39 protein-coding genes, 1 other RNA gene and 1 pseudogene (1 of these 41 running past the window's edge) are annotated in these 57,671 nt (G+C 37.4%); 32 read left to right on the forward strand and 9 right to left on the reverse strand.

Annotated features, from left to right (window positions below):
- Window positions 1-66: 66 nt before the first annotated feature.
- Window positions 67-248: non-coding RNA, 6S RNA (ssrS, locus tag F580_RS25915), on the reverse strand.
- Window positions 249-417: 169 nt separating this feature from the next.
- Window positions 418-726: a cell division protein ZapA gene (locus F580_RS0105910; RefSeq protein WP_019026775.1), complete on the reverse strand. Its 309-nt coding sequence runs from the start codon at window positions 724-726 to the stop codon at window positions 418-420.
- Window positions 727-1,144: 418 nt separating this feature from the next.
- Here F580_RS0105910 and F580_RS0105915 point away from each other — a divergent pair, with 418 nt between their 5' ends.
- The 9 genes from F580_RS0105915 to F580_RS0105955 all read left to right on the forward strand — a co-directional run bounded on the left by F580_RS0105915 (window position 1,145) and on the right by F580_RS0105955 (window position 15,173).
- Complete coding sequence (locus F580_RS0105915) at window positions 1,145-1,747, forward strand: UPF0149 family protein (protein ID WP_019026776.1); 603 nt, start codon at window positions 1,145-1,147, stop codon at window positions 1,745-1,747.
- Window positions 1,748-1,933: 186 nt separating this feature from the next.
- Entirely contained in the window at window positions 1,934-3,319 is a 1,386-nt protein-coding gene (pepP, locus tag F580_RS0105920; protein ID WP_019026777.1) for a Xaa-Pro aminopeptidase, read from the forward strand.
- A gap of 138 nt (window positions 3,320-3,457) precedes the next feature.
- Entirely contained in the window at window positions 3,458-4,768 is a 1,311-nt protein-coding gene (gene ubiH, locus F580_RS0105925; RefSeq protein ID WP_157443015.1) for a 2-octaprenyl-6-methoxyphenyl hydroxylase, read from the forward strand.
- A gap of 480 nt (window positions 4,769-5,248) precedes the next feature.
- The gene (locus F580_RS0105930) at window positions 5,249-6,556 is read left to right on the forward strand and encodes a UbiH/UbiF/VisC/COQ6 family ubiquinone biosynthesis hydroxylase (protein ID WP_019026779.1); all 1,308 of its coding nucleotides are present in this window, start codon (window positions 5,249-5,251) and stop codon (window positions 6,554-6,556) included.
- A gap of 474 nt (window positions 6,557-7,030) precedes the next feature.
- Window positions 7,031-8,119: a glycine cleavage system aminomethyltransferase GcvT gene (gene gcvT, locus F580_RS0105935; RefSeq protein WP_019026780.1), complete on the forward strand. Its 1,089-nt coding sequence runs from the start codon at window positions 7,031-7,033 to the stop codon at window positions 8,117-8,119.
- A 271-nt stretch (window positions 8,120-8,390) separates the two neighbouring features.
- The gene (gcvH, locus tag F580_RS0105940) at window positions 8,391-8,780 is read left to right on the forward strand and encodes a glycine cleavage system protein GcvH (protein ID WP_019026781.1); all 390 of its coding nucleotides are present in this window, start codon (window positions 8,391-8,393) and stop codon (window positions 8,778-8,780) included.
- A gap of 275 nt (window positions 8,781-9,055) precedes the next feature.
- Window positions 9,056-11,950, forward strand: coding sequence for an aminomethyl-transferring glycine dehydrogenase (gcvP, locus tag F580_RS0105945; protein ID WP_019026782.1), 2,895 nt, complete (start codon window positions 9,056-9,058; stop codon window positions 11,948-11,950).
- Window positions 11,951-12,065: 115 nt separating this feature from the next.
- Window positions 12,066-13,733, forward strand: a complete 1,668-nt coding sequence (locus tag F580_RS0105950) for a P-loop NTPase fold protein (RefSeq protein WP_019026783.1) — start codon at window positions 12,066-12,068, stop codon at window positions 13,731-13,733.
- A gap of 753 nt (window positions 13,734-14,486) precedes the next feature.
- Entirely contained in the window at window positions 14,487-15,173 is a 687-nt protein-coding gene (locus F580_RS0105955; protein ID WP_019026784.1) for a hypothetical protein, read from the forward strand.
- Window positions 15,174-15,412: 239 nt separating this feature from the next.
- On the opposite strand, the gene F580_RS0105960 is transcribed toward F580_RS0105955, so the two are convergent.
- Complete coding sequence (locus F580_RS0105960) at window positions 15,413-16,174, reverse strand: spermidine synthase (protein WP_019026785.1); 762 nt, start codon at window positions 16,172-16,174, stop codon at window positions 15,413-15,415.
- An 889-nt stretch (window positions 16,175-17,063) separates the two neighbouring features.
- Between F580_RS0105960 and F580_RS25425 the strand changes: the two genes are divergently transcribed.
- Window positions 17,064-19,442: a CHASE3 domain-containing protein gene (locus tag F580_RS25425; RefSeq protein ID WP_019026786.1), complete on the forward strand. Its 2,379-nt coding sequence runs from the start codon at window positions 17,064-17,066 to the stop codon at window positions 19,440-19,442.
- A 560-nt stretch (window positions 19,443-20,002) separates the two neighbouring features.
- Here F580_RS25425 and F580_RS0105970 read toward each other — a convergent pair.
- Together F580_RS0105970 and F580_RS0105975 are read right to left on the reverse strand one after the other, a co-directional pair.
- The gene (locus F580_RS0105970; RefSeq protein WP_019026787.1) at window positions 20,003-20,341 is read right to left on the reverse strand and encodes a TehB family protein; all 339 of its coding nucleotides are present in this window, start codon (window positions 20,339-20,341) and stop codon (window positions 20,003-20,005) included.
- Window positions 20,342-20,954: 613 nt separating this feature from the next.
- On the reverse strand, window positions 20,955-21,950 hold the full coding sequence (locus tag F580_RS0105975) for an LLM class flavin-dependent oxidoreductase (RefSeq protein WP_019026788.1): 996 nt from the start codon (window positions 21,948-21,950) through the stop codon (window positions 20,955-20,957).
- 853 nt (window positions 21,951-22,803) lie between these two features.
- Between F580_RS0105975 and F580_RS0105985 the strand changes: the two genes are divergently transcribed.
- Window positions 22,804-23,973 (forward strand): retropepsin-like aspartic protease family protein, encoded by a 1,170-nt coding sequence (locus tag F580_RS0105985; RefSeq protein WP_019026790.1) that lies wholly within the window; start codon window positions 22,804-22,806, stop codon window positions 23,971-23,973.
- 485 nt (window positions 23,974-24,458) lie between these two features.
- Here the strand turns inward: F580_RS0105985 and F580_RS0105990 are convergent, their stop codons facing one another.
- Both F580_RS0105990 and F580_RS0105995 read right to left on the reverse strand, forming a co-directional pair.
- Window positions 24,459-25,094, reverse strand: a complete 636-nt coding sequence (locus F580_RS0105990; protein ID WP_019026791.1) for a sulfotransferase — start codon at window positions 25,092-25,094, stop codon at window positions 24,459-24,461.
- A gap of 380 nt (window positions 25,095-25,474) precedes the next feature.
- Window positions 25,475-26,377, reverse strand: a complete 903-nt coding sequence (locus tag F580_RS0105995; protein WP_019026792.1) for a LysR family transcriptional regulator — start codon at window positions 26,375-26,377, stop codon at window positions 25,475-25,477.
- A 229-nt stretch (window positions 26,378-26,606) separates the two neighbouring features.
- Between F580_RS0105995 and F580_RS0106000 the strand changes: the two genes are divergently transcribed.
- From F580_RS0106000 to F580_RS26275, 5 genes and pseudogenes are all read left to right on the forward strand, one after another.
- The gene (locus tag F580_RS0106000) at window positions 26,607-27,284 is read left to right on the forward strand and encodes a glutathione S-transferase family protein (protein ID WP_019026793.1); all 678 of its coding nucleotides are present in this window, start codon (window positions 26,607-26,609) and stop codon (window positions 27,282-27,284) included.
- Between the two features lie 111 nt (window positions 27,285-27,395).
- Window positions 27,396-28,523 carry a zinc-binding dehydrogenase gene (locus F580_RS0106005; RefSeq protein ID WP_019026794.1) on the forward strand — a complete coding sequence of 376 codons (1,128 nt, stop codon included), beginning with the start codon at window positions 27,396-27,398 and terminating at the stop codon, window positions 28,521-28,523.
- Between the two features lie 269 nt (window positions 28,524-28,792).
- Window positions 28,793-29,773 carry a hypothetical protein gene (locus tag F580_RS0106010; RefSeq protein ID WP_019026795.1) on the forward strand — a complete coding sequence of 327 codons (981 nt, stop codon included), beginning with the start codon at window positions 28,793-28,795 and terminating at the stop codon, window positions 29,771-29,773.
- 268 nt (window positions 29,774-30,041) lie between these two features.
- Complete coding sequence (locus F580_RS0106015; RefSeq protein WP_019026796.1) at window positions 30,042-31,445, forward strand: DUF1214 domain-containing protein; 1,404 nt, start codon at window positions 30,042-30,044, stop codon at window positions 31,443-31,445.
- Window positions 31,446-31,637: 192 nt separating this feature from the next.
- Window positions 31,638-31,940: pseudogene (locus tag F580_RS26275) on the forward strand (transposase); the annotation flags it as partial.
- A gap of 75 nt (window positions 31,941-32,015) precedes the next feature.
- Here the strand turns inward: F580_RS26275 and F580_RS0106030 are convergent.
- Window positions 32,016-33,170, reverse strand: coding sequence for a serine hydrolase domain-containing protein (locus F580_RS0106030; RefSeq protein ID WP_019026799.1), 1,155 nt, complete (start codon window positions 33,168-33,170; stop codon window positions 32,016-32,018).
- Window positions 33,171-33,561: 391 nt separating this feature from the next.
- Between F580_RS0106030 and F580_RS24045 the strand changes: the two genes are divergently transcribed.
- The 3 genes from F580_RS24045 (at window position 33,562) to F580_RS0106045 (ending at window position 36,260) form a co-directional block, all read left to right on the forward strand.
- Window positions 33,562-34,011 (forward strand): hypothetical protein, encoded by a 450-nt coding sequence (locus tag F580_RS24045; protein WP_019026800.1) that lies wholly within the window; start codon window positions 33,562-33,564, stop codon window positions 34,009-34,011.
- 185 nt (window positions 34,012-34,196) lie between these two features.
- Window positions 34,197-35,096, forward strand: coding sequence for a TolB-like translocation protein (locus F580_RS0106040; protein WP_019026801.1), 900 nt, complete (start codon window positions 34,197-34,199; stop codon window positions 35,094-35,096).
- A gap of 465 nt (window positions 35,097-35,561) precedes the next feature.
- Window positions 35,562-36,260, forward strand: a complete 699-nt coding sequence (locus F580_RS0106045; protein ID WP_019026802.1) for a hypothetical protein — start codon at window positions 35,562-35,564, stop codon at window positions 36,258-36,260.
- 71 nt (window positions 36,261-36,331) lie between these two features.
- On the opposite strand, the gene F580_RS0106050 is transcribed toward F580_RS0106045, so the two are convergent.
- Window positions 36,332-37,735, reverse strand: a complete 1,404-nt coding sequence (locus tag F580_RS0106050) for a DUF1254 domain-containing protein (protein WP_019026803.1) — start codon at window positions 37,733-37,735, stop codon at window positions 36,332-36,334.
- 588 nt (window positions 37,736-38,323) lie between these two features.
- Between F580_RS0106050 and F580_RS0106055 the strand changes: the two genes are divergently transcribed.
- The 13 genes from F580_RS0106055 to F580_RS0106125 form a co-directional block, all read left to right on the forward strand.
- Window positions 38,324-38,644 carry a hypothetical protein gene (locus F580_RS0106055; RefSeq protein ID WP_026301278.1) on the forward strand — a complete coding sequence of 107 codons (321 nt, stop codon included), beginning with the start codon at window positions 38,324-38,326 and terminating at the stop codon, window positions 38,642-38,644.
- An 80-nt stretch (window positions 38,645-38,724) separates the two neighbouring features.
- A complete protein-coding gene (locus tag F580_RS0106060) occupies window positions 38,725-39,711 on the forward strand; it encodes a S41 family peptidase (protein ID WP_019026805.1) in 987 nt (328 codons plus the stop codon).
- Between the two features lie 632 nt (window positions 39,712-40,343).
- Entirely contained in the window at window positions 40,344-40,916 is a 573-nt protein-coding gene (locus F580_RS0106065) for a hypothetical protein (protein WP_019026806.1), read from the forward strand.
- A 1,022-nt stretch (window positions 40,917-41,938) separates the two neighbouring features.
- On the forward strand, window positions 41,939-44,857 hold the full coding sequence (locus F580_RS0106070) for an insulinase family protein (RefSeq protein ID WP_019026807.1): 2,919 nt from the start codon (window positions 41,939-41,941) through the stop codon (window positions 44,855-44,857).
- 499 nt (window positions 44,858-45,356) lie between these two features.
- Window positions 45,357-46,361, forward strand: coding sequence for an SEL1-like repeat protein (locus tag F580_RS0106075; RefSeq protein ID WP_019026808.1), 1,005 nt, complete (start codon window positions 45,357-45,359; stop codon window positions 46,359-46,361).
- A 1,254-nt stretch (window positions 46,362-47,615) separates the two neighbouring features.
- Complete coding sequence (locus F580_RS25430) at window positions 47,616-48,422, forward strand: alpha/beta fold hydrolase (RefSeq protein WP_019026810.1); 807 nt, start codon at window positions 47,616-47,618, stop codon at window positions 48,420-48,422.
- Window positions 48,423-48,787: 365 nt separating this feature from the next.
- Window positions 48,788-49,681 carry a DUF2306 domain-containing protein gene (locus tag F580_RS0106090; RefSeq protein ID WP_019026811.1) on the forward strand — a complete coding sequence of 298 codons (894 nt, stop codon included), beginning with the start codon at window positions 48,788-48,790 and terminating at the stop codon, window positions 49,679-49,681.
- Between the two features lie 377 nt (window positions 49,682-50,058).
- Window positions 50,059-50,769, forward strand: a complete 711-nt coding sequence (locus F580_RS0106100; protein ID WP_019026813.1) for a DUF4386 domain-containing protein — start codon at window positions 50,059-50,061, stop codon at window positions 50,767-50,769.
- A 53-nt stretch (window positions 50,770-50,822) separates the two neighbouring features.
- Window positions 50,823-51,437: a hypothetical protein gene (locus F580_RS0106105; protein ID WP_019026814.1), complete on the forward strand. Its 615-nt coding sequence runs from the start codon at window positions 50,823-50,825 to the stop codon at window positions 51,435-51,437.
- Window positions 51,438-51,519: 82 nt separating this feature from the next.
- The gene (locus F580_RS0106110) at window positions 51,520-52,659 is read left to right on the forward strand and encodes a helix-turn-helix transcriptional regulator (protein WP_019026815.1); all 1,140 of its coding nucleotides are present in this window, start codon (window positions 51,520-51,522) and stop codon (window positions 52,657-52,659) included.
- Between the two features lie 349 nt (window positions 52,660-53,008).
- Window positions 53,009-53,794, forward strand: a complete 786-nt coding sequence (locus tag F580_RS0106115) for a Tll0287-like domain-containing protein (protein ID WP_019026816.1) — start codon at window positions 53,009-53,011, stop codon at window positions 53,792-53,794.
- Window positions 53,795-53,853: 59 nt separating this feature from the next.
- The gene (locus F580_RS0106120; RefSeq protein ID WP_169338297.1) at window positions 53,854-54,462 is read left to right on the forward strand and encodes a substrate-binding periplasmic protein; all 609 of its coding nucleotides are present in this window, start codon (window positions 53,854-53,856) and stop codon (window positions 54,460-54,462) included.
- Between the two features lie 270 nt (window positions 54,463-54,732).
- Window positions 54,733-57,671: the 5' portion of a two-component regulator propeller domain-containing protein gene (locus F580_RS0106125; RefSeq protein WP_083926955.1), read on the forward strand. The gene runs 1,036 nt beyond the window's last position; the window shows 2,939 of its 3,975 coding nt (coding positions 1-2,939); the start codon lies at window positions 54,733-54,735; the stop codon falls past the right edge of the window.

Genomic DNA, 57,671 nt, shown 5'->3' on the forward strand with positions numbered 1-57,671 from the left:
CGTGTGCTTTTCTAGAGAGGGTGCGGAAATATCGTTGATATTGGATTGTTCTGAAAAGAGAGGATAGTCGCTTCCAAGGTGCCGTAGCTAACTTTAGTCCTGAACACCGTGTGTTCAGGGCGGAAATATCATGCTAACCGTAGGCTTCCCGATACGAGCCGGGCTTGCACAATAGCTAATAGTCAATTTCCTAAGGTAAAACTTATCGGCTCAGGGACATAGATCGCATACAAACACCCCAGAAGACAATCCTAGTATAGCGAAAAAAATATCATCGAATAAGCTTTTTTTTGTAATCTTTTACTAAGTGTTTGGTAATTATTCGTTATGTTTTATTTTTAAGCTTTAATTATCTTTTACTAATATAGCGAGATAAAAAACTTATTGAAGAGGTAACAAAAGTTAAGCGATTAATGCTTAAGCGATTTTTTTCTTTAGTGGGGAAAGGGCTTGTTCAATAGTGGATTGCAACAAAACAATTTTTTCTTGGTTATCGTGTTGCTCAACTTTTAATTGTTGTTGAGTTTTTAATAAATCGTTAGCCAAATTCAAAGCTGTCATTAATAACATTTGCTCAGGTGTACTGATCGTTTTGCTCGCGCTAGCTTTTTTTAAGCGTTCACTTAATTCTTGTGCCGCAGATAATAAGGCGGTTTCTTGCCCTATTGGACAAGCAATTTTCAGCTTGCGATCAACTATGTTGATTTCTACGGTGCGTTGCGCCATTTACAAAGAATTCCAAGTAATATTAATAATATAGCCATAATGATATTTTTTAAGCTATTATTTCCATGATAACGAGGCAAAGCTATCTATGCAAGGAAATAGCGCGGTTTATCGCCATTTTATGTTATACCAACCCCTTTAAGTTCATCATCAACTCAGACTTACGCTACGCAAGACTGAGCAAATTAAGTTTTTTTACTAACGAGTCCCCTAGGGCGAGTCTAAAAGTCTTATATGCTGTGTTATTGATTTTGACAAGGGAATAACCATTATCATCAATAAATGCCTAGCCTCTAAGCCTTTTAATTCTCGCTGAGCAGTCAATAACTTAATGGACTTGGTATTATTTTCCTTTTCTGTCATTTTCGCCAGTGATACCATTACTTATATAACTTCCCGCAATAATAGAAAATAAATCATGACTGAAACAAGTTCAAACAAAGATGCCAACACTAGCCTAATAGATTTTCCCTCTATGCAAGCCATTTTGACTAGCGAAGGTGTTGAGTGCCATGCCAGTGAACTCCATGGTGTTTTAACTGGCTTGGTTTGTGCCGGTTTTGAATTTGAAGACCAAGGTTATATGACCATGCTTAATGATTTATTCAATGAAGGTGATGGTTTCCCTGGGTCAGTCAAAACAGCGCTCAAGCAAATGTACAGCGAGCTGTGGAGTAGTATATTAGATGATAACTATAGTTTTAACCTGTTATTACCCGATGACGACGACACTATGGCCGAACGTGGTCATGCCTTAAGTACTTGGGTGCAAGGCTTTAATTTTGGCTTTGGCTTACAACAAAAAGACACGCCTGTTGTCTCTGATGATGTTAAAGAAGTACTTACCGATTTTGCCGAAATTGCCAACTTATCTGATGAAATGGAAGAAGATGAAGATACTGAGCAAGCTTACTTTGAAATTGGTGAATATGTACGGATTTCCGCGTTATTGTGTTTTAGCGAACTAGCGACACCACCAAACCGTGAAAGTAAGAGCGCAGATAAAAAGATAATTCACTAATTCAGCCAAGCATTAATACTAGTTATTAGTTATTAGTTATTAGTTATTAGTTATTAGTTATTAGTTATTAGTTATTAGTTATTAGTTAAGAGTTATTAGTTACGGTTAACCAATAACTAATAACTGTATGTCGTTGGTAAGTGTTAGCAAAAGTGAGCACAACAATAAATAGGCGCGAGTAATTACATGAGCACTTCACCGTTAAGTAAAACACCGTTAAATAAAGCAGCATCAACAAAGTCGCCTATCAGCCAGTTACCGTTAAGTGACTATGACCAGCATCGCGCGGCATTGATGGCAAAAATGCCAAATAATTGTATCGCATTATTTCCTGCTGCCAGTGAGCTAACCCGTAGTAATGATACCGAATATGCTTTTTGCCAAAATAAAAACTTCTTTTATTTAACCGGTTTTAATGAGCCTGATGCACTATTAGTGTTACTTAAAGATGAACAGGGCAGCGCAAAGTCTGTTTTATTTTCATTACCTAAAGACCCTTTACATGAAATTTGGCAAGGACGTCGTATTGGCCAAATCAAAGCCGTTGACGATTATGGTGTTGAGCAAAGCTTTACGTTGAGCGAAATAGATAGCTTGATACCAGACTACCTTGAAGGTAAAAGCCAAGTGTTTTTTGGTTTTAGTGATCACAACTTTGCTGCGCAAGTATTTACTTGGTTAAAGCAAGTAAGCAGTAATATACGCCAAGGCGCGAAAACACCGACTAACTTAACCGATAGTGATCCGCTTGTTGCTGAGTTACGATTAATTAAAACAACGAATGAATTGGCTTTAATGCGCCACGCTAACCATATTTCAGGGTTAGCGCATCAACGCGCCATGCAAAAGTGTCATGTGGGTAAGTTTGAATATCAAATTGAAGCCGAAATTCTTCATGAATTTGCTCGACACGGAGCTCGACACCCAGCTTATGCCAGTATTGTTGCCGGTGGTGATAACGCCAATATCCTCCATTACACCGCCAATTGTGATGTATTGAACAACAACGAGTTATTACTCATCGATGCCGGTGCAGAATTAGGGGGGTATGCTGCCGATATCACCCGTACTTTCCCCATTAACGGAAAATTCAGCACTGAGCAAAAAGCCATTTATCAACTGGTACTGGATGCTAAAAATCTGGCTGTTAATGCGATTAAACCCGGTATGTCTTTTGCTAAACTGAATATATTAACCAATGCATTCTTAACGCAAGGCTTAGTTGATTTGGGCATATTAGAGGGTGATTTAACCGAGCTTATTAGCGAGAAAAAAGTAAAAGATTACTTTATTCATGGTCTGGGTCATTGGTTAGGTTTAGACGTGCATGATGTTGGTGACTACCATATCAGTACTGATAGAGAGCAACTACGCGCTTTTAAAGAGGGCATGGTGATGACCATTGAACCGGGTATTTATATTCCGTTAACGGATTTAAGTGTCGCGGAAAAATGGCGCGGTATTGGCATACGCATTGAAGATAACATCGCCGTTACCAAAGATGGCTTTGAAAACTTTACCGTTAACTCGCCACAAACCATTGAAGATATAGAAGAGTTAATGCAAAAATAGCCTAAAGAATGTCCTTGATTACGTTCTTGAACCTGACTTTGGTAAATAGGTAAATTCGTTAAGCCAAATCAATAAATCATCCGTCATGGTTAAGTAAAATAACCTAAATAAAAAGACAAAAATACAAAGATGCACGCTATGCAAACCACGAATCAACATTTTGATGTCATTATCTCAGGCGGCGGCTTATCGGGCAGTTTAATGGCGCTAAGCTTGAGTAAACTGACCAAAGCTGATGGGTGCTTATTATCCATCGCTATTATTGAAACGCTACTGGTTAATCAAGCAAGCCCCGCAGATGAAAATGCCTTATTTGATGGCCGCGTTTTAGCGCTATCTCACGGCAGTGCAAACTATTTGGCTAAGCTTGGCGTTTGGCAACATCTAAAAAATGATGCTTGTGCCATTACTGACATTGATATTTCAGACCGTGGTCACTTTGCTAAAGCTAGATTAACCGCCAAAGAGTTCAGGGTTAATGCCCTAGGTTATGTCATTGATATGGCGCGTATTGGTAAAGCACAATTAAAAGCATTGGCTCAAAATACAAAAGATAATGTCCATTGGTTTAGCCCTGATTCAATAGTCGACATTCACTGGCAAGATCAAGACGAAAATTCAATAGATAAAAGCCAAGTAAAAGTTAGCTTAAAGTCAGGTAAAACCTTATCAGCACAACTGCTGCTAGGCTGTGATGGCGTGCAATCACCAGTGAGAAAACTGGCCAATATTGAAGTCAGTTGTGATGATTATCAACAAGTCGCGCTCATTGCCAATGTTTCAACCAGTAAAGCCCATCATAACAAAGCGTTTGAACGGTTTACCGAACAAGGTCCAATAGCGATGTTGCCCTTAACCCCAGTGCAGCCGTCAACGCAGTCAGCTATTGAGTCACTAAAAGCTAATACCAGCTCATCAACTGCTGGCGTTTCTCGTTGTTCATTGGTTTGGACCATGACACCTGAGCAAGCGCAAGAAATTAACAAGCTTGATGATGAAGCTTTTAAAATTGAACTAGAACGCGCTTTTGGTAGTTATCTTGGCGCGATCACCCATGTGGGTAAACGAGATACTTTCCCGTTAGTGTTATTACAAGCTCAGCGACAAACCTATTTTCGCATGGCGCTTATTGGTAACGCCTCACACACTATTCATCCTATTGCCGGGCAAGGTTTCAACTTAGGCTTGCGCGATGTTGAGGTGATGGCTGACTTAGTAAGTAAAGCCTTAGCAGCAGAGCAAGATATTGGTAATTTTGGTTTACTGCACGCTTACCAAGTGAATAGGACGAAGGATCAACGGCAAGTTATTCAATTAACGGATTCACTGGTGACATTATTTGCCAATGATTTACCACCACTAGTGCTTGGCCGCAATATTGCGTTACAGGCACTTAATTATCTTACGCCGCTTAAAAAGGCCTTGGTTAAGAAGACTATGGGTTATTAGATATGGGGCAATTAGTTTAGCCTCATTAATTTGAAAAACATAGAGAAAATACTGGATCCCCGATCAGACACTTCGGGGATGACGGCTGTGAACGTTATGTGTATTTGCTAGTTTAGAAAATGATGGCTGTGAACATTATGTGTACTTGCTAGTTTAGAAAATGACGGCTGTGAACATTATGTGTACTTGCTAGTTTAGAAAATGACGGCTGTGAACGTTATGTGTACTTGCTAGTTTAGAAGATGACGGCTGTGAACGTTATGTGTACCTGCTAGTTTAGAAGATGACGGCTGTGAACGTTATGTGTATTTGCTAGTTTAGAAAATGACGGCTGATAAAGTCTCACTGGTATTATGGTCATCCCCGTGGTCACTTAGTCGGGGATCCATGTGGCTTTGCTTTTTGTCACGCCCATGATTATTCCCATGAGCAATTAACCGGGAGTCCCCGTGGCATTATTTGAATTGAAGAAGAGAGAAGATGCAAAAATTTGATGTGTTAATTGTTGGTGCCGGTATGGTCGGTTTAACGCTGGCGCTAGCGCTGCGTAAATCAAGCCAGCTAAAAATTGCTCTGGTCGACACTGCGGCCGTGACCGAGCTTGATGAAAGTATCGATGTTCGAGTCAGCGCCATCAATGTTGCCAGTAAAAATATCTTTGAAAATTTAGCTGTGTGGCCAACAATAGCAAACAACCGAGCACAAGATTATCAGCACATGCATGTCTGGGATAAAGCCGGCTTAGGTAAGCTCGATTTTTCTGCACAGGACAGTACCAGCTTGCCACCGGAAGATAACTTGGGTTGGATCATTGAAAATAAAGTGATCCGCCACGCATTATGGCAACAAGCACAGCTCGATGAAGGTATTCATTTTTTTACCGACCATAAACTTGCCAGTATCAGTCATGGTGATAGTGAAGTTTTTGCTACTTTCGAACAGCAATCCTCTACTCAACACTCATCAATCAGTACACCGACACCACCTATAATCGCTAAATTGATTGTTGGTGCAGATGGCGCAAATTCTTGGGTTCGTCAGCAAATGAATATGGCGATGATCTTTAAAGATTACGATCACCATGCCATTGTTGCGACAGTCGAATGTCCTCAAGGTCATAAAAACACCGCTTGGCAGGTATTCTTACCGACAGGGCCATTAGCTTTTCTCCCGTTAAAACAGAGCAAGTCGACTGATGCCTCGGTATCGACCAGTGATTTATGCTCTATTGTATATTCCACTTCACCTGATGAGGCCAAACGCTTAACAGCCCTCGATGCTATTGAGTTTGCTAAAGAGTTAACGGCAGCCAGTGATGGCAAGTTAGGTGATATTAGTCTTAAAAGTGAACGTTTTACTTATCCGCTTACCATGCGTTTGGCGCAAGATTTTGTTAAAGACCGGGTCGTACTTATTGGTGATGCCGCTCATACTATCCATCCATTGGCTGGGCAGGGTGTTAACTTAGGTCTTCTTGATGCCGCCGCATTAGCGCAAACATTAACGGCTAAACTGGTTAAGCATGAAGAAATAACGACTGAGTTTGTTAATATCACCGAGCTTAAAGCATTTTCACGCTGGCGCAAAAGTGAAGCCACTGAAATGATTACGGCTATGGCCGGTATTAAACAGGCATTTAGCCCACAGCAATCACCGATTAAATTATTGCGCGGTATCGGTATGAATATTCTGAATAATTTTGCTCCGGCTAAACATCGCCTGATAGCACAAGCATTAGGACTCAAAGCAGATCTTCCGGAACTTGCTTATAAAAAAGACCTACTTTAACCTGAGCTCGGCTTAACAAATGTTTTTCTAGCAGCTATTTTATCTTACTTCTGCGTTAAATTTACTTGCAATAGACCAGCTATTGACGCGAAATTTGCCTTGAATTAAGAAAAACTATCAAGCTAGAGAGGAGGTTGGGATATTTGTAATCATATATCAATCAGTTAACTATATCTTAAACCGAGTTCAGGTTACTTTAGTGTCGTTGGTCACAGAGTCACAATGATCACTAGCCCGTCTGAGAAAAATAAAAGCGAATAACCTTATTGGCTTTTATTTGCTCTGTCCCCCGAACATCAAGATAATGATGGTGTTAATTTCAAATAACCACGGATTTACAAATATAATTCTGATATTCAATAAAACACGGGTTTATATTTTCAAACTGTTAGTTTTATTGTTGAATCAACGGTGAGTGACGGCTATAATCAGTCAACTTTGATAATTCCTTTTGATCACTCTTAGGTGGAACAGATGACGAATAAAACAGTATTACATGCCAAGCATTTAGCTTCAGGCGCAAAAATGGTTGATTTTTATGGCTGGGAAATGCCTATTAACTATGGCTCTCAAATTGAAGAGCACCATGCGGTAAGAACAAATGCCGGTATGTTTGATGTTTCACACATGACCATTGTTGATGTGCAAGGCACTGACGCAAAAAGCTACTTACGTCGTTTAGTGATTAACGATGTTGCTAAGTTAACTGTCCCAGGTAAAGCACTTTACACCGGTATGTTAAATGAAGCAGGCGGCGTGATTGATGATTTGATCATTTACTTCTTCTCAGACACTAACTACCGTTTAGTGGTTAACTCTGCGACCCGTGAAAAAGACCTTGCTTGGATGACTAAGCAAGCTACTGGTTTTGATATTACTATTACTGAGCGTCCTGAGTTTGGCATGATTGCCGTACAAGGCCCAGAAGCTATCGCTAAAGTCGGTACTCTACTTTCTGCAGAAGAAAGTGCTGCCGTTGAAGGCATGAAGCCATTTTTTGGTGTACAAGTAGGTGATTTATTTATCGCTACTACTGGTTATACTGGAGAAAATGGTTACGAAATTATCATTCCAGAAAATGCTGCAGAAGATTTATGGCAAAAATTACTAGACGCTGGCGTAGCGCCATGTGGTTTAGGTGCTCGTGATACTTTACGTTTAGAAGCTGGCATGAACCTTTACGGTTTAGATATGGACGAAACAGTTTCGCCAATCGCTGCTAACATGGCATGGACCATAAGCTGGGAACCAACAGACCGTGACTTTATCGGTCGCGACGTATTAACCGCACAAAAAGCGGCAGGCGATCAACCGAAATTAGTTGGTTTAGTACTAGAAGAAAAAGGTGTGCTTCGTACCGCTCAAAAAGTTATTACTGAAGCTGGCGAAGGCATTATCACTTCAGGTACATTCTCACCAACATTAGGTCACAGTGTTGCTTTAGCGCGCGTTCCTCGCAGCGTAAAAGTAGGCGATGTGGTTGAAGTTGAAATGCGTAAGAAATTAGTTAAAGTTACGGTAACCAAGCCAAGCTTTGTTCGTAATGGTAAAAAAGTATTCTAATTCATCCGTCATACTAGTAACCACAGTTTTATTGTCGGCATTGACATAGCACATAACTTAGTAAAATTAATTAAACTAGGCTCAGCGCTACGAAATTTGACAGCTTCACTGTGATTACTATTATTTAGGATGCGTTAACTAGTACATAAATATTATTATCTAGCAGCTTTTGTGCTATATAAATTACAGAAATTTAATCTATTGATCTAATCAAGTATTTGGTCAATTTACTAATCAACTTACTAATAAAGTAAGAATAGGAAGAATAAAAATGAGCAACATTCCTTCAGAATTAAAATATGCAACATCTCACGAGTGGGTTCGTCTTGAAAGTGACGGTACTGCTACTATCGGTATTACTGAACACGCACAAGACCTTTTAGGTGACATGGTATTTGTTGAATTACCAGATGTTGATGATTCAATTAGTGTTGGCGATGATGTTGCCGTAGCAGAATCAGTAAAAGCTGCTTCAGATATCTACGCACCTGTTTCAGGTACTGTTATTGAAATCAACGAAGAACTAGAAGATGCACCAGAGTTACTTAACTCGGATGCTTTTGGTGGCGGTTGGTTATTTAAAGTTAAACTTGACGATGCAAGTGAGTTAGAAAACTTACTTGATGCCGAAGGTTATAAAAACTCTATCGACGCAGACTAGTTTTTATCGGTCGTATTCTAAATTTTATACTGCATTGTCAGCGTAATGAGTTTTCATCACTTAGTACACTAAGCTCAGAAAACTCATCACTTGACAGCTTTGTCTAAAATCAGACTACTTACGATAATCGCACTCTTAAGCCTCTCTCTTTTATAAGAAGCGAGGCTTTCTTTTATGCTAAAAAGCATAAAAGAAAATCGTATTGTTACACCAAGCTAAAGCTTGCTGATATTTTTTAAACTTACGTAATTTACCTAAATTTAAGTGAAACTGTTATGACTTCAAAAGTAATTGTTAACTCATTATCTGAGTTAGAGCAAACTCAAGATTTTATCCGTCGCCACATTGGTCCTGATGCAGCGCAAACTCAAGCCATGTTAAATGACATCGGCGCAGAATCTGTTGATGCCTTAATTGACGAAATCGTGCCGAGTGATATTCGCCTTGCTGATTTGCCAAACATTGAAGAAAGCAAAACCGAAGTACAAGCACTCGCTGATTTAAAAGCGGTTGCTAGCTTAAATAAAGTAAACGACACTTATATTGGTTTAGGTTACTACGGTACCTTAACGCCAAACGTCATTTTACGTAACGTATTGGAAAATCCAGGTTGGTATACAGCGTATACGCCGTATCAACCAGAAATTGCTCAAGGTCGTTTAGAGTCATTATTAAACTACCAACAAATGTGTATTGACCTTACCGGTTTAGACCTAGCTTCTGCTTCATTATTAGATGAAGGCACAGCAGCCGCTGAAGCCATGGCATTGGCCAAACGTGTTTCTAAAAACAAAAAATCTAACCTTTTCTTTATCTCAGAAGATGTTTTCCCACAAACCATCGACGTTGTTAAACAACGTGCTGAAATGTTTGGTTTTGATATTATCATCGCTCCAGCTAATGAAGCTGCAGAGCACGACATCTTTGGCGCACTTATCCAATACCCTGGCGCTTCAGGTGAAGTCACTGATATTAGCGAGCTCATTGCTAAAATTCATGAGAAAAAAGGCATTGTTGCAGTAGCAGCCGACCTTATGAGCTTAGTAATGTTGAAGTCTCCAGGTGAGTTAGGCGCTGATGCTGTTATTGGTTCAAGCCAACGTTTTGGTGTGCCAATGGGTTACGGTGGTCCACACGCGGCATTCTTCACCACAAGCGACAAGTACAAACGTTCTCTACCAGGTCGTATTATTGGTGTATCAAGAGATACTCGTGGTAACGCAGCACTGCGTATGGCCATGCAAACGCGCGAGCAACATATTCGTCGTGAAAAAGCCAACTCAAACATTTGTACCGCACAAGTATTATTAGCCAACATGGCAGCGTTCTACGCGGTTTATCACGGTCCTCAAGGTTTAAAAACTATTGCTAACCGTATTCACCGTTTAACTGACATTTTATGTTTAGGTACAGCGACTAAAGGGCTAACAGCAGTTCACGCGAACTACTTCGATACTTTAACCTTTAAAGTCGATAACAAAGCAGAAATCATCAAACGTGCTGCCGCGGCAGACTTAAACTTACGTACAGATGTTGATGGTCAAATTGCTGTTTCTTTAGATGAAACTACTACGCGTGACAAGCTAGCGACATTATTTGATGTCTTATTAGGCGCAGGTCACGGTCTAAACGTAAGTGATTTAGATGATAAGATTGTTGAATGTGGTCATTCTTCAATTCCAGCTTCACTAGTACGTGAATCTGAAATACTAACCCACCCAGTATTTAACTCGTACCATAGCGAAACAGAAATGCTTCGTTATATCAAAAAACTTGAGAACAAAGATTTAGCATTGAACCATTCAATGATCTCTTTAGGCTCTTGTACGATGAAGTTAAATGCAACCGCGCAGATGATCCCAGTATCATGGCCTGAATTTGCTAACATGCATCCTTTTGCTCCAGCTGACCAAGTTGTTGGTTACAAAAAAATGATCGACCAACTAGGTGACTGGTTAGTTGAGTTAACCGGTTACGACAATATTTCAATGCAACCAAACTCAGGTGCTCAAGGTGAGTACGCAGGTTTAATCGCAATTGTTAAATACCACGAAAGCCGTGGTGATTCGCATCGTAACATTTGTTTAATTCCTTCATCAGCACACGGTACTAACCCAGCGTCAGCGCAAATGGTTGGTATGAAAGTTGTGGTAGTAAATTGTGATAAAGAAGGCAACGTTGATATGGCCGACTTAACAGCGAAAGCTGAAGAGTTAGCAGATAACCTTTCTTGTATTATGATCACGTACCCGTCGACTCATGGTATTTACGAAACTACGATTGCTGAAATCTGTAACATCATTCATGACAACGGCGGTCAAGTTTACCTTGATGGCGCGAACATGAACGCACAAGTAGGCTTAACGTCACCAGGTTCAATCGGCGCTGACGTTTCACACCTTAACTTACACAAAACTTTCGCTATTCCACACGGCGGCGGTGGTCCAGGTATGGGTCCTATCGGTGTTAAGTCACACCTTGCACCTTTCCTTCCTGATCACGCACTAGTGACAGTGAATGACGAAACTAAAGGCAATGGCGCGGTATCAGCGGCACCATTTGGTAGTGCGGGTATCTTATGTATTACTTACTTATACATTGCTATGTTAGGTAAAAAAGGTGTTACTGACGCAACTAAATACGCAATCACTAACGCTAACTACTTAGCGACTAAACTTAGCCAGCATTACCCAATTTTATACACTGGACCTAATGGCCGCGTAGCACACGAATGTATTATCGATTTACGTCCAATTAAAGCGGATTGTGGTATTACTGAAGTAGATATGGCTAAGCGTCTGATGGATTACGGTTTCCATGCACCAACTATGTCGTTCCCAGTAGCGGGCACGTTCATGATTGAACCTACGGAATCAGAGTCTAAAGTTGAACTTGACCGTTTCATCGAAGCGATGGTTTGTATTCGTGATGAAGTACGAAAAGTTGAGTCAGGTGAGTGGGCATTAAACGACAACCCATTACAGAATGCTCCACATACTTTAGCGGATATTACTGATACTTGGGATCGTGGTTACACGATTCAAGAAGCAGTATTCCCAGTACCAGCGGCAGCAGCCAACAAATTCTGGCCAACGGTTAACAGAATTGACGATGTATATGGTGATAGAAACTTAATATGTTCATGTCCTCCGGTTGAGTCTTATAAATAGTCATAACTAGTTGATATAGAATAATAAAAAGCGAGCTTCGGCTCGTTTTTTTTGTTTTAGTGAATAGATTCACATGTTAACCTATTTAAATCATGATTTTTTATAGGGTTCATTTATGTCAATTGGATTGGTTAAAGAGCAGATTCACACATTTCTAAAGAGTAAAGAACCTGAAGTATTAGCTATTAAAGGTCGCTGGGGTATTGGAAAAACTTACACTTGGGACAAGTATGTAAAAGAAATAAAAGATGATATTGAATTTAAATCATACGCTTATGTTTCTCTTTTTGGTCTCAACTCTTTAAATGAGCTGAAAAGAGCTATTTTTGAAAACACTATAGACACCAAAATAATTGGTCAAAAACCTGACGTTTTTACTTTTAAGAAGAACTACTTGAGCTTAGTTAAACAACTTAGTCGAAAATCAGCAGGTTTTATTAAAGGTGTTGCGAAACCTATGGCAAATGCTGTTTTAAAAGGTTCAGGCTCAGGATTAGAAGAGGCTTTTAGTTCCTTATCTTTCATGTCGCTAAATAAGACTGTAATTTGTTTTGATGACATAGAAAGGCATAGTGAAAGTTTAAAGCTCAAAGATTTTCTAGGTCTAGTTTCGTTTTTAAAAGAGCAAAAGGATTGTAAAGTCGTCATCCTACTCAACGAAGATGCCAAAGACCTTCAAGATTACTTTACATATAAAGAGAAAGTAATCGACAAGCAACTTCACTTTGAACCAAGCGCTCTAGAGTGTTTTGAATTAGCTATCGAAAATCAGGACCAATATTTACACATTCGAGATTGTTGCCTCAAATTGGATATAAAGAATATTCGCGTCCTTAAAAAAATTGAGCGCCATTCCCAAGAAGTGTTAAGTCTTATTTGTGATTATCACGACGATATTAAATATCAAATTGTTCACTCTGTTGTAGTTTTTAGTTGGTGCTATTACTGTAAAGGAGAAGATGTCTCTATACCTTGCTTCAATTTTGTGAAGCAAAGTGGCATCAGAAAATCAGGAGGAAATGTTGATGAAACAAAGGCAAAAGAATGGAATGCAACACTGAGTAGTTATAAATATATGCTGACGGATGAATTAGACTTAGTTATTGCAGAAAGTATTGAACAAGGTTTTATTCACAAAGAAAAGTTGATAGCACTGTGTGATGCAAGACAATTTGAATTAATGGCTCAAGAAAGAAGTGAGGAATACTCTAAAGCTTGGGGTGTCTTTCATGGTTCATTTAATGATAATGCAGATGTGGTTGTCAATGCAATGGAGGCTGGTTTGAGAGCTTCGGTTACAGACTTATCGACCTCTCAATACAGTAAAGGAATTGAGTTAATTCGAGATCTAGGTTTTTGTAATAAAGCTAATGAATTAACTGAATTCTATATTGAAAAAATGGAAGGTAAACATGAAAAATTCAATATGAAAAGCATGGAGTATCACCCATTTGGTGTTGATGGTGAGGAGTTTAGAAATAGATTGCAAATGGCTTATGAAAACTTAAAAAAAGTCGATGCGCCTATGGACATTTTAGACCGGTGGAAAGGAAAGAGCTCTTATAATACTGTTGATGCTGAAACTCTTGGCAAGCTCAACAAAGAAGAACTCAAAGCAATGTTTAAAGGCTTTGAGGGGAAAGACCTCACCGATTACATTAGAGTTTGTTTATTATTGGGCAATAGCAGCCCTGAGCTTATGAAAAATACTAGGGAAGCTTTAGTAGAAATAGGAAATGAAAGTCCTTTAAATAAACAACGCCTATCTAAATTCGGGCTTTAAGTTTGATTTGTTAAATAATAGGGGTCAGAGTAAATTAAAATGTTTTGTCGCGGTGGCGACGGCACCCAAGGGGCGTTACACGCCAAAAGCCCCTTGGAACCCCATGGCGCTGCTAACAAACGTATCCCTCAATTCTCTCAAGTGTGTTCGACGTAACAGCGCTGATGGCACATCCATGTGCCGACAGCGCTTTGTTCATCATCCCTGATGAACATACGTGAACACTTTCATTCATTTCAACGTTTGTTCAAGCAGACTTGGTGCTTGTTTTTCCTTTCGTATATCACTTCATTGTTTAGAAAGTGAAGTAATCTCAGCTAACACTTATTCCCATCTCAGCAATTCAATCACCAACTAGCAAAGGTAGGCCTCGACCCGAGACAGGACGTCGAGGGCTGCCGTTGTTCATGGACGATAAATCGGCAGGAATCGTGGTTTACGCTAGTTGTTGATTGAATGTTCTGCTGAGTTGGGCGCCGCAGGGGTTCCAAGGGGAGGCGCGGCGGCACGTCGCCCCTTGGGTGTGGTCGCCACCGCGACGCCAGAAAGAACATGAAAGCTCCAAAAATGGCGTTGAACACCAGCAATTGCAGAATATACAATTGTCACTGCGACGCCAAGCAGGGGGGAATAAACTCTACGGCTATTATTTGGGAAAATAAAACTGTAGATAACAAAAAATCATATGTATTTTACATGTAAGATAGAATAACTTTGCTTTATATTGAAGATAACTAAGGGAATATTATTAATATGGGAAAGTACTTCTATTTGATTTTAATGGGGATATTAGGGATATCTATTTCAGCCTTTGGTTTTTACAAAGGCGGTATAACTTTAAGTGAAATAAGTCAATTTGCAGCTGGAAAAAAGTCATTTAGTGAAGTGTTTGTTGAATCGAAGATAAGAGTTGGCGATCCAGTTTTAGTTTCTATAGAAAAGTCATATTTAACTATTGAAAGTTACAATAATATTCGTGAAGGATGTGCGAAATTAAATATGGCGGGCAATTTTGTTAGAAATTATGTGGCGGATTTTATAAGCCTGAATATCCCATTAAATCAACAAATCAAAAGTATTAGACTGTTAAAAGAATACGATAGTTTTATTCTATCTAAATTTATTATTGTTGAGTTTAAAGCTGGTTCAAATACCAAAAAGAAATTTACTTATATCCGCAGTAATAAAACTGATTGTGACTCCTCACTCCAGATAATGTCAGACATAGTATTCAAAATCGCATCAGAATCTTCTAAAAATAAAATAAAGAAACTATCAGGTTTTGTAGAAAGTAAATATATCAGATTTTTTGAATATGAAAATATTGTTGTTTCTTATCCCTTTATTTTTTATTTTGAAAATGGAAATTTATTTGATTTCAAATATGTTAATTCAGGTGAGAGTCTAAAAGCTTTAGACTATTTTGATAAAAACACTTAATAAATAGGGCGAGTAAGTTTTAACAGTACTTATTAACTTATCAGGCCACCCATAATAACTTGCTCTTATCACACAAGTGTTTTAAAAAGGACAGCAATAACTACAGCAATAGGAATTGATGACCCGTTATCTGAAAATCATTAAAAGTTTTCGCTCTGGCAGTTACAGATATGACGACTAACTTTGAAGCAGAACTTGTTAGCTTCAAAGCAAGCGTTAAGGAAGAAAAATGGCCATCCTCATAAACCTTGTCTATCACAGAGTAATTTGGCATAGCGTTCCATCGGAATGTTCATTTTTTCTTGCAACCATTTACCTTTAGTCATTAGTTCTTCTCTTTTTATCAAAGGGATGTCATTTTTGAATGCGAGTACGATCGTATTTCCACTTTCAACTTCAAAACTGAGTAGTCTGTTTTCAAATTCTAACTCGAGTAATTCATCTAACTCTTCTCGTGATTTAAGTGCCGTGTGCCAGATATTGAGCACGAGGACACCTTGCTTGTTGAGTGAATTTTTACAATCACGCAAGTAGGATGATTGTATTTGTTTTGGTTCCATGCCTTGTGAGTTATATAGATCTGAAAAGATAATATCGCTTTTCATGTCAGTGTTTTTAATGTAGTTCACCGCATCGTCTATATGAATGACGAGGCGTTCCGTGTCGGGTAAGTAAAAATATTCTTTTGCGGTCTTCGCCACTGCTTCTCGGTATTCAATCGCGTGTATATTCAACTCAGAGAAACTACTGAGCAGGTTCTTTGCCATTGAGCCTGCGCCTAGTCCCATGATGGTGGCTGTTTTTAACCTAGGGATAAAAAACAAACCCGCCATCATGGCCTGAGTGTAGCTGAGATCTAATCCATGAATATTATTTAGTTTCATGGAACTTTGATAGATTTTCCCATCAAAGCTGAGGATCCGACTGGTCCTTGTTTGGTAAACATAAACTGGGCCGTGCTCATCTGCTGTTGATGATATACAGGTCCCTTTGATATCCATAGTATTTTTAATGCCTTCTAAATTCGTGTATATAACTGGCAGGACACTATAACGGAAAAGAGGGCAAGCGGAAAATTGTTATGGTCAATTCATTAAACAGCAAACACCCACTCATATGATACGTCAGTGTCAACACTAGTATTATCAACAAGTTAAAACATAAAGATAAGAAACCTACGCTTTAACCTACATTTTGAATTCTACATCCGTATGAAATAGGCACATGATCTGAACACCCTAATTATGGTGTTATTCAGACTAAAATGACTATATTCGTATCAACAGTGACCAAAAAACGCCTTCAATATTTACCTTTGCTAAAGACTCCTATGTGGTAAAAGTGAGCCTTAACTTTTAACCAATGAAAAGTGAAAAATAGTTTACTGCTAATGACTTCTTGGTGCGCTTAGTTGACTAAAACAGAAATCCAACTAACGTCAAGTGTATGTTCATAAAGCGGACGCTCTGTGGTTACAGGATCAGTTTTTCAGCTCGATGTTAATTATTGCGTCCATTGCAAACGCTGTCAGGCCGTTGAGTGCCATTAACCGTCATTCGCTTATGGATATGAAACGTTCACTTTTGCCACCAAGGACTAAATTTATTAACTGAAATCACTCAAGATTATGTGGGTCATAAGTACGTAAGTGGACATAAATATTTGACAGTATATGCACAGTTTTTGGGCACAGCGCAGGTAAGTTAATCATATGATGCCTATACGGTTACAATAAACTTTAGATATCAAAATCAATGAAGTCCCTCGAAGACATAGCCAATAATAATATTTCTACTATGATACTAAAAGAATCAAGGCAATTTGATTTGAATATCTAGTTCAAGAGTCTCGATCAAATTGGATTCACTAAACTTCAATATCAGAGAAATTATGAAATTTAGAACAAAGCTATTTTCAGGTAACGCCATAATATTGATGCTTATGATTGTTATTTCAAGCATTGTGTATACCAGCATAAATACTCTCGTCGAGAACTCAGGCTGGGTCGAGCATACACACCGAGTTATAGGCAATGGCAAACAGCTGGAAAAACTTCTTGTAGATATGGAAACTGGTGAAAGAGGTTTTCTGATTACTGGTGAAGCACAATTCCTCGAGCCATATACACGTGGAAAATCTGAATTTAACAAGCTAATGTCTGAAACAAAGCAGTTGGTCAGCGATAATTCCTTGCAAGTCACTCGCTTGAAAGACATTGATGCAAAGGTTAACGCGTGGATTAAGAAGGCCGCAAGCCCTGAAATTTCTATGCGAAATGAAATGAATAACAATACTACGACCATCGATGACGTAACTGCGTTAATTGAAGAAAAGACAGGTAAACACATATTCGACAATATTCGAGAACATTTTGAATTGTTCATCGAAACAGAAACACAATTACTGCGTGAAAGAAAAGCCGATGCCGGTTTATTGGATGCTAGCGCGGTCCAGTTGGTAGAACACACTTACAAAGTGATAGGCAAAGCTAAAGACCTGCAAAAACTACTGGTTGATATGGAAACCGGTGAAAGAGGGTTTCTGATTACGGGTAAAACGGAGTTCCTAGAACCATATACGCAAGGAAAACTTGAGTTTGATAAACTCGTGATCACTACAAAGAAATTGGTTGGTGATAACCCTGCCCAGGTAGCGCAATTAGAAAAAATTACGGCTCTTGTGAAAGAATGGATTTTAAAAGCAGCAACACCTGAAATCGCGATGCGACGGAAAATGAATGAAAATACCGTCACTATCAAGGATGTATCTTCTTTAATCAAAAAAGAAACGGGAAAAAATATTCTGGATGATCTTCGGGAGATGTTTGATAAATTTATTAGCACTGAGACTAAATTGCTGTTTGAAAGAGAGCAAGAAACTGAAAATACCGCAGCTCAAGCAATTTTTACGACGATCATTGGAACCATAGCCGCTATTATTATTGGCGTAATAGTCTCTTTATTAATCAGTCGATCTCTTATGACGCAAATAGGAGGTGAACCCGATATTATTGCTGATATTTCCCAAGAAGTTGCCAGTGGCAATATTGACATATCATTCCAATCTCCAACGGTAGGCATCACTGGGATTTATGCCTCGTTGATTAATATGATTAATACCTTTAAAAATATTGCGGATCAGGCTGACGCCATTGCCAATGGTGATTTCTCGGGTGAAATAACAAAGAAGAGTGATAAAGACCGCCTTGGAAATGCTATCCATAAAATGAAAAATCAGATAGCAGAACGGACCTTGGCAATGGAAAAAAGTAATCGAGTTATCCAGGGAATACTCGATACCGCAGTGGATGGAATTATTTCCATCAGCCCAGAAGGGATTATTCTAACGGTGAATAAGGCCACTGAAAAACAATTTCTGTATAGTTCCGTTGAACTCATCGGCCAAAAAGTCAATATACTGATGCCAGAGCCTTATAAAGCTGAACACGATGGTTATTTACGCACCTATCGGCGCACTGATATAAAGAAAATAATTGGTGTTGGTCGTGAAGTTGTTGGCCTTAGAAAAGACGGTTCAACATTTCCGATGTTTCTGTCAGTTGGTGAGATCAAACAAAAAGAGGGTGTTATTTATACCGGTTTTATAAGGGATATTACGAAAGAAAAACAATTTGAAGAAGAATTAAAGCGTTCCAATGCTGAATTGGTTTCACAAAATGAGTTCAAAACTCAAGTCACAAGAGTAACCGAGCTGACGCAAGGAGTCACCGATTTACAAGTGATGTGTGATGCTATTATTTCTACAATGGCGCAAATAACGCAATCAGCTCATGGTGTTTTTTACGTTACTGATAGCTATTCAGTAAATAATAACAAGTTGACCTTGGTAGGAAGCTATGCGGCTGAGAAACGAAAATATAACTCCGTCACCATTAATATAGGCGAGGGTTTGCTTGGTCAATGCGCCAAAGATAAACAACCTATCTTGCTTACTCACGCTCCGGAAAATTATGTCAAAATTATTTCTGCATTGGGCAAGAAAGAACCTAATAATATAATGATTTTTCCGGTGTTATTTGAGCAACATTTGATGGGAGCAATCGAATTGGCATCCTTTCATGAGTTTTCAGAAAGTCATCAGAACATTTTGGAAGAAAGCGCCAAAAGCATTGGTGTTGCAATCAATAACCTCAATAGTCAGATGAAAAATAAAGCCCTTCTTGAGGAAAGTCAGCAACAAGCAGAGGAATTACAAACCCAACAAGAAGAGTTAATGAGTGCCAATGAAAGCCTTATAAACAAGGTCTAATGTTAAAAATTTCAGAAGAAGAATTGAAGCTAAGACTGCTGACCTTAGATCCGTCTATAAGAAACTAGATAATATAACTGTAGCGCATATCCGACTTCAAATTTAAATCGGCATACGTCAAACAGGCTTTAGCAATTTTGTCGTATGTTGAAAGCCATCCATTGAACAATAATAGTATGATTTCAACCGAGATCTCATGTCAGGAATATGGAAAAAAATTGTCTTACAAATTCATCTGTATTGTCAGCTATTAATCTAACTGCGAAAGTTATGATATTAATACTTACTTACTTACGCTGTAAGCACTAAGTGATCCTTATTCTTCAACGGTTGAACGGCTGTTGTTCGCTCTTTACAGTCGGTCATAACGGCTAAAACTTGTATTTTAACAATAACATCATGTATTGTAGTTATTACAAATAATTGAGGTAGCCAAGCGTCCGCTTTCAGATCATAAACCGAATACCCCAAGCGGTTTGATTTTTGGCACTAATTTCTGTTAGTGCCAATGTTCCCTTAGTACACACAGAAACCAGATGGAACTACAAAGACATATCAAATTAATCGTTACGTTCAGATAAGTTTTGTTTAACAATATCTGATTTTTTTTGCGCATAAAAATCGACATGGAATTCGGTATCTTCTGTTAAAAATTCAACTTTATGCCAATATTCAGGTGGTGATATAGCTGTTTGCCCATCTTCAATGATAATTTCTTGCTCGACTTCACCACGACGTTCAGCAAAACCAAAAAACTTTAATTGGCCTTTTGTGACACAAATTTTCCCGTAAACACCAGCTTTGGTATTGTGTAAATGTAAAAACATTTTTGGGATATTAGTTTTAGTAAAACATGGTGTGGATTTGTAATTAATAAAATCGTCTGGAATAGATGGCATGATTTTCCTTTAAAATTTAAGTAATTGTTATTGAGTATTTTACTCACAGAATTAGTCATTAGTTCAATAGAATTCAGAAACTGAGTTAACTTGAACAACATTAGTCCACTGTGAACTACCCCCTCACTTCGCTTTGATAAGCTTTTTTATCGGCCCTACCTAATCTAGGTAAAGTGTATTTTGTTTTTCAAAAAAACTCAACTCTCATTCAGATGTCCCTGTATAGGTCGTATTTCCAATTAACGCAAAATAATTTATGGGGCTGAAGCCAGATGAAATATAATACTTATGCCGGCTATCTCTGGACACTTTTAGAACAATATTGAAGCAGTTCTAACTACAATTTTAAGATTGTTTTGTGGCATTAATGATCGTGTTATATTCATGAGCGAATGACTCTTTATGGCACTTTAAAGTCACGCCACTACAATTCGTGAACGACCGCTTTGGGGCTTAGCTGACATGCCTTAGTGGTGGTTATTTAGGTCAACTGGTCGCTAATAGAGGCTAATTACAGTAAAAATAAAAAAAGGAAGATCCTAGCTATCTATAATTTTAAGGAGGTAACACTGTGCGAGGAATTCCTATTTTTGAAAAATAACCCCCAAGGGATTTAAGCATTAACAAGCTGTTTACCAATTTCTGCTAACAATTCATATGAATGTAATCTGGCGCTTTGACTAAAGATACCGGCATTCACTATCAATTCATCGGCTTGAGTTCTCTTAATAAAGTGTTGAAGTTTCTCTTTCACGGTTGCCGAGTCACCTACAAAAGCACAACTTAACATGCTTTCAACTTGTGCTTTTTCCATGGGATTCCAACAGTCTTCAATATTTTCAATCGGTGGTAATAACTTACCACGTTGATTTCTAATCATGCTTAAAAAGCGCTGCTGCATGCTGGTGAATAAATATTCAGCCTCTTCATTGGTATCTGCAATAATCACAGAAATACATGCCATAGCGTAAGGTTGTTTTAATTGGCTCGATGGTTTAAATAACTGGCGGTATTTTTCAAAAGCTTGATCCAGTGATGCTGGAGCAAAGTGTGAAGCAAACGCATAAGGTAAGCCAAGTTCAGCCGCCAATTGTGCACCAAACAAGCTAGAACCTAACATCCAAAGGGGTACATTTAAGTCTCCTCCTGGCACTGCTTGAACGGCCTGATCTTCTTTTACGGGTTCAAAATATCCTTGTAGTTCTTGTACATCTTGTGGGAATTGGTCGGAAGCCCTTGGATCGCTACGTAAAGCTCGCCATGTTAATTGGTCGGTTCCAGGCGCTCTGCCTAAACCGAGATCAATTCTATTAGGATATAAAGACTCTAATGTACCAAACTGCTCAGCAATGATTAAAGGAGAATGGTTCGGCAGCATAATTCCTCCAGCGCCAATTCTAATCTTTTTAGTCCCTGCTGCTAAATAACCAATAACCACAGATGTTGCAGCGCTAGCAATACCAACCATATTATGATGTTCTGCCACCCAATATCGCATGTAACCTAAACCATCAGCGAGTTGCGCTAATTCGAGAGATTCGGTTAGTGCATCTGCGGGTGTTTTATTAATTTTTACAGGGACTAAATCAAGAACAGATAAAGGGAACATAGGATTTAATAATTTAATAAATAGATAAATGGAGATTAAAGACTCTAATGTTTTTGTGCAAGGTAGAAACGACTATTGCCATAAATAAATTAAGGGGCGCTTTTGAGCACAAAGCGGTCTATTTGTGAGACCGTTTCACATTGAATAAAACTTCCGCTAAGTGGTATGAGAAGTCATTACTTTAGTGAAATAAATGGGGCTAAGTTTATTTAAATTATTTGTCGCGGTGGCGGCGACACCCAAAAGAGAAGGGGGGGCTAAACGCACTGCACCTAAATTCAGCCCTTTGGAATCCCCCTGCGCTGCTACATCAAACGTAATCCTACATCCAGCACAATATCTTCTACGTACCAGCCATGAAGGCACATCCATGTGCCACATTACTTTTGCCATCATCAGGACAATAGGCTCCTGCATTGTCTAATAAGCTGCATCCATGCAGCGTCATGATGAATATACGTGAATATTGTGCTTCATTTCGGCGTTTGAAGAAGCAGACTTGGTGCTGGTTGCGAAGACTGCCTCTTTTCATGGACGACATTTATGAATAAAGATCGCACACATTTGTATGTGGTTTACATTTCCCATTAACCCGTAAATTCGGTAGCTGCAAGGAGCAGGGGCGAGTGTAAGTTTTTTATATTAACTTATTGGTGAATATCTTAGATGATTTCTATATTCTACTACTGATAGTGAGTTCAGTATAAAGAGTATAAGAGCTGTTTTTCTGCGGGAATATTATTCATAATAAGCTCAATGTTTTATAAGCTGGCTCTACCATCTTTTGTGACCGTAAGTCATTAAGTTTAGTCGTGCTAAAGTAAGAAAACTAAAAATTATTTGGATGTGCATTATGTGGAGATTGTTTTTTTTATTAGTGTTATTTACTTCTGTTAGCTTAAATGTTTATTTGTTTATGAAATTAAATATCCATGCTATTGAAAATACTCTTCCACAGAGTAGCTTTCATCAAGATAATGTTATTAAAACAACAATAGTTTCAAAAAAAAATGTTGTTAATAATGCCGCTGAATTACAGGAATATAAACAAAATTTACCTGATGAAATTAAACAAGCACTCATTCAACAAGATTATTATTTAGCTAGTTTTTTAATTAATGGTTTAGCCGATAAAAATGAATTAGCGCAGTTAATAGTAATATGGTTACAAAATTCTACGGCGTTATTAGCTGCTCAGAAGTTTGTGTCCCTTGATAATTCAATAAGTGCCTATTTAGAATTTAACGCGGATGATCAACGTTTTCTCTATTTACAAGTGGAGTCTGAACTAGCACAAGGGCAGTTATTAGTAGCTATCAAACATGCGTATGATATTCAATATCATGTGTTCACTGAAGCGAAAAAAGTTAATGTTATTAATGCTGCTAGAGAGCTAGTGCAAGAAGCTATAGCGCCGCTAATTAAGAATAATTTGTGGCTAGAGCTGAAAGAGTTAGTTGTTGAAATTAGTCTATATGACCAAGAATACCTTTACTTACAATGGGTGTTTTCCCAAGCACAATATCAGCTAGGTGAGCTTGAACTTGCACGTAATTCGCTTGAACCTTTATTGATGGAGCCTAATTTCAAAGTAAAAGCGCAAGCCTTGTATAAAAAAATTGAATTATCATTACAAAAAACAGAAAGTATTGCTTTAAGTCGTCAAGGAGCGCACTTTATTGTGCAGGCGACCATTAACAATAACTTTAATGTTGCTTTAATGTTAGATACGGGGGCAAGCATCTCTTTATTATCTGAACAGGCCTTTGAACAATTAAACCAGTATTCAGAAGTAGTTTATGTAAAAGACTTAAGACTAAATACTGCTGGTGGCCAAGTGACAGCAAGTCTCTATCAAGTGGCGGAATTTGATTTGCAAGGTTATGTCTTACGACCATTTGTTTTTGCCGTAAGTCCTTTTATGAGTGAAGGAAGTGATGGTTTGTTAGGTATGAATTATTTGTCTTCTTTTGATTTTCATATTGACCAAACGAATAATTTACTGATCTTAAAAAACAAATAATCTGAATAAAATAATTGGGCTCTGTGTAAATTTAAATATTTTGTCGTGGTGGCGACGACACCCAAAAGAGAAAGGGGGCTAACGCACTATTCCTAAGATAAGCCCTTTGGAATCCCCCGGAGCTGCTACATCAAACGTCAGCTTACACTCAGCACGATATCTTCGACGTAACAGCAATGATGGCGAAGACTGCCGCTTTTCATGAACGACTAAACTTCAATTTTCGAAGCAAGAACTTATCAGGCCACCCATAATAACTTTTGAGCTTATTTCGAGTGATATTTAGCATGTGTTATTACTATATCCTAGCGTGTTTTATAAGCGAGTGTCCTTGTTTACTTCTAGACCGTAGAAACAAAACAAATAAGTACCCAATGAATTATAAACGTATGTGTTAAATCCTTAAGTTAATGACATTGATAGGCAGTTATCAGACAATCAAGTAGGAGTTTTTCTAGGTGTTTGTCTAACTTCTGAGTAGCGGATTACTTGTTAGCCGCGTAATAAAAATCAAAGTATTTTCTATGATCTACGCCCGCTAAGTTAGAGCTGATTTTATTCGGGTGTTTATAGTCTTTCCAGTTAGCTACATTGCGACCGACATTAAGTTTAGGGAAATCTATACTTCCCTCCTCTTCCATTTCTAAAAACTGTTTCATTTTCAGTAAACTACCTTGCTCACTTATATCTATCGTCAATAAGTTATCTCTCCCTTCAAAATACGAATAAACCATTTGCTGATGACGCTCATAGCAATCGCTTAATTCATGATAGTTTAAAGGCAATTCGACAGAGAATGTATCATGAAAACAGCGTTTTAAAATGGGATTAAATCGCCCCGTTTTCGGTTCTAAATGAGGCGCCATCTTTTCAAGTAACATGGTAATCGAAGGGAGCCATTTATCCATGCCCCTTGTTAAGTAGATAAATTTAGCCTTGGGAAATAAACCATCTAACTGTTGATAATCGCTAAAACAGGGGGAATCAGATATCGCATCCGCCACTTCAAACGTACGCTTGGTAAACGCGGTATGAGCTACAGCTAAGCCTAGTTCTAATAGTGCAACACTAATACTGGTAGTGCCCGTTCTAGGCAAGCCAATAATAAATATTTTAGACATCTGATACTACTCGTATTTAAAAAGTCGCCATTATAATCGCATGTACTCAATAGGTAGAGCTAAATATCAAAGAATAGGTAATACACAAGCATCATGCCGATAAGTTAAGCATAAAAGAGCTGCAAAACCCATCTCAGCGTTGAAAGTTTAATTTTGATCAGAAGTAGTAATGGGTGGCATATTAAGTATTAGAGATGATTCGCCTTTGTTGTTTTTATCATTACGACTTAGTTATTCATGGTTTAACAATTAATAGCAGTCCGAGTCATATTTATCATATGACTTTAATCGCTAGATTATTACTTGAAATAAGGTAGTCAAACGATAATTTATAACCATTGCAATATCTATATGCAAGGCTTATAAATATAGATTCATAATTAGTTGATTTTTAATCTTTCAACTAAAAAGTCTACTGCCACTTTTACTTTTGGTACTAAGTAGCGCTGTTTTTGATATAACAAATAAACGGCCATATCAGAATTTTGAGTTATAGCTAACTCATGCTCAAACTTAAGTTCTTGCAACTTCCCTGACTCAAGATATGAAGCTAATGCCCATCGAGTTGACATTAAAATGCCTTCACCGTTACAGGCTTTTTTTGCCAGCCATGAGCCGCTATTTGAAATTGCTACCGCTGGCCCTGAGACATCATGCCATTGACCGTTCATCTTACATAACCAAGGCGTTGGCCCTGCTGGCGCTTTAAAATAAAGGCCATTATGTTCCTTTAAGTCCATGGCATTGTTAGGCACTCCGTGTTGCTCTAAATAACTTGGTGAAGCGACAGGAATGAAACCATTGTCCATTAGTCTTATCGCTAACACTCGTTCATTTGGAGCGTAACCACCCCGTATAGCAATATCGACATCGTCACGCCCGAGTGTTGATAACTCGTCACTCAAACTGACATCTAATACAATTTCAGGGTATAACGCGCTGAATTCATCTAGCAAAGGCAGCAATATCTTGTCACCAAAACCTACCATCGAACTTATACATAAACGCCCCATTGGCGTTGTTTGGTAACACCGAACAGTTTCATTGCTTTGCTCTAGTTTATTCAATATTTGCTGTACATCGTTATAATAAATTTGTCCCACTTCTGTTAGTTTAACGATTCGGGTCGAACGCTTTAACAACGTCGCTCCCAAACTCTTTTCTAAATCAGCAACTCGTCTCGACAGCGATGATGGCGGCACATTAAAAGTACGCGCAGCTTTGGTAAAGCTACCCGTTTCGACTACTTTACTGAAATATCGTATTGCACGTAGTTGATCCAACTAACTTCCCCGGTAAATGAATATCTGAGTATTTTTGCTTTATTATTGTCTTAAAAGCAATAGTGATTCGCATTTCCCCCTATATATAACCGAATTAAAACAAGTAATAATGCGTTTAACTTAAACATTGCAACTTTGACCTTGTTGCAGCCTGATAAATACAGGTGCTTTAATTGCATTTTTTCGGCAATTAAATACAACCTTCACGTTAATGATGGAAAACTGACTTATGATTACTTTGCACGGTTTTGCCGCTAGCAACTATTACAACCTAGTGAAACATGTACTGCTATACAAAGAACTGCCATTCGAAGAAAACCTTATTTACGGTGGTAGTGACGAGTTATTGACCATTAGTCCGGCTGGTAAAGTACCTGTTATCACAACAGCTGAAGGCCTTAATATTTCAGAGTCGAGTGTCATTTGTGACTTTATCGAAGAGACTTATCCTGCAACTCCGCTATACCCTGAAAATGCTGGAGAACGTGCTGTTGTCCGTCAAATTATGAAAATAGCAGAGCTTTATTTTGAGCTGCCAAGCAGACGACTTATACCTTATGCATTTTCAGGTACTACAGTTCCTGAATCGGTTGCAGCTGAAGTACGCCAAGTATTAAACCGTGGAATTACCGCCTTAAGTCGCTTGTGTCAGTTTTCACCTTGGGTTGCAGGTGAACAATTCACGATGGCTGACATCTACGTTTATTACGTCAACACCATTGTCAGCTCTTTTGCCTCTAGCCAACTTGACTGGGATGTACTTGCAGAGGTACCAGGAATGAAAGAGTGGAACAATTCAATGAGTCAATCTGCCATTAGCCAAACCGTGGAGGCTGATCGTCTGGCAAACATGCCCGAGTTTATCCAAAAGGTGAAAGCTCAGATTCAAGCAGCGAATGCTGGGTAGCACTTAGCTATAAAAACAACCAAACCTAAAACTATTATTACCAATAAAGTACGGCCAATACAATAAAGTGATTGGTTCGACAAATTTAATTATTTGCAGGAGAAAAAACCTATGACAGATACAAATATCCAACTAATTTCAACAATCAGCGAAGACAATAAATTAACACTTGCTTTACAAGACATCGAAATGCCACAACCTAGTGCCGATGAAGTTGTTATTCGCATTGAAGCTGCACCATTAAACCCCTCTGATTTAGGGGTTATGTTCAGCGCAGCTGATATGACAACAGCGACACAATCAGGCACTGAACAAAACCCAGCCATTATCGCTGATGTTCCAGCTAAGTTTATGCCCGCGGTTAAAACACGTGTTGGTAAAGCAATCCCTGTTGGTAATGAAGGTGCTGGTACCGTTGTAGCAGCTGGCTCATCGCCTGCGGCACAAGCATTAATGGGTAAGACCGTTGCCGTGATTGGCGGGGGAACTTATCGTCAATATATATGTGCCAATGTACAAAGCTGTTTAGAATTAAAAGAAGGTACAACGGCTAAAGAAGGTGCTTCTTCTTTTGTTAATCCGCTTACTGCATTAGCTATGGTTGAAACAATGCGTGCTGAAGGTCATAAAGCCATCATTCATGCGGCGGCAGCGTCTAACCTTGGACAAATGTTAAACCGTATTTGTATTGCCGATGGCGTTGATTTAATTAACATTGTACGTAAAGAAGAACAAGAAACTCTGTTACGTGATATGGGCGCAAAATATGTTGTTAATTCAAGTAGTGATAACTTCCTTGCTGAATTAACAGCGGCGATTATTGAAACTGGTGCAACTATTGCGTTTGACCCAATTGGTGGTGGTCAATTAACAAGTGACATTCTGAACTGTATGGAAGTTGCTGCGGCTCGTGATATGAAAGAATACAGTCTTTATGGCTCTGACACTTTCAAACAAGTTTACATTTATGGCGCATTAAATCGTGGCCCTATTACGCTAAATCGTAACTTCGGTTTTGCTTGGGGTGTTAATGGATTCTTATTATTCAATATACTAGGTAAACTAGGTACTAAAACTGTAATTGCGATGCGTAAACGTGTTGCAGATGAAATCACCACAACATTTGCTAGCCACTACACACATGAAGTGTCATTGGCAGAGGTATTACAATTACAATCGATAGCGGCTTATTCTACACAAGCTACAGGTGAGAAGTACTTAATTACACCTCAAAAATAATTAGTTCTTACTGATTTAATAAAAAGCAGATGACATTATTGGATTCTGCTTTTTTATTTAGTTGCTCGTAATAGAAAACAATAAGCTATATTTCAAACTTTATTGTTAAACAGGTACCTGACACAACAAACAGAGACCCCCACCATAATTTGTACTTGTTACTTAATCTGCTACTTAATCTGCTACTTAATCTGCCACCCATAATAACTTGTACATATTTCCATCAATAAACTAGGCTTAATTTACTTTCATTAAGTCTAGTGATTATTATGCCTAAGCCTCGCTCGCAACAGATCAGTTTGTTAGATACACCGTATTATCATATTTGCAGTCGCACGGTGAGAAAAGCATTTTTGTGCGGTGTTGATAAAGAGTCAGGCATTAGTTATGAGCACAGACGTATCTGGATTGAAAAGCGTATTATTCAATTATCACAGGTGTTTTCTATCGACATTTGTGCACATGCAGTGATGCATAATCACTTACATCTCGTATTGCATGTTGATATAGATAAAGTTAAAAACTGGTCAACAAGCGAGGTACTTGAGCGTTGGCATAAGCTATTCAAAGGCACTTTACTTACTCAAAAGTATGCAAAGAAGCAGCCGCTTGATAAGTTTCAAATAGCGATGGTTGAAAACACTGCTGACATTTATAAACAAAGGTTAATAGATATTAGCTGGTTTATGCGTTCATTGAATGAGCCGATAGCCAGACAAGCAAACCGCGAGGATAACTGCACAGGGCACTTTTGGGAGGGGCGCTTTAAATCTCAAGCTCTGCTCGATGAAGGCGCTTTATTGTCGTGTATGGCTTATGTAGATTTAAACCCAGTACGAGCCGGTATTGCCTCTACGCCAGAGCAATCTCATTTCACAAGTATTCAACTACGTATAAAATCAGCGATAAAAGGTGAGCAACCCACAGCTTTACTACCATTCACAGGTAATGAACACCAACAAAAAAATAAGGGTATTCGATTTAGTTTACAAGACTACTTAACCCTAGTGGATGAGACCGGTCGTATTATTCGTGCTGATAAAAGAGGCGCGATTAGCCATAAGTCTGAGCGTATTTTAGCAAGGTTACACATTAATGAAGAAAGCTGGTTAAAGCTGACCACAGACTTTGAATGTATTTTCACTGGCGCGGTAGGTACAGCAGAGCACTTAAGTGAATTTACCGAGCATGTTGGCTTGCAGCGAACCCATGGTATCGTTAATGCTCAAGCCTGCTTGAATAGCGCGTAACCACCAACACAATCACGAATAAACAGACCTTCTTTGTTATTTTTAAATGGCGGCTTTAACTCGCCTAAATTTTATATTTTGACTGTTTTAGTGTGTTAAGCCAACGGTTGATAACTATTCCCTAATAATTATCCGCTTTTAGCTGTGACAGATTTCAACCTAGTCTGTTTTTATTATCTGTATTTATAGTTATTTATTATGGCTGGCAGAGTGAAATCCTTTATTAGCTACCGCACTGGTAAGTGCACTGTTATCAACTTCAGCGACTGTGACTGCGGCACAAACAGAAATAAGCTTATACCCAGAGCATCATGCACCTGCAAACATGAATATGTATGATGAAGCACTGCATCGCAGAGCAACTGAAGTTGCTATTTGGGCAACACCACTAATGAACTATAAAGCAATGTATGATTCATTACATGATGTGGTGGGTATGCAGATGAATGACATTGTTTATCACTCTAAAATTCAAGACTGGAAACGAGCATTACCAACACCAAGTTCAGTAACCCCTTATGGTAACTTATATTGGGATTTAACTGATGGCCCTATTGTTGTTGAAATCCCCCCCACTTCAGCGCAAGGTGTCGGTTTATTTGGTACCTTATTGGACTCTTGGCATAGACCGCTTACTGACTATGGTGTAAATACCGGTGAAGACGGTGGCAGAGGTGCTAAATACTTAATCGTACCAGAGCATTATCAAGGTCAGTTGCCAAATGGCGGTGGTTATCATGTTATTAAACAAAAAAACAACCTAGGTTGGACTTTAATTCGTGCAATTATCAAAGATAAGAGCGAAGCCTCTTTACAAAAAGCAGTCGCACAATTTAGAAAAATTAAAGTGTACCCTTATGCCGAGCGTAATCACCCTAAACCAAATAACTATATTGATTTAGTCGATAAAAAAATTGATGGGATCGTGAAATATACACCTGATTACTTTAGTAAATTACACGAAATACTTAGCCAAGATATTATTGAACAAAAAGATATGGCGATGCTGGGTATGTTACAAGCAATGGATATTAAAATTGGAGCTCCTTATACCACTAACGCCAAACGAGATGCAATTTTTGATGATGCGCTAAAAGATGCCCATGAGTATATGGTCTCTCGTTATCATGGCCAAGAAATGATCCCTGTTTACTATAAAGATAAAAAATGGGGTCCGATAGTACCACCATCATATTATACCCATCGTTTTGATTGGGATTATGCAAGTCACTTAGATTACGATCGTCGTGGCGCATTCTCCTATGCAACTTTTTCAAGTGTGAAAAACTATGGCCCAGGTAACTTCTTTTTAGATACGTCAATGGATAGCGATGGTCAGTGGTTAGAAGGTGAGCATAATTACAAACTAACCGTACCGGCAAATGTACCTGTTAAACAGTTTTGGGCAGTCACCGCTTATGATATGGAAACGGCTGCATTTATTGAAGATATGCCACGCCAGGGATTAGGGTCAACCACGACCAGTTTAGTGACAAATTCAGATGGCACCGTTGATATGTACATAGGGCCAAAAGCCCCTAAAGGAAAAGAGGCTAACTGGATCCCAACTAAGGCTGGTAGAAAATTCTTCCTGTTATTCCGTTTCTATGGCAATGAAAAAGAAGTCTTTACTAAAGAGTGGCAATTAAATGATGTTGAAAAATTAAATTAAATTAAATTTTAGCTCATAAAAAAACAGAAAAAGGCGCCCATTGAAAATATGAACGCCTTTTTTATTAAATTTTAATTACCTAATCAAACATATTTATTTAAAAAAATTATTTAACCATAGTAGTTATATATAGGAAGATAAATCGCGATAGATGCAGCAACACAATAACTTATCAGGCCACCCATATTAACTTCTTTATTGTCGTGTATGGCTTATGTTGATTTAAACCCAGTACGAGCCAGTATTGCCTCTACGCCAGAGCAATCTCATTTCACAAGTATTCAATTACGCATAAACGCGGCGATAAAAGGTGAACAGCCTACTGCGCTATTACCTTTTGTGGGTAATGAACATCAATAAAAACGTACAACAGGTATTGTGTTTAGCTTAAAAGATTACCTAACGCTCGTTGATGAAACAGGTCTTGTCATCCGTGATGATAAACGTGGCGCTATCAATGGTAAAACTGTAAATATTCTAGCTCGTCATCACATCAGAATAATTATCATGGGTGGCATACTAAGTATGGTACTGATTCACAACAATAAAATTTACAGATTCATTAGCTTACTAACCGGTTAGCTTTGAGCATTGAGTGGCATCTATGTTATTTTTCAAAAGTTTTGCCATATCACCTCTAATTTTCCAAAATTTAGGTGGGATATAATTTGTAGTAAATGCAATAGCAGCTTTACATTCTGGAATAACCAACAAGTATGCTGTAGATGCTTTATCAGTTACTCCTCCATGATGTAATACTATCCAAGATTGCTCATTGCTTTTAAGCTTAATACTCCCAACTCTCCAACCAAGTGAGTATTTATCAGAGTTAACTTCACCATTTCTTAGTTTTGTTGGAGTATAAAGAGCCTGTCTCGCATTAGCTGATAAATAAGTGTCACTATAAGTCGCTTCAGACATTTTTACTAAATCCGTAGGGGTTGAAATAAAGCCGCCACCACCAAACAAAAAACTCCGATCTCTCTTTTTTGTTGAAGCTACATATTTACCATCACCTTTATATTCAGCATAGTAAGTTGCTTCATATTTTTTACCCGCAAATGAAGTATCTAGTTCAGTGCTGTCCATTTCAAACGGTGACCATAATGAAGTCTTTAGAAAGTCTACATAATTCATATTTGCCGCTTTCTCGATAACAGCAGATAACAATATATATCCGTTAGATGAGTATTTATATTGCGTGCCTGGTTGAAATAACAAAGGTTGTGATTCAAAAACATAGAATGAATCAAATGGACTTTTATGATCTTTAGGATGTTTAAACTCGGCAACATCACGTTCAGCCGTATCATGTGGAATTCCAGCTATATGTGCAGCTAATTCTTTAACACTGAAAAGACTAGTGTATTCGGGATGCTTCACATAAGAACTAACAGGAGACTCTAAATTGATTTTATCAGAATCAACCAGTTTAGCTAAAGCAATTCCTGTCATAGGTTTAGCTAAACTACCAACCGAGTATTTTGTTTTATTAGTAGCTATCTGTTTTTTTTCAACATCTGAAAAACCAATTGCCTCCGAAAAAACAATATTACCTCCGATCACAATAGCAACAGATAAAGACGGTAAATTGTATTGTTCTTTTATTTCTTTCATAACTTCTAAAGTCTCTGACTTAAGAATATCTTGCCCTAGTACAGGATTAAACGATGAAGAAATAGCTAAAGCCGCACATAAAGTGTACTTGTTAATACCTAGTTTCATTCTACTTTCCTTAAAGCTAACAGTTTATTATGGATATGCCTCAATAATGTACGCACCATAACCTATAACTTCATATTAAATATTAGTTAACAGCGCCAATTATTATTACCTACTAATTAATTAGTTTTAAGTACTATACCGAGTGCTTATTTTTTGTCAACTAATTAATTAGTTTTTAGGTTTGTTGTTTTATCTGTTTGTTTTTATTGCTTTTTATTTCTACGTTAAGCTACATGCTCTTAATGACAAGTCGATACTTATTTTGGGACATACATCAAGTGATGAATCATTCTTAACTTATCAAGAACTTATCAGGCCACCCATAATAACTAGTGAATATTTTCATCAATAAACTAGGCTTGATTGACCTTTTTTAAGTTTGGTGATTGTTATGCCTAAGCCTCGTTCACAACAAATTAGTTTAGTGGATACGCCGTATTATCATATTTGCAGCCGTACGGTACGAAAGGCTTTTTTGTGTGGGGTAGATAAGGAAGCAGGTATTAGTTTTGAACATAGGCGTACTTGGATTGAAAAGCGTATTCTTCAATTATTTCAGGTGTTTTCTATCGACATTTGTGCACATGCAGTGATGCATAATCACTTACATCTCGTATTGCATGTTGATAGAGATAAAGTTAAAAACTGGTCAACAGGCGAGATGCTTGAGCGTTGGCATAAGCTATTCAAAGGCACTTTACTTACTCAAAAGTATGCAAAGAAGCAGCCGCTTGATAAGTTTCAAATAGCGATGGTTGAAAACACTGCTGACATTTATAAACAACGATTAATGGATATTAGCTGGTTTATACGTCCATTTTCGATACTCAAGGTTAACTAAGGTACTTGCGAATAAATTCTCATTTCAACTCAAAAAAACATTAGTTCATCTCAAATATATTCGTTTAAAACGAATTCTTTGCTATAACAAATTGAAGTTCATCAATGGCTATAACTTGATGATTAAAGAATAATTCTATTAAAATCATGGGAAATAATTCGTTGATTTCAAAATAAAGGTAAATTATGAAGTATATTTATATTCCAACTATTCTGCTGTTTTTTATTCTAGCTTTCAGTAGCAAAAGTTATGGTCAAAATGAATTTCCAGTCTTGGAAGGCCCCTATTTGGGACAAAATCCACCCCACTTAATTCCTTACGTTTTTGCGCCGGGTATTATTTCAATCAATGGCAGACATGAAGTCGGTATTTCGTTTTCCCCTGGTTTAGATGAAATATATTTTACAGCCAGTAGAGAAGACGAAGATCAACTTATCTATTTTTCAAAAGTCGAAGACAAAAAATGGATACCGATTCAAAGAGCAAAATTTACCAACGAAACTCATGAAATGCACCCATTTGTGAGCCATGATGGTAAACGACTTTATTTTACAGCGGTTAACTCAGACTTTACCTCTGACAAAATTTGGTATGTAAACCGCCTAGAGAACTCATGGGGCAAGGCAATAAAACTTGATTCACCTATAAATGACGATAATGTTTTCTATCCGATCGAAGCTAAAAACGGCGATCTTTATTATTTTAGTTTATCAACATGGAAAACGTATTATGCGCCTAATGTCAATGGTAGTTTCCCCAAAGTAAAGGAAGTTGAAATTGGTAAATTTGGCATACACGCCGCTATTTCCCCATCTCAAGATTATATAGTAGTAAACGCTCGAAACAAGGAAGATGACAGTAGAAAAGACAGCGAAATTTATGTCTATTTTAAGAAGAATGATGGCACGTGGACAAAGCCAATTAACCTTGGCGATACAGTAAATTCTAACTTTCATGAAAGAGTTCCGAGCATCACCCCTGATGGCAAGTATTTATTCTTTAGCCGATATAACGAAGAAGGCGAAGTATCAAATTTGTATTGGGTGAGCACAGAAGTTATTGAGAATGTAAGACCAAAATTGTGATGCATTAATCCTTGAATATGAGTGTATGCGTTGAAGAAGGCGCGCCAATTCAAAAAAATGAATTTATTGGGCCCCCTTAGCGAGTGAAAGGTTTCAGTATATGGGATTATATCACGAGTGATATGGGTCAAAATATAACAAAAATATGCACTCCGATTGCTGAAGCTTTGGCTGTAAAGTGCCAAACCTTCAGCACCTGGTGATTTAGGCGTTATTGATACAATAATCTAATCCAACCTGTCCAATTAGCAATAAAAGCTAATGTCTCCTTTGTGGCTTGAGTTCAAATGGTGAATGAGTTAGTGATATAAATTTTCGAACTGGGTATTAGCAACAATGTTTACCTTAGTTTTATTTACCAATAGCAGGTAAAATAGATATTTTTTTAGTAAACTGGCTTAGTGCATTAAGAATTCATTTTAAATACTTTTATAGCTCAATAATTACAGATAACTAGACTAAACAATGCAGAAACATTTACAGACACTGATTAATTTATTGACTAAAAATGACCTGAAAGCTTTGCTTCAACATTACTTAGATTCAAATGGATCTGAGAACATCGTTCAGTTAGGTTTTATGTTTCAACAAGGACAAATAAAATCATTTGATTTTTATCAACAGCTAGCAACTAGTTTTATAGAAAATAAAGGCTTTTCCATTGGACTTATCCCAAAAATCAAAACTAACAATACCTTAAATTTTTTCACCCCCGCATTACAAATAGAAGGGAACTTCAGTAAAATAGACCACCAGAAGTGTAATGTTTTACATTATTTATTTACCAACAATCAATCAGTCAGTAGCATCCATCCGCCATTTAACTATGTACGATCTATGATGTTATTTGGAAGTAATGAAGCATTACGCGAAGGTCTATGCCAACGTAACCAACAAAATTTAACCCCTATTGAAGCTTATTTATTTGCTAATAAAAACTTAACACCTTTAGCTAATCATGAACTTACTGCTTTTCTTGCACTAATAGAAATTGAACGTAAGCAACAAGAAGTAGATAAGGCTAACTACTCCTTTGTCATTCAAGAAGTGAGTCAATTATGTCGAAGTCAGGCTCAATTAACTAATTACGACCTACAGCGCATTATGCTCATCGCCACTTACTACATGATATCTATTAAACAGGTCTTCAGTGACATGCCGTAAATACAGAGTGTAGCAAAGTAAAACGGCGTATTTACGGTCAATGTTAATGCGATTGTTAGCTGGTTTTCTCGTTATTTTACTTTCTCTATATCAGGCATCTTCCAGCTCTTGTTGAAGAGTGCTTGTTCAGGACCATAAAATCGAAACCACGGAAACCAGCCTTTCCCTTTTGGAATTTTAATCAAGTTCGACGCCATACCGGGCGGAGCTGTTTGGCCCATGTATAAATCCACTGAACCATCTGTATTTATTTGAAGACTCTCCGTTAATGAGTCAAGTGAAGGGCGATTCATATTAAGAAATAGTCCTGATGTTTTACTATTATATACAGTCAATGACCAAAATTGACTTACAGGTACATTTGCAGGGACATGCAAATGATAGTTATTGCTACCATCTAGAAGCTGACTATTGCCATCAAAAAACGTTCCCAAATAAAAGCTGCCCGCTCCAAGTTTTGCCGGTGGTACAAAGAAAGTAGAAAAAGCTATACCTCGTCCATCAACATCAAAATAGTTGGGGACTTCCCACTTGAATCCTGTCTCAGGAGCAATCGAATTTATGGGGATTTTCCACTGGCTGTTGGGCCACCAATCTGTGACAAAACCCGGGAGTTGAGACAGCAACCATTGCTCTGCTTCCTTTGCCGCCAACCTAAGTTGTTCAATAGTCGCTTCATCTGGATCAAATTTTTCACCCTTTTTTATACCAAGTTGAAGTAGCATTCCCATCATTTGGCGATCTTTTGGTTGAACCGGTTCTTCATTCAATAGGCGTGCGAGATTAATGTAAAGGCTCTCATCGTATTTCACTAAACCACTATATAAAGTGCCCGTCATATCTATGAAGCGCTGTATTGGAGGATTGTTTGCTTTTGATAAAGGATAAATTTTAATCTTCTTCACCAGCTCATTACCGATATTCACATTCTTATCTGAGTTGCTTGCCAAGATAGAGCGAGCAGCAATAAAACTGTTATAAGTCTTGGGACGAACAGGTATATAGCCCGATGGTATTTCTTCCGTGTAACCAGGTGGTAACACTAAGTACTTTTCCGATTTACCTTCTACGCCAATGTCAGTAAGTGGTACTTGCCATGCATCCGATATGGTGCCTAAGAATCGGCTGCCATTCGCCGCAGCTGGAAGATTTAACACAATCGGCCCCGACTCCTTTGTATTAATAAAAGAGTAGAGGTAACGCACACTAGTGTTGGGGGTGAGTGATTGGTTCATCCAGTCATTGTTTTTAGGCCACCAGATAATGTCCCCATAATTTGCCTTACCGTCACGGAAATAAGCTTGTCGTAAAGCATCTTCGCTTATGATAGGTAAGCCCCAAATAGCGGCATCTACAGCGCGGCGCTCTACCATTCGACGTTGAAGCTCCTCAGAAGAAAAGGATTGTGCGAATGCATTTGTTAACAATACCGCACTCGCTATTAATGTGAGTATGAGAGTGGTTGCCTTTTTCATATTTTATATCTCGTTTATTTTGATAAATTGAGAACTTGGGTGTTTAGCTAACGCCTGCTTCACTAATAAAGCAGACGTTAGCATCGAGAGTTTTCGCTAAAAATCTGATATTGGTGGGAGAATTTCAACTACTATCTTTTGTTGTAATAGTGGTTCTAACTACCCATCACTATTTCAAGGATAGCTGACCATTACATTTAGCATTACTACTAAATATCAGAGTATTTAATTGACTCTGTACTATTTGATTTTTTGTTACAGTGATTGATATCAATAAAATTGGCGTTAACAGGGAAGTTTTCTAGGCATTTTAAGTTAGCTTTGATACATGTAAATGTTGGTACTTAAAATTAAACACTTACGAAATGGATAGTATGAGAGATCATTATTTTCAATTGGTGGTTAGTAGAATGACTAATAAAGATCAGTAGTCAATTTTGATTAACTTTTCGTAACTGTTACACTAATAAAACTAAATAAACTAGGTGATCAGATATTTATACTTTGTTAAAAAACACACTTTATTTTGTGACTACATTAGTCTTTATTATATTGCTAGCATTAGCTATATCTCCAATTAAAGTGAACATGTCGACTTTATCTCAAGCGGTGAACTCTGTTCAATCAACAACAACAGCAGAAGTTAGTGAGCTTTCTGATAGTCATGGCGTGATAGTTAACGTTAATCAAGCCGTGAATTTTAATCATTTGAACCAATTGTTAGTTGATTATACGTTTGTTTCTTTACTCGTTATATTCTTCATTTTCAAGGTGAATTATCGATACTTTAAATCAAAGATACTACTTCCTCCCTGGTACATTATTTTAAAAAAGACTTCACGCATATCCCTCTCTGGCTGGAAAGTCAGTAACGTTCTGTATAAATCTAAAGGGCTCTATAAATTTTAAACTTATTTTGTATCTTATGTATACCTGTTGATTTTTGTTTGACAGGTTAATTTATTGTATTTGCAAATAAAGGTAATAAAATGAAATTTATTAGAATCAAATTATGGTTAATACTACTTTATTTGAGTGTAGGCATAACTCAAGCTTCCGCGTTTGAAACGGTTAATTCGGATGATGTTTTTACTCAGAAAGATATTAATAAAAGTATCAAGGGTGTTATTGATGTATTGGAAAATCACTACCTTTTTCCTGAAAAATCTAAACTAATCGTTAACAAATTAAAATATAAGCTAGCGTTGAATGAATTCAATCAAATAGATGACTTAGGAGCCTTTATTAACGAGTTAGGCGTACTTATTCGTAATGTAAGTGGTGATAGTTATTTAGATGTTATACAAACAAACCCTCGCGTTATCATTGGTCACTTACCTATTCTTAGTACAAAAAACCACCAGGATGACTTTGGCTTTGAAAAAATAGAAATACTTTCAGGTAATATAGGGTATTTGAAGTTAAATTATTTCTACCAAAATGTAGGCGCTGAATTGAAGGCAGATCAGGCATTTGGCTACTTGTCTGGAACTGATGCTATGATTATTGACTTACGTGATGTCGAAGGTGATTCAATATCTCTTGCACAATATATGATGGGATTTTTTGTCAAACCCAATACAACACTATCTAACGTACTCTACAACAGGCAAGAAAATACTGAAATATTAAAGTCTTCTAAAAAATTAGGCTTTGCTCATTTTAAGCAAGATTACCCTGTTTATATACTTACCTCTGCTTTTGTTTTTGGTACTGGCGAATTTTTTAGCTACACACTAAAGAGTTTAAAAAAAGCCGTTATTGTTGGTGAAAGAACGATGGGCGTTGCGTTGATATCTAAAAAGCATAAAGTAAATGAGTTCATCAGTATTAATATGCCAATCGCCTTTCCTACACATCCTGTAACGAACACTAATTGGGAGCAGGAAGGTGTAGTTCCTGACGTTTATGTTGAGGCTAACCTCAGTTTTGATACAGCATATAAGTTAGCTAAAGAACACTTAGGATTATTTTAGTTGTAATAACCGATGTTAGTCCATCAATTTAGCACGTTAACGACAGCTTTATTAATGAAGCTGACGTTAACGCTTTAGAGCTAGAGGCCGCTTTGTGGTAGCTAATGACCATAGAACAATGAACTCTTGTAAGTTTATCTTCACCAAAAGCTAACGTCAAAAAAGTGCGCATTGCGGAAGTAACATTTCAACATTTTGAGTGTTTATCGAGGTCAACTAAGCACCAGTTAGTTGACTTCAGCATGTAGGCAGTCAACTTAATAATCAATGGCATAGCAGACGTTCCAAAATTGGTTTTGAGACTAATATCATGATTAAAAAATTAAAATACAGTTATAGAACGAGAACAATTTCTATGACTGCTGCAAGCTCATTGCTGCCAGATGTGTATCATCTCAGACCTCTAACTGATGCCATACTGCTGACAGTAACAGTTAAGTTTCTAATGCTCCGTTAGATTATTTCATGGGTGACTGTAAGTTAGATTCAAACTAAGATTGTCTTAATACTGAGTTGATGTTGGCCCATTTTTGACACTCAAAAATTAATTACCTGAAAGTTTTTCATTTACTTCTATAATTGCTATGACTCACCTTTATTTTTATCATTTAATTAGAGCAGGGAATTACGTTATGAGTTCTTTATCAGCATCAACCTCTTCTCGTCCAGACTTAGACTGGAGCCAATTAAAAGAAACTATCATAATGCTTAATTTGGCAGTGACTCAAATTGATCAATCTATGAATGAGGGTAACTCTTCTGTTTCGACTTTATCTACATCATTTACCGGGCTTGCAACAAATTTAAGTGATATTCAGAGCTCTATTGAACAATTAAGTCAAAAAAATGAAAGTAGTGAAAAAATGAAGTTGATTATCCAAGGCTCTACGTCGACTGCTTTGGATAAAGTAAATTCAGCAATAATTGCCTTTCAATTTTACGATAAACTAAACCAAAGATTAGATCATGTTAGTGGCAGTCTTAGCTCTTTAACAGCGCTTATTAGTAACCCCGAAAAATTATATTCACCTTTAGCTTGGCAAGGGTTACAAGAAACTATCCGTAGCAAATATACTATGGAAGAAGAGCGTCGAATGTTTGATAAGGTTATCTCCGGAGTGCCTATTGAAGAAGCATTAATTGAATTTAACCTAGAGATGGCAAACAAGAGTGATTCCGAAGAAGATGAAATCGAGTTATTCTAGATTGAAGCTATTGATTGAAATGTAGCTCTATTTTGCCAAATCCCGTTGCAACTTAAATGTAAAACTGCGCGATTACAGCATCGATGATTAGCTCATACTTGTTGACAACAACTCTCCTTTAAAGGGTAGTGCCTACCACTTTATATTCATGCCAAAGCAATATTGTGACTGTCAGCAATGGTGGCTTAGTTCACATTCAGGTTGAACGACTCATTGGCAAAATCTATCATCAAAATCCTCATCTTTTTATCTATGGGGAACGTCCGCTATCGGGAAACTGCCAGAGTCATGTGATTGTTCAGCTATGTCCGCTCTAGATCAAAACATACAAATATTTTCAGTATCAACTTTCAAATGCTAACTTCAGCTAAGTGGTATGAGAAGTCATTACTTCAGTGAAATAAATGGGGCTAAGTTTATTTCAATGATTTGTCGTGGGGGCGACGACACCCAGAAGAAAGGGGAGACTGCCTCCACTCTTTATCTCTTTGGAATCCCTAGGAGCTACTAAAAAATGTATCCCTCAATTCACTCAAGTGTATTCGACGTTCTTTCAAGTAAAGGCGCTGATGACGAAGACTGCCGCTTTTCATGGACGACTTTAAGTAATAAATAACGCAGGTATTGACTGTAAAAACACAATTGATGATTTATGTTTTCACTGAGTGGGCGCCGCAGGGGTTCCAAGGGGAGGCACGGCGGTACGTCGCCCCTTGGGTGTTGTCGCCACAGCGATGCCAAACAGAGGGTAAAACAACTTCTTATCAATTGATTATACTAAAGGTTGATATCGCCACCACACGTCAAGTCGGCAAGAATACTCAAGCTAAATCGGCATGCCATAGGTAAAAAAATGGCGTTTATATTGGCTATTTTAGCTGTTTTTATACTCAGGCCATAATTGAGTTAATATTATGTTACATGTTGTGAATTTAATACGTTCACTAAGCCATTTTTAATGTGTATATTACTGCAAACTATTGATTAATAATGATCTTAAAGTGTGTATCACAAGGATAATAATGAGAAAAAACAACGTTACTTTAATCGCAACTTTAGTTGCCGCTGTATTAGGTGTTAGTACACTTAGCGGTTGCAATACCACAGAGTCTACAGCTAACACTCAATCAGTATTAGCTAACTCGCTATTAGCCAACCAAACGGTGATTAAAAGTCAAAATGATCAACGTCTTTACCGTTATGTAGAGCTCGATAATGGCTTAAAAGTAATACTCGTTTCTGACAGTAGCGCTGATAAATCTGCTGCATCAATGGATGTACATATAGGTCACATGGCTGATCCTGAAGATCGTGAAGGTCTTGCCCATTTCTTAGAACATATGTTGTTTTTAGGTACTGATAAATACCCTAAAGTGGGTGAATACAATGAATATTTAAAAGCGAATGGCGGTTGGTCAAACGCAGGAACAGGCCAAGAGCATACCAATTATTTTTTCCAAGTAAATCAAGACTCCTTAAAAGAAGCCACCGACCGTTTTGCGCAATTCTTTATCTCGCCTAGTTTAGATAAGCAATACGTAGACCGTGAAAAAAATGCGGTTCACTCTGAATACAGCATGAAGATTAAAGATGATGCTCGCCGTATCAGAGAAGTATTAAAAGATACGCGCAACCCAGCACATCCATCAAGTCAATTCTCGGTAGGTAATTTAGATACCTTAGCGGATCGCGAAAATGATCTACTTATTGATGACTTAAAAGCACTTTATAAAGAGAATTATACTGCCAGTCGTATGTCACTTTCATTAGTGGGCCGTGAAGATCTAGACACATTAGAAAAATGGGCGCGTGAAATGTTTTCAGCGATTCCAAATAATGGTTCAAAGTCTACACCGGTAACGATGAAGCCCTATTTAGCGGAGCAGTTAGGCGTACAAATTAATATAGAGCCAATGAAAGATACACGAAAGCTAACCTTGGCATTTCCTGTTACTAAGTCAACTCAGTATTTTGAAGAGAAGCCACTGAGACTTATCTCGTCTTTACTGGGTCAAGAAGGCAAAGGCAGTTTATATAGCCATCTTAAAAACCAAGGCTTAATCGAATCTTTAGGTACAGGCGCTTATGGTCCTGATGATTTTGACCGCGTTAGCATAACTATGACACTGACACCTAAAGGTCTAGCTGATTATAAACAAGTTACTGAAGCGGTATTTTCTTATTTAGCACTGTTATCAAATGAGAAATACAACCAAGCGTACTTTAAAGAACAAGCCGCTATTTCAAAAAATAGCTTTGATTTTTTAGAAAAACAGGGTGCTGCAGATACGGCTAGTCACCTTTCGCGACAGTTACAGTACTTTTCACCAAAAAATATTTTAAATGAAGGCTATTTGTATAATGACTATTCTCATCAATTAGTGACTGAATATTTGGCGCAGTTAACACCTGAGAATATGCGCTTAGTATTAGTTGCTAAAGGTTTAACAACGGATAAAGTTCAGCCTGAATATAATACGCCTTATTCCATGACTAAAATCAGTTCAGAAGACATTAGTCGTTATCAATCACCTAAAACGATTGATGCCTTTTCGTTGCCTGCGCCTAACCCGTTTATTGCTACTAACCTAACAATGAAGAAAATAGAGTCAGATGTAAACAAGCCAGTGGTTGTTTTTGAAAAATCAGGTTTTACCTTGTGGCACAAGCAAGACACTGAGTTTAAAGTGCCTAAAGCCTCTGTTAACGTACAGATATATTCTGACCAAGCAGGAAAAGATGTTTTATCTCGTGCTCAAAACTATCTTTACAGTGCGTTATTAAAAGACAGTTTAAATGAGTTTGGTTATCCGGCTAAAGAAGCTGGATTATACTATAACGTTTGGTCTACTAGTGCAGGAATGGGCTTTGGCGTAAATGGCTATGATGAAAAACAAGCCATGCTGTTAAGTACTATTAATAAACGTATTCGACATTTGGATATTGATGACGCGGCTTTTAATTTACACAAAGCTCGCTTAGTACGACAATGGAATAATGCTAAATTTGATCGCCCATACAGCCAAGCACGGGCAGCGTTAAGACAAATACAGCGTACTAAAACCTATTCAGCTAAAGCATTAGCCAGTGCACTTTCAACGGTAACACCAAAACATCTAGCGCAATATATTAACGATTTCCATAAGGCGATTGAAGTTGAAGTATTGGTTCACGGTAATATGCTAAAAGCAGAGTCTGTTCAAATGGGCAAAACGCTTTATGCGCTTAATATGACAAACTCTACCGCTAAAGAACGTGCTAATAAAGTTGTTAAGTTAAACAAGACCAGTCATGAATTGATTCAAGACATAGTAGTAGACCATAACGATTCAACCATCGTTGAAAGCTACATTAGTAATGATGATTCATTTGAAAATCGCGCTAAATATGGTTTGTTTGGTAGCATGATTAGCGCTCCTTTCTTTAAATCTCTGCGTACCGATCAGCAACTTGGCTATATTGTCAGTGGTCGAAATACCAAGTTACAAAATCTACCGGGTTTGTCCTTTTTAGTTCAATCACCTAAAGCGGGTCCGGTTGAATTAAAACGCCGTATCGATCAATTCATGACTGATTTCAAAGGGTCATTAAATGAGATGACCGCTGAAAAATTTGATGAATACAAACAAGGGCTGATTAAAGATTTACAAGCCAAAGATAAAAACTTAAATGAGCGTACACGACATTACTGGTCAGAAATTAATGACAAGATGTTTAATTTTAATAGCAAAGAAAAAATTGTTGCTGAAGTTGAAAAATTAACCCATAACGATATGAAAGCGTTTTTCTCTTCAGTAATTGAGAAAATTCAACCTATTATTGTGCGAAGCTTTGGTACGGCCCATCAAGGTGATGAAGATTACAAAAAAGCTTTAAAAGACAAGAGCATTTGTCGCACTGAACCGTGTTTTACTAATGAACTTGAAAAGGTTGTCAGATAATTATTATTGTCTAATTAAGTGAATGTTGAAATGTTTAATACATTGCTTAATAAGTTGAATAATAAGTAAATTCACTTGTTTACTTGCTCAAAAAGGCCTCATTGTTTGAGGCCTTTTTTTGTTCTTAACCTTATCCATAAATATGCCGTAACTGTGTTTACAAGCTACGTTCAATGGTATTGTGCTACCCATAATAACTTGGTGGTAATTAGTGGGCATCCATCAGTATCTGACCGAATTTATTATCAAAGCCTGCACAATAAAGAGTTCACCTTGACCGCTTAATGGAATGTTTTGTGGTTTTCTTATAGTGGCTTCAATCTTTGCTAATAATCCCTGCACTTTAATTTTATAATTAGACTGTTCTAACAAAGGTTCAATTCGCCACCTCGTGCGTGAATTTTTTACATCTGCTTCTGTCTCTGATGATACAATCAATTTATATAGATAAAACCTAGCTAATCAATACTATTAGTTGGTAAATAACAAGGTTACTCCAGTGGAATATAAAGAAATTGAATTTAAAAAGATCACTATTGATCACTTAACATGCCAGTCTTGTAGTTCTAAGCAGCATAGAGTTATTGGAAAACTGACTTATCTGTATTTTTTTATAGAAAGCATACCCTTTGTCCCGGTTAAAAAGTCCATCAATATCGTCTGTGATAATTGTGATAGCGCTTTTGATGTCGACTCACTTTCATCGTCTGCCTATAAAACACTTAGCAAAAAACTATTCAAATTCTATGCCCTGATCCCCATGTATACCGGCGTTATTATGATTTTACTGGCGTTGTCTTATTGGCAGTATGATAAATATCAGGTCAATATACTCAGTAAAGAATATATTGAAAGCCCTAAAGTTAATGATTTTTATTATATTAATCAAACGAGTATTAACGATAAAATACCACCCAATAAAAAGTATGTCTTGGGCAAGGTGGTCAGCCTTACTCCTAACACCGTTTCTTTAGTGTTTTCGCGTTATCTTTTTGAAAACAAGTCCTCTTTAGCAAATGACATACAAGGTGCCAAGGTCATAGATGCCGAGTATTTCAATAAAAAGCATCATGTATTTACCCGCGAAAAACTGATTAACTTCTATCAAAACGAGACGGTATTATTGGTGCTACGTCCGAAAAACTCAAAGTTGTTTGGCACCATAGTACTGACAAGCAATATCAGTGTTAATAGGCAGGAAAAAGGTTATCGTGAAAATAGAATAGGTTTATCTTTTATGTTAGATGCTGATAATAAAGCAAGTTTAGAAGACGCCGAAAGATTTTTCTTGGAATCTGCCAATAAAGGTTATGTTCAAGGCCAACTTAATTTAGCTCGTTTGTATCTTGACACCAATAAAATAAACCTAGCATTAGAGTGGTCAAAAATAGCAGCATTAAAAGGTTATGATTTGGCGATAGAATTTTATACTCAACACTGTAGTTCTAGTGAAGATTGCGATGTAGCCGCCTTTAATGCAGAACTCATCGAAGCAGGATTTTAATTAACAGGGCAATAAAAAGTAACTTAACTTATTAGGCTACCCATAATAACTTTTGTCTATTTAAATCAATATACATAATCAAGGGTCAGAATCCTTGATTTATTCTCTTCTAAGTAACATGAAATTAAGTTGTTGATTTATAAGCAAAGCACAAAAGTATAAACACCGTCATATTCGAAGTCTCTGATCGAAGATCCATTGTCTCCGTTACACATTCTAACTTAGCAAACGTTCGGGCGTAAACACCCTCCTACAGTGTGTGCCTGTAGGAGCTGGCTTTAGCCGCGAACATTGCTAGATTCAGGAGAATGTGCGTCAGGATAATATGCGTCAAGATAATTGCTCCTGCATTATCTTCATAAGGTACGTCCTGTACCGTCTGCATTGTCTAATAAGTGCCACCCATGACATAAGGCACAAGCGCGAATAAATTCCCGCCTACGGGAGTGACGGTTAATAGGTTTGGTGGACTTGCGGATAAAAATGTTACTAGTAGATGGTTGGGGCGCAGCCGCTGATTTGCTAATAAGTCACATCCATATGACGTCTGCATTGTCTAATAAGCTACATCCATGCAGCGTCATGATGAACACTTTCATTCATTTCAGTGTTTGTTCAAGCAGAATTGGTGCTTGTTGGTCGCGTGTTATTTTTAACTGTCATTCCCGAAGTGATTTTTGGTCAATTTAGAAAAAAGGATGGATCCTCGACTAAGCCAGCTCGAGGATGACAATAGTTAACTAATCAGCCGTGCCAAATATTCCTATTCCTATTCCCATCTCAGCAATTCAATCTCCAACTAGCAAATAATCAAGAGGTCTGACCCCTTGATTTGTAGTGTTCAAAAAATAAACAGCTTTAACACCAACCCCCTTCAAAAGCACTGAAAAAGCAATTGTTTGAAAAATAATTGCAAAAATACGTTTGAATAGGCCCATTACGACGTAAATTTCCTACATTCGTCTAAAGTCCATACCTCAAATTACCCAAAATTAAGATGTATGACATGAAAGAGCAATTTAAGGAAACACACTATGTCTAGTTTATTCGCGGCATGTTTCTTACCATAAACGTTTACACCATGAATACTGAAACCTATTTGGCTAAATCAATGCCAACGATTTTACTTAAATTCATATGAATTCTCCTTTAATGTTTGACTGTTTGCACTTTCAATATGGCACATCGGTGCTCATTAAATGGGGAGTCCATATCATTCCTTAGCAGGAATCAAAGCAATAAGGAACCTAATATATGAAATCGATAATATGTGTTTGTCTACTATCGTGTTTAACATCTTTAAATCTCTACGCAGCAAAATTTGAGGTTGATAATGTCGTTATCGATTACCAGATAACAGGAAAGGGCGAGCCTCTACTTATTTTGCATGGGGGCTTTGGCTCTAAAGAAGCTATGCGGCCACAAATTGAGTACTTAAAAAATAATTTTCAAGTAATCGCTGTAGATTCAAGAGAGCATGGGTTAAGTACGTCTGGTAAGAAACCTATTTCATATGAACTAATGTACAAAGACACCCTAGCTCTAACAAAAAAACTGGGTTTTAAAAAAATAAATATACTTGGTTACAGCGATGGTGCGATTCTTGGGCTAATGATGGCATCACGTAATCCAGATTTGGTAAATAAAATGGTGGTTATAGGTGCTAATTATCATTGGAACGCTATAAACGAGAAGGACCGTAAAGAATTCTCGAAATATAAAGCTACAGATATGCCTGCTGCAATGAAGGATAATTATTTAAAGCACGACAAGGGATTGAAAGGATTTGAAAATCACTTTAATGAAATGATATCGATGTTCTTAACGTCACCAAATATGACAACTGATGATATAAGTAAGATAAAAGCAGAAGTTCTTATTATAGCCGGAGATCAAGAAATGATTAATATTTCGCATACGATTTCCATGTTCCACTCCATTAAAAAATCACAGCTATTTGTGATCCCTGGCGTTGGTCATCGGTTCCAAAAAAAGCTTAAGTTAGTTAATGGGGTTATCGGTGATTTCATGTTACCGAAACAGACTAATGCTAGTGAATAGCCGTTGTATTAAGTTCCTTCAATAACCAAGACGAGCGGCTAATCGGGTAGCTGGAGGTTTCTAACGTCCAGCCCCCACAACACCCTGCATGCGGCTCCGCATAGTTTGTTTGTAACGAGCTAAGAATTGTTTAGTAGTTAACCTTCAGAGATCTGAGAATGACTGCCGTTAGTTTTAATTCTTTATCGATATTTATACCGAATTTAAAAATTAATAAATGTACCCCTCAAAATCTTCAAAAACAGTAAAAAATTTCATTTTTAGATAAATAATTGAAATAATACGTTCGAATATGCCCATTAAGACGATTTTGGTTAGTTATTTCCTCATCCTATGCAACATGTTGTAAATAATAGGACTTAATAATGGAAAATAACTATGGTGACGTTTCTAACGCACACCTAATAATAAATGACACGATAAAAACAGAGGCACATAAAAGATCATCTACAAAGGTCGCTAATCAATCGTTGAAATACACAACCATGTTTTGGTTTATAACAACGTTAGTTGGACAGTGGTTTTTCTTTTATTACATCATGGCCTTTTACGGGTTTTCAGTAATTAACGATAATATGGAGATTTGGAATCGATGGGAACCTATGGGCAGTACGCCTTTCCATGCGGGGGATTTTTCAGGTAACCTCGCTTTTGCAGCACATGCCATTGGTGCCGGCATTGTGGCATTTGGTGGCGCATTGCAATTAATACCCAAAATCCGTAACTCCTTTCCGAAATTTCATAAAATAAATGGTTATGTATACCTAACAACGGTGTTTTGCTTGGCGGTGTCTGGCTTCTATCTTGTGTGGATAAGAGATCCTGACCCGATTGACCTTTCAGGCATTGGTACAACCATTAATGGCTTTTTAATACTGGGGTTTGCCTACTTTACAGTGCGCCGCGCTATAGATAAGGATATCACTAGTCATCGAAAATGGGCTTTGCGGTTATTTCTGGTATCAAATGCTCAATGGATTTTAAGGATTGGCGTGTTCAGCTACATGGTAACAGGAACCTTGTTTGGAACGAGCCCAGCATTCGGCGATCCGTTTTTCCCTATGTGGACCTTTGGCTGTTTTGTTTTGCCTCTTGGAATGCTGCAAATGTATTTTTATGCAAAAGAAAAGCGGAGTAACAGCGTTAAGTTTGCAACAAGTGGTGTGTTGTTCGTCACGACAATACTCATGATACTAGGCATGGTTGGTTTTACTCCATTTCTTTTCACTGTCATGTCAGATGGACCAATTACATTTTAGATATTACTCGAAGTAAAAGATTACGAAGTGGAGCAATTTATTTATTATGATTGCTCCATCGCCGCACTTCTCCATTACTGGACTTCTCCATATATTAATCGGTTTTCTGTTGTGATTTATATTGTGCTTTCTGTTGTAATTGCTTGAGTCAAAAATCATGTAAAAAGAAAACGGCTCCACTATTTTAATACTAAATCGACAAATAACACTGGGTTTAAAATCAGTAGCTGTAATCCAACAATCTTCAAAGAACAGTAAAAAAGGCAGTTTTTTCAAAATAATTGAAATAATACGTGCGAATATGCCCATTAAGACGCCAGCACGACTAAATTGGCGTACTTTTCATATCAAAACCGATTACTTGAAAAAGGAATGATATGACTAACACATCATCTAACGTGAAAAATAACTATACAAAAATTGCAGGGATAACCTATGCGCTCATCATTGTATTATCACTGATCCCCAGCGCTATTTTTGATTTTGGTTCGCTATTAAAAGCAAAAAATGCTGCCGATAACATTATTGGTCAAGAGGGCATTATTGGACTTAGTATTGCCATCGAGTTCTTAATGTTTATCTTAGTTATGGTACTTTCTTGGGCGCTTTATATTATTTTAAAACCGGTGAATAAAAGCATAGCCTTGTTTGGTTTAATGTTTAGGTTCTCAGAAGCAGTGTTAGGGTGCGTTGTTATTATGTTCTATCTAGCGATATTAATGCTGTTAAGCGGCGCTGACTATTTACAAGCATTTCAACCAGAACAATTACAGGCGTTAGCGAGATTTTTTGGGAAATTAGGTGGCGTTGGTTATTACCTCCTATTGGTCACCATGGGCATTGGTGCGATTGCTTATTGTTACTTGTTCTATATTTCCCGTTATATTCCTAGAGTTTTAGCTGCTTGGGGGATTTTTACCTATGCAACAATGGTTGCGTATGGCTTTATCAATATAATTGTACATAACCCACCATCAGAGTTGGCTTATGCTATGGCACCTGGTGCATTGTTTGAGGTAACCATCGGCCTTTGGTTAGCTTTTAAGGGCATATCAGTAAAACAGAGCCAAACGGCCTCAATAGAGTAGGTTGAACTCAAGACAAGCTAGTAATATGAACAATCATTAGACGGAGAATTTAAATGAAAAATTTAACGATGAGTTTCAGTAACTATAGTCGCTGGGATTCTCGACTTTTTATTATTGCGGGGTGTTTTATGTTGATAAACACTGCAATTTTGTGGATTCGTTATTACTCAAACAATCAGTTATCCATTTTATGGGCTGCAATACCTGCGATTATTGGTTTAGCATCAGGTGTGTTTGGGCTAATTAAGCTATATCCTCGAGCCTCTGTTAACGCTCCCCTAATGGCTAAAGCAGGCGCTGGTTTTGCGTTGTTGGCAGGCACTTCACTTAGCTTGGCTACGATATGGATTTTTGCTGTTTCTGTCTTTGTTGAGGGAATACCAGATCCTGCTCCTCAAGGGCTTCTTGGGTTAATAGTAATATTTATGATAGCGATGGTATTAGCGTTTTTTAGCAATGCAATGGCGTTTTTACGACAAAGTGCTCAACGACAAGTCGGTTACTTGTTAACGGTGCCTCTAGCTATGTGGGGGATTATGCTAGTGGTAGGGACCATAAAGGGGATGGAAGTCGGTCTCTCGCTTGACTATTACACTAATGGTATTATTGCTGCTGCCTTTTTAGCGTTAGGGTTTACCCTTAAAGCAAGCCACATTGCAGAGAGTTAAGGTTTTCTGACGATATATGGATTTAAGGGCACTTTAACTTTATAATTACTGGAGTCACAAAATCTTTTTATCTGGTAATGAAATGGTCAATATTTTTCCCACCGTTATATATTCCTTCATGATGGGAATGACAGTATTCGCTTTATTAGACGTTTTTAATCGACCAAAAGAAAGACAAACCGTTTTTCTTAAAGGCCTTTTGTTGTTATTACTGATGCATTTGGCCGGTGAGCTTTTTATATATTCAGGTGCCTTTGTTTATGCGCCAGGCTTAGTAGGTGCACACCTTCCGTTTAGAGTTTTACTTGGACCGGCGCTTTATTTTTATGCTCACGCCACTATGTCACCAGACAAAAAAATAGGTAAACGGTTGTGGGTACTCACTTTATCTGGACCTATTCTAGTTTTGCTGGTAATGCTTCCTTTTATATTTATGATTAGCCCCGCAGAAAAACTGGCTTTAGCTAATCCATTAACTAGAGATCCGGAACTCTGGAAAATAGCCGTGTTTACTTGTTTATCCACGACATTTGTCTTTATTTTATACACAATTTCATTCTTATTAATGGCCTTAAAACTCCATAATTCCCACCGTCAACAACTCTTGGAGCGCTTTTCTGATATTGAGCAACGTTCAGTTGATTGGTTTAGACCTGTGCTGTTAATTTGGGGAACTGTATGGCTAATGTATGCAGTCGAGTTTTCTCTCGGTGCGTTGGGTTGGTTTTGGTTTGGCTCAGGGAAATTGCTGCCAATTCTTGAAACTATTGGGCTGGCTATTTTTATACAGAAGGCATTAAATCAAAAAGTGCTTAACCAATCTGAGAAAGGTTTACCTAGTGCTAGTCAGGCTAGAACAGCGTTACTTAGCGCTGAAAAAATGCAATTGATTGCATCAAAATTGGAACATGCAATGAACGAAGAAAAGTTGTTCTTGCAAGATAATTTATCGCTAAACAAGCTATCTGAATCCATCTCTGAAACTGAAAACCACATTTCAGAAACACTCTCTCAATTTTTACATACCAAATTTTTCCAATTTGTTAATGGTTTTCGAGTCGAAGAAGCGAAGAGGGCTTTACAGAATAGCGACAAGCTAATCACTAGTATCGCTTTTGACGTTGGTTTTAATTCTAAATCGACATTCAATACATCGTTTAAAAAAACAGTTGGTTATAGCCCGTCAGCTTACCGAAATTTACTACTCGATAATAAACAATAAGTACGCTGACTAAACAAGGTTTGGTTAAGTTAATGACATTGGATTGCTAAAAGGAGACGTTAGGTTTAATGGCTAACATGAACTTTTTGCTGATGGCGAAGTAATTAGTTTTTCAACCCTTAACACCTGAATATATACGCAATAAAATTCCAGCATACCTACAATAAAGAAGCACATAAATTGAAAAGTGTCATATTAAATCTCAGCAATCTTGGTGATTTCGTTAAGTTGAAAAACTGATTTTTCCAGTCTAAACTGATATGAATCCTTCATATCAGTTAACCTGAACCAAATGGTAAAAGTCCTGACACTCCTTATTTTTCTATGTTTCAGCCTGTCGTCTTTCAGTATGAACAATATTGAAACTGCTAAAGACTCTGATGCCAAGGTTTTTATAGATGAAGTGTCAAATATATATATGGCATCGACATATTATATTTTTAAACAACAATCGTTGATTAATCAAAAAGGAGGAGATAAATCAGCTTTATTTGGCAAGCCTTTTATAAACAATATTAAGAATGCCTATGAATCAAAGTTTGATAAGAAATTTCCTAAAGAGAATCGTCGATTATTCACTACATTGTTAAAAGCGATGATTGACGTGATGGAGGATAATCGTACCCTCATTTATGATGATGAACTAAGTTTTAAAGGTCTTATTCCTGCAATATTTGCCTTTCAACTTTCTGAAAAGCTTAGGCGAAAAGGCTTGGGCGTAAAAATTAAATTTACTAATTTCCCTAGTTCAATAAGAAATAAACTTAACTTACCTGACCTGTGGGAAGTCACGGCAATGGAGAATTTTAAGCGGTATAATGAAAAAGCTTATTTCGATGATGAAGCAACTTTGAATGGTATTCCTGCCTATCGCTATTTTGTTCCAATGAAGCTAGAAAGGTTTTGTCTTAATTGTCATGGTATTCCAAAACAAAACCCTCTAAATATAGGGTTACAAAAATCACAATGGAGCAATATTGATATGACGGGCTTTGAAATGGAAAACTGGCAATTAGGCGATTTTGGTGGCGGACTGAGTGTCACTATATATAAAAAAGACTTTTTGGAGCTAGAACAGCTATGCGAACTAAACTACATATCTACTTTTGCTTGTCATTTTTTTGCTCTGGAATAATCAATGCTGAGACAATAAAAGTTGGAGTGGTTGAATTCCCTCCTCATATAGACTTCTCTGTGAATATATCTAAATCCAAAGCCCATCAATATGTTGATGATATTTTGAAAGGTATATACTCAAAAGTGGTATTTAAAACGTACTCAAGGGGGCAAGCGTTAATAGAATTGGATAGCGGGACTATTGACTTATTATTTCCTGTGGATGTTTATGAAGAAAAACTGAGGCATTTATCAAAACCCTTATTTTCTACTGTACCAGGATTGTGTTTTAAGAAGAAAAATTTTATCCCCATCTTAAGTGCATTACATAGGCTAAAAGGATTAAATATTGGGGTGGCAACTGGCAGTCCGGTATTGCCAGAGTTAAAGCGTTCGGGTGTTAACCTTATAATATTAACTGAAGATGACCCCTTACGACAAGCTGTAGAAATGCTGATGTCAGACAACCTTGATGCTTTTTATCATCCAAGTCCAATGCAAATATACAACCTCGATAATCCACTATCAAAGAAGCTGGCTTGCTCAAAGTTCCATGGATATCCTTCAGGTTTTTATCTTGCTGTTAAAAAAAATATGAGAGACGAAACCTATAGAACTATTGATGAAGCTTTTTCACATGCTCTAGATATAAAGTCCTATGATGATTTTTATTTAGAAAATAAATAGCGTCAACAACCTCTCTGTTTATCCATTACTTCTGTTGTTGGGAAACTTCTTTTATAGTCGAAATTTAACACTAAATTCATGATGTAGGATTTCGAGGAGTCTTATTTTAAAAACAACTTAACGGTAATATTTGTCCGAGTATTCAAATATTTACAGCCTATTTAATCATGTAGACTCTAGATTTGATCTATACTAATAAAGTTTAATAACCTTTGTTTCTATAAAATTATACTTTTGATTTATAGATGTATAAAATGGAATTACTGAGCAATGAAATTCTTAAAATCAATCAAAAATATAATCTTTCATCAGACCGTAAGCCAGCTAAAATTCTCTAAAAATTTATTCATATTAATACCCTTCTCTTTGTTTTTATCCATGACGAGTGCTGCAAACAATTTACGAGTCAAGCATATCTCAATGGCTGACGGACTTCCAAACCCTTCTATTATATGCCAGTTACAAGATCACAAGGGATTCATGTGGTTTGGTACCAAAAAAGGCCTCGCCCGCTATGATGGTTATGAGTTTACCTTGTATCAACAGGACAGTAATGTCCCACATTCAATATCGCATAGTTACATTACCGCTTTGTATGAAGACAAGTTCGGTTACATATGGATTGGTACTGATGGAGGCGGATTAAATCGATTTGACCCTGTAACAGAAAGGTTTAGACAATATCAACATCAAGCGGATAATGCAGCTAGTCTCAGTAATAATACAGTGTTTGCAATTGAATCTGCACTTGACGATAAGTTATGGATAGCAACAGCCAATGGTCTAAACCTTTTTGATACTAAAGCAGAAACCTTCGAAGTTTTTCGTCATCAAAGAAATATACCAACGACTTTATCTGCTAACAGTATCCGTTCGATATTGAGTAATCAGGATGGAAGTTTGTGGATAGGATTTAACAATGGCGTACTGGACTGGTTTGACCCCAGTTCGGGTATGATTAAACACTTTCGAATCCCTTTATTAGACGTTCATAGAATTAGTTTATCTGCACTTCAAAATATAAATTCCGACAGTAATATACTGTTAATTGGTACTGCCAATAATGGGTTATTTCGTTTCGATGCAGTCAATAATAAATGGACACATTATCAACACGATACAAAAGATATAAATAGTTTATCTGACAATGGAGTGAATACCATCTATGAAGATACTAGTCGTCGTATTTGGATAGGTACCAGTCAAGGCCTTAATTTATTTAACCCTCAAACGCAAAGCTTTACGGTATTTCGAACGAGTCAAATAGATGTAACGGGGCTTAATGATGACTTCATACAAAGCGTTATTGAAGATGATTCTGGCATGCTTTGGTTCGGCACTTGGTTTGCAGGTTTGAATATATTAGATCCCAGAACAATCAGTTTCAATACATTAATAAATGATCCAGCCATTCCTACAAGTTTGATGAGTAACATCGTTAATGCCATTCACATCTCGCCAAAGGGGGATCTATGGGTTGCTACGAATAAGGGGTTAAACCTAAGAAAAAAAGGTCAAAATAACTTTCAAAAATTTATACACACTCCTAATGATCTTAAAAGTTTAAGTAATAATGCAATTAATAGTATTCTGATCGATGATACAGCCACTCTATGGGTTGGTACCAAAAGAGGTGGCGTTAACCGATGGAATGAAAAAACACAACGCTTTACTCACTACTCGAGTGAACAAATTGGTGATAAAAATCTTAGTCATAACAGCGTACAAGACATACTACAACGAGCAAATGGAGAAATATGGGTTTCAACCCACAAAGGGTTAAATCTTTGGGATCCCATTAAAGCTAACTTTAAAACATTCATACACGAACCAAACAATTCTCAGAGTTTGAGTGATAATTATTTATACCAGCTTTATGAGGACTCTGAACAACGCTTATGGATAGCCTCACACTATGGCGGCCTTAATCTGTGGCTTGACCAATCAGAAACGTTTCAATCTTTTACCCATCAGGCTAACAATAAGGCAAGCCTTAGTCATAACTTTGTTACTTCAATTCATGAAGACAATCAAAATAATTTATGGATAGGTACCGCAGGAGGCGGACTTAACAAAGCAATAATCAGAGATATTAATGGTAAATTAGAGGTCGATTTTGAACATACCTCCATCAAGCAAGGTTTGAGGAGTGATATCATCACCTCAATTGTAAATGATAACTCAGGTAATATTTGGATAAGTACTGCCACAGGAATAAGTCTCGTTGACCCTAACAGCAAAAAGGTTACCAACTTCGGTAGAGTCGAAGGTGCTCAAACAGGAGGATACCTTATCGGTTCATCAGCTCAAGATGCTCAAGGGGTAATATATTTTGGAGGCATTAATGGTCTGTCATATTTTTCGCCGGAACATGTAGTCACTGAATCTATTTTGCCTAAAGTGGCATTTACGGAGTTTCGATTGCTGAACAAATCAGTGAAGGCAGATCCTGATAATAAATATGCTGTTTTAGAGAGGAGTATACAATATACCAATCATATAATATTGAATTATCAGCAGTCCGTTTTTTCAATTAAATTTACGGCATTAGATTTCAATGAGCCTTCAATGAATCAATATCGTTACCAACTCATTGGTTTTGACGAACAATGGATAAATACAGATTCGAAGCGTCGAGAAGTTACCTACACAAACTTATCATCTGGAGAGTACACATTTCAAATACAAGCCAGTAATAGTCAAGGTGTGTGGAATGAAAAAGGACGTCATATTAAGTTAACAATTCTCCCTCCACCTTGGAAAACATGGTGGGCCTATGTAATATACGGCTTTTTTTTATTGAGTTTAGCTTTAGCCTTTATGTATTCGCAAAGAAAGAAGGTCATTTTTGAGCGAAATGTTAATGCACTATTAGAAGGTAAAATAGTAGAGCGCACAGCTGATATTCTTAAGCTTAGTGAAATAGGTAAGGAACTAACAGCAACCTTGGATCGTGAGCAAACTTTTGAAAAAGTCTACCGTCAGGTCAGTGCTAGGCTTGATACTCATGTTTTTGCAATAAACCTTTATTTGCAAGAATATGACGAACTACATGAAGTTTACGTAATGGAAGCAGGTAAGCGTGACACAGGAATAAAATACAGCATGAATGAAACTGAACGCCCCGCCGTGTGGTGTGTTCGTGAACAACAAGAGCTGATAACTAACCACTATACAGAAATACTCAATTTTGTTAGTTCAGCATTGCC

Source organism: Colwellia piezophila ATCC BAA-637, assembly GCF_000378625.1.
Classification (GTDB): Bacteria; Pseudomonadota; Gammaproteobacteria; order Enterobacterales; family Alteromonadaceae; genus Colwellia; species Colwellia piezophila.

Bases quoted from the DNA above. Each gene is read 5' to 3' on its own strand.
- F580_RS0105990 (WP_019026791.1), bottom strand. From the start codon at position 25,094: ATGTCTAAAATATTTATTATTGGCTTGCCTAGAACGGGCACTACCAGT.
- F580_RS0106055 (WP_026301278.1), top strand. From the start codon at position 38,324: ATGTCGACTTTATCTCAAGCGGTGAACTCTGTTCAATCAACAACAACA.
- F580_RS0106060 (WP_019026805.1), top strand. From the start codon at position 38,725: ATGAAATTTATTAGAATCAAATTATGGTTAATACTACTTTATTTGAGT.
- F580_RS25430 (WP_019026810.1), top strand. From the start codon at position 47,616: ATGAAATCGATAATATGTGTTTGTCTACTATCGTGTTTAACATCTTTA.
- pepP (WP_019026777.1), top strand. From the start codon at position 1,934: ATGAGCACTTCACCGTTAAGTAAAACACCGTTAAATAAAGCAGCATCA.
- F580_RS0106110 (WP_019026815.1), top strand. From the start codon at position 51,520: ATGGTCAATATTTTTCCCACCGTTATATATTCCTTCATGATGGGAATG.
- F580_RS0105910 (WP_019026775.1), bottom strand. From the start codon at position 726: ATGGCGCAACGCACCGTAGAAATCAACATAGTTGATCGCAAGCTGAAA.
- F580_RS0105950 (WP_019026783.1), top strand. From the start codon at position 12,066: ATGTCAATTGGATTGGTTAAAGAGCAGATTCACACATTTCTAAAGAGT.
- F580_RS0106100 (WP_019026813.1), top strand. From the start codon at position 50,059: ATGACTAACACATCATCTAACGTGAAAAATAACTATACAAAAATTGCA.
- F580_RS24045 (WP_019026800.1), top strand. From the start codon at position 33,562: ATGCCTAAGCCTCGTTCACAACAAATTAGTTTAGTGGATACGCCGTAT.
- F580_RS0105985 (WP_019026790.1), top strand. From the start codon at position 22,804: ATGTGGAGATTGTTTTTTTTATTAGTGTTATTTACTTCTGTTAGCTTA.
- F580_RS0105930 (WP_019026779.1), top strand. From the start codon at position 5,249: ATGCAAAAATTTGATGTGTTAATTGTTGGTGCCGGTATGGTCGGTTTA.
- F580_RS0106040 (WP_019026801.1), top strand. From the start codon at position 34,197: ATGAAGTATATTTATATTCCAACTATTCTGCTGTTTTTTATTCTAGCT.
- gcvT (WP_019026780.1), top strand. From the start codon at position 7,031: ATGACGAATAAAACAGTATTACATGCCAAGCATTTAGCTTCAGGCGCA.
- gcvP (WP_019026782.1), top strand. From the start codon at position 9,056: ATGACTTCAAAAGTAATTGTTAACTCATTATCTGAGTTAGAGCAAACT.
- gcvH (WP_019026781.1), top strand. From the start codon at position 8,391: ATGAGCAACATTCCTTCAGAATTAAAATATGCAACATCTCACGAGTGG.
- F580_RS0106010 (WP_019026795.1), top strand. From the start codon at position 28,793: ATGCCTAAGCCTCGCTCGCAACAGATCAGTTTGTTAGATACACCGTAT.
- F580_RS0106070 (WP_019026807.1), top strand. From the start codon at position 41,939: ATGAGAAAAAACAACGTTACTTTAATCGCAACTTTAGTTGCCGCTGTA.
- F580_RS0106005 (WP_019026794.1), top strand. From the start codon at position 27,396: ATGACAGATACAAATATCCAACTAATTTCAACAATCAGCGAAGACAAT.
- F580_RS0106065 (WP_019026806.1), top strand. From the start codon at position 40,344: ATGAGTTCTTTATCAGCATCAACCTCTTCTCGTCCAGACTTAGACTGG.
- F580_RS0106000 (WP_019026793.1), top strand. From the start codon at position 26,607: ATGATTACTTTGCACGGTTTTGCCGCTAGCAACTATTACAACCTAGTG.
- F580_RS0105915 (WP_019026776.1), top strand. From the start codon at position 1,145: ATGACTGAAACAAGTTCAAACAAAGATGCCAACACTAGCCTAATAGAT.
- F580_RS0106030 (WP_019026799.1), bottom strand. From the start codon at position 33,170: ATGAAACTAGGTATTAACAAGTACACTTTATGTGCGGCTTTAGCTATT.
- F580_RS0105960 (WP_019026785.1), bottom strand. From the start codon at position 16,174: ATGGATATCAAAGGGACCTGTATATCATCAACAGCAGATGAGCACGGC.
- F580_RS0105970 (WP_019026787.1), bottom strand. From the start codon at position 20,341: ATGCCATCTATTCCAGACGATTTTATTAATTACAAATCCACACCATGT.
- F580_RS25425 (WP_019026786.1), top strand. From the start codon at position 17,064: ATGAAATTTAGAACAAAGCTATTTTCAGGTAACGCCATAATATTGATG.
- F580_RS0106050 (WP_019026803.1), bottom strand. From the start codon at position 37,735: ATGAAAAAGGCAACCACTCTCATACTCACATTAATAGCGAGTGCGGTA.
- F580_RS0105975 (WP_019026788.1), bottom strand. From the start codon at position 21,950: ATGTTCCCTTTATCTGTTCTTGATTTAGTCCCTGTAAAAATTAATAAA.
- ubiH (WP_157443015.1), top strand. From the start codon at position 3,458: ATGCAAACCACGAATCAACATTTTGATGTCATTATCTCAGGCGGCGGC.
- F580_RS0106105 (WP_019026814.1), top strand. From the start codon at position 50,823: ATGAAAAATTTAACGATGAGTTTCAGTAACTATAGTCGCTGGGATTCT.
- F580_RS0106115 (WP_019026816.1), top strand. From the start codon at position 53,009: ATGAACAATATTGAAACTGCTAAAGACTCTGATGCCAAGGTTTTTATA.
- F580_RS0105955 (WP_019026784.1), top strand. From the start codon at position 14,487: ATGGGAAAGTACTTCTATTTGATTTTAATGGGGATATTAGGGATATCT.
- F580_RS0106090 (WP_019026811.1), top strand. From the start codon at position 48,788: ATGGAAAATAACTATGGTGACGTTTCTAACGCACACCTAATAATAAAT.
- F580_RS0106045 (WP_019026802.1), top strand. From the start codon at position 35,562: ATGCAGAAACATTTACAGACACTGATTAATTTATTGACTAAAAATGAC.